Below are 57,671 nucleotides of genomic sequence, written 5' to 3'. Positions count from 1 at the left end.
GCCGGCCGCCGCGGCCCGCAGGCTGTCCGGGTCGCCGAGGTCCCCTTCGGCCACCTCGATCCCGTCGGCCGCGAGCAGGTGAGCGGACTCGGGCCGCGCGAGGGCCCGTACGGGGATGCCGCGCGCTGCCAGCTCCCGCAGGACGAACGAGCCCACGCCGCCGGTGGCACCGGTGACCAGGACCGTTCCGGTGCGGGCCGCCGGGGGGCGGGCGCCGCGGTGGGCCGGAGCCGCGGGCCGGGCCGCGGCCTGGACGGCGGCCAGTGCCGCCGCGCGCTCCCGGCCCCGCCCGTCCAGCAGGCCGGCGATGGCCCGCGGACTGCGGTGCTCCATCACGTCGAGGCCGGTCAGCGGCAGGCCCAGGCGTTCGCGCAGCCGGTCGGCCAGCTGCACCGCCAGCAGCGAATGCCCGCCGAGCAGGAAGAAGTCCGCGTCCGGAGCGGGCCGCCGGCCCAGCAGCTCGGCGAACGCGTCCAGTACGGCCTGCTCGCGGGCTCCGCCGGTCTGCGCAGGCGTGGCCGTCGCCGGTGCGCCCGGCAGCCTGCTGCGGTCCACCGTCCCGTCGGCGGTACGCGGCAGCGCGTCCAGGACCGTCACCGCGGCCGGGACCAGCTCGGGCGCCAGTTTCGAGCGCAGCGCGGCCCGCAGGCCCATCGGTTCGAGGGTGCCCACGCCGCCCGGCACGACGTACGCGAGCGGCTGCCGGCCGGCGGCCTCCAGCAGGACGGCTTCCGCCACCTCCGGCCGTTCCCGGAGGAGGAGTTCGGCCGGGTGGGCCGCGTCCGTTCCGTCCCCGGCGCCGGGCAGCGGCCGGGCCAGCGGGTGGCCGGGGTCGGCGGCCACCGCCGCCAGCAGGTCCGCGAAGCCGCGCAGCAGCTGCCGGGCCGTCCGCTCGTCGAGCCGCGCCCGGTCGTACTGCACCAGGCAGCGCGGCGGCCCGCCGTCGCTCCGCTCCTCCTCCACGTAGAAGCCGAGACCGAACTTGGCCGTTCCCAGATCGACCTCGACCGGTTCGCTGACCAGACCGGGGAGTTCCAGGACGACCGGCGCCCGCAGCACATCGGCCGTGACGTCCACCAGCGGATGCCCGTCCGCCCCACGGGCCGCCGCCCCGAGCCGCTCGACGATCAGGTCGAACGGTACGTCGCGGTGTCGCTGGGCCTCCAGCAGTGCGTCCCGGACCCGGTCCAGCAGCTCGCCGAAGGCGCCCGTGCCGTGCGCGTCCACCCGCACGGGCAGGGTGTTGACGCACAGGCCGACCAGGTCGCGCACGTCCGCACGGTCGCGGTGGCTGCTGGCACAGCCGAGCACCAGGTCCGTACAGCCCGTCGCCTCCAGCACGGTGGCGTAGGCGGCGGCCAGGACCACGGTGAACAGGGTGCTGCGATGCTCCCGGCCCGCCGCCCGCAGCCCTTCGAGGACGGCGGGCGGCAGCGGCTCGGTGAGCAGTGCCGCCTCTCCGCGCCGGGCCGTAGCGCCGGTGGCCGGGGCGGGCAGTGGCACCGGCCGCGCGCCCGCGAGGCGTCCGAGCCAGAACTCCAGCCCGCTTTCCAGGGCGTCCGCGGCGGCGTGCTCGCGGCGCGCGAAGTCCGCGTACTGCGGTGCCGGGGTGGCGAGCGCACCGGGCAGCTCGCCGGTCAACCCGTCACCGCCGTCGAGAGCCGCCCCGTACAGCGCGCTCAGCTCGCGCGCGACGACCGCCAGCGAGCCGCCGTCGATCGCGATGTGATGCAGCGTCAGCAGCACCGTGTGGTCCTCGGGGGCGTGCCGTACGACGAGGGCGCGCAGCACCGGGCCGTCCGCCAGGTCGAAGGGGCGCGCCGCGGCCTCCCGCAGCAGCTCGGTGACGTCGCCGTCCGCCGGCACCACGTCGACGGGAACCGGCGCCGCGTCCGACACCTCCTGGTACGGCTCGCCGTCCCGCTGCCCGTACCGCGTGCGCAGCACCTCGTGACGCCGGACCAGACCGGTCAGCGCCCGGCCGAGGGCCTGCGGGTCGAACGGTCCGCGCACCCGGGTGGCGAACGGCACGTGGTACGCGGTGCCGCTGCCGCCGAGCCGGTCCAGCAGCCACATCCGGCGCTGCGCGGCGGACAGCGGCGCGGGGCCGGCCGGACCGGCGGCGGCCGGGGCCGCGCCGCCGCGCTTCGCGGCCTGCCGCTGCCGGGCGATCCGCAGCAGCGCCGCCTCGCGGGCGGTGTCCGAAGCGGTGGTCATCGTGGGTCCTCCAGAACGGACGGGGCCGAAGCGCCCGGTGCGTCACCGGCGCCGGGCTCCTCGTGAATACGCAGCAGGGCCTGCTCGACGTGGGCCGCCTGCTCGGCGACCGTGGGCGCGGCGAAGAAGTCGGCCAGCGACATCTCCACCCCGAGGTCCTCGCGCAGGTCCTCGACCACGCACAGCGCCAGCAGCGAGTGCCCGCCGAGCGCGATGAAGTCCGCGGCGGGGTCGTCGACGGGGAGACCGAGGGCCTGGCTCCAGAGGTCGGCCACGACCTGCTGGAGGGGGGAGAGCGAGCCGGCGGCCCCCGGGTCCTCGCCCGCGACGGTCGCGGAACCCTCCACCGGCCGGTCGGCCAGCGCCCGCCGGTCCACCTTGCCGACCCCGGTCATCGGGAGCGCGTCCACGAACGCCCACGCGTTGGGCACGAGGTGGGCGGGCAGCCGCTCCTCCAGGTGCGCGCGGAGCGCGGCGGCCCCGGGCGCCGCACCGTGTTCCGGTGCGACGAAGGCCACCAGCCGCGCGTCGTCGGGCGCCGGCCGCTGCACGACCACGGCCGCGTCGGCGACCCCGGCGTGCTCGCGCAGCGTGTGCTCGATCTCGCCCGGCTCGATGCGGAAGCCGCGGACCTTGATCTGGTCGTCGGTCCGGCCGTGGAAGTCCAGCGTGCCGTCGGGGCGCGCCGAGACCACATCGCCGGTGCGGTAGAGCCGCCCGGCGGCCGGATGGTCGACGAAACGTTCCGCTGTCCGCTCCGGCTGCCCGACGTAGCCGAGTGCCAGCCGCGGCCCGCCGAGCCACAGCTCGCCGCGGACGCCCGGCGCCACCGGCTCGCCGTGCTCGTCCATGACGTACGCGGTCGTGCCGGCGACCGGGCGGCCGATGGGCGGCGGACCGTCGCAGTCGGCGTCCGTGACGCGGTGCGCGGTGGCGAAGGTGGTCGCCTCGGTGGGCCCGTAACCGTTGACCAGCTCCAGCCAGGGGTGCGCCCGCAGCACGGAGCGCGCGTGCTGCGCGGACAGCGCCTCGCCGCCCGCCAGTACGCCGCGCAGCACCCCGAAGAGCGGGGAACGCCGGGCCGCCAGGTGGTGGAAGAGCGCGGTGGTCAGCACGGTGACGGTCGCGCCGAGGCGCTCCGCGTCCCGGGCCAGGCCGGTCGGCGAGAGCCGGTCCGCGGTGGACACCGCGACCGCCGCGCCGTTCGCCAGCGCGGCCCACACCTCGAAGGCGGAGGCGTCGAACGTGACGGGGGAGTGGAACAGCACCCGGTCGCGCGGCGTGATCGTCACATACTCGGGCCGGTGGACCAGGCGCGCGATGCCCCGGTGGGTGACGGCCACGCCCTTCGGCTGCCCGGTCGAGCCGGAGGTGAACATCACGTACGCCACGGCGTCCGGGTCGTAGGCGGGCTCGGCGGGGGCGGGCGTGCCGTCCCCGGCGTACTCCGGGCCGGCGGGCGGCGGCACCGCCCGGTCCCCGGGGATGCCCGCCGCCTCCACCAGGTCCTTGGCGCCGACCGTCAGCACCGCGCCGGCCGTGTCCAGCATGGTCGCGACGCGCGGCGGGGGATAGCCCGGGTCGAGCGGTACGTAGTGCCCGCCGGCCCACCAGACGGCGAGCTGGGTGACCACGGTGGGCACCGAGTGCGGCAGCAGGACGCCGACGGCGTCGCCGGGGCGCACACCGCGCTCGCGCAGCACCTGCGCGAAGCCGCGGGCCGCCGCCGTCAGCCCGGCGTAGGTCAGGGACGTCTCGCCGTCGGTCACGGCGAGGGCGTCGGGCGTGGTGCGGGCGAAGTGCGAGACGAGTCCGGGCAGTCCGGTGTCGATGCCGGTCATCTCACACCCCCGCCAGGTCGGCGGCGCCACGCTTGGCGTCCACCAGGGCCGCCAGCGCCCGCAGGTCGGGCTGCCGCAGCACCTGGGGCGCGCGCAGGCGTACGCCGCACTGTTCCTCGATGGCGGTGAGCAGCCGTGCGGTGGACAGCGAATTGCCGCCCGCCGCGGCGAAGTTGTCGCCCGTGCCGAGCGCCGGGTTGCCGAGCAGGTCGCGGCACAGGCGCAGCACCAGCTCCTCGGCGGGCGTCAGCGGCGCGGCACCGTCCGGGGCCGCGGCGGTCTCCGCCGCCTCGGCCGCCAGGAGGGCGGCCCGGTCGACCTTCCCGTTGGCGTCCAGCGGGAAGCCGTCGAGGAACCGTACGACGGCCGGGACGGCCTGTTCGGGCAGCCAGCCGCGCGCCTCGCGTATCAGCTCGTCGGCGGTCGGCACCGGCTGTCCGGGCACCGGCAGGACGAAGGCCACCAGCCGGCTGACCCCGCCTGCGGCGGTCCGGACCGCGACCGCGGCCCGCCGTACGTTCGGGTGGTGCTCGAACGCGGCCTCCACCTCGGCGAGTTCGATGCGGACCCCGCTCACCTTGACCTGGTCGTCCAGCCGCCCGAGGAAGTCCAGTACCCCGTCGGGCCGCATCCGGACGCGGTCGCCGGTGCGGTAGACGCGCTCGGTTCCGGCCACGCCGTCCGGCGGGGCCACGAAGCGGGCCGCGGTCAGCCCGGCGTCCAGGTACCCGAGCGACAGCACGCTGCCGCCGATGCGCAGCTCGCCGGTCTCACCGCGCGGCACCACGCGGCCCGACTCGTCGGTGACGCAGACGACGGCGCCGTCGATGGGCGTGCCGATCGGCGGGGGAGCGGTGTCGGAGTCGTCCGCCTCGACGTGGTGCACCGTGGTCACGACGGTGGCCTCGGCGGGCCCGTACGCGTTGTGCACCCGGGCCGTGACCTGCGGTGCGGGCCTGCGGCGCAGCCGGTCGCCGCCCACCACCAGGTGCCGCAGCGCCGGGAGTCCGGGCCAGGGCCGTTCCAGGACCGCTTCGGCGAGCGGTGTGGGCAGCACGGCGACGGACACCTGCGCGCGCCGCCACCAGCCGGTGAGCGCGTCCGGGTCCCAGCGCACCTCCTCGGGCGGCACGCTCAGCGCACCGCCGGAGGTGAGCGCCGTCCACAGCTCCTTGACGTGCGGGTCGAAGGAGACGCCGATCAGCAGGCTGTGCCGGTCCCCGGGGCCGGCCCCGGTGTACGCCTGGTACCAGTCCAGCAGCGCGCCGAGCGACGCGCCGCCCACCGCGACGGCCTTGGGGGTACCGGTCGAGCCGGAGGTCAGGACGGCGTAGAAGGTGCCCGGCGGCACGGCCTGCCCGGCGTCTTCCGCGGGCGCGGCGCGGAACGCCGCCACCACGCTGCCCGCCGCGTTGGCGCCCTCGGCGGGCAGCGGCAGGGAGAGCGTGTCGCCCGTACGGTACGCCTCGGGCAGCAGCGCCGGATCGCCGACCAGGCAGGGCACGCCCAGCCGTTCGGTCACCGCGGCCAGCCGGCGCTCACCGGGGCGCGGCCCCAGCGGCAGGTAGACGGCGCCCAGCCGGGCCAGCCCGACCGCCACCGCGACCAGGGCGGCGGACCGGTCCAGGCACACGCCGACCAGGTCACCGGGGGACACCCGGCCGCGCAGCGACTCGGCCACCACACTCGCCAGGGCGTCCACCTCGGCGTAGCTCCACACCAGTGCGCCGTCCTCGACGGCGGGCGCGTCGGGGGTGCGGTGGACCCAGTGCTCGTACCTGGCCAGGATGTCCGACCGGTCCGGTCCCTGTGCGGTGGTCGCCGGCGCGGTGCCGTACGCGATGCTGAGCTGCGCGTCCTGCGGGCTGCTGCCGGGACGCTGGTGCATGGAAGTACTCATGATTCCTCTGCGGTTCGCGAGTTCACGCATTGGTAAGGGGCGGGGCCGGGGACGGCGGTGCGTCCCCGGGCCCCGGAGGGAGGCTCAGCCGAGCCCCATGGACCGGGCGACGATCACCTTCTGGATCTCCGAGGTCCCCTCGATGATCGTCATCATCCGGACATAGCGGTACAGGAACTCCAGCGGATGCCCGCGCACCCACCCCGTGGCGCCGTGCACCTGAAGGGCCCGGTCCACCACGCGCACCGCCGTCTCCGACGACGTCAGCTTGGCCAGCGCGGCGTTCTCCGGCGCCTCCGTGCCGCTGTCCACCAGGCGCGCGCAGGCCAGCGTCAGCAGCTTGGCCGCCTCGACCTCGGCGCGGCTGGTCACCAGGTGCTCCTGCACGTGCTGGTACGCGCCGATGCGCGCGCCGAAGGCCCGCCGCTCCCGGGCGTACGCGATGCCCTGCTCCAGCGCGTACTCGGCGATGCCGTCGCACATCGCGGCCACCACCAGCCGGCCCCGGGACAGGCTGTCCATGCCGTTGCCGAGCGCCGAACCGACCCCGTCGGTGCCGCCGATCACGGCGTCGTCCGGCACCCGCGCGTCCTCCAGCAGGAGTTCGTACAGCGGCTCGCCCGACATGCCCTCGTAGCGCTGCCCGATCCGCAGCCCCGGGTTGCCGGCCTCCACCACGAAGGCGGTCGGCCCGCCCTCGGCCGACGCGACGACCAGGGTGAAGTCCGCCCGGTCGGCGTTGCTCACAAAGGTCTTGCGGCCCTTGAGGACCCACTCGCCGGCCGCCGCGTCGTGGACGGCGGTGGTGGTCAGCTGGAACGCGTCCGAGCCGGCGTTCGGCTCGGTCAGCGCCAGGCAGCGCACCGCCTCGCCGCGCACCAGCGGCTTCAGATACCGCTCGATCTGCTCCTCGGTGCCGTGCCGCAGCAGCGGGCTCGGGCCGTCGGAGCCGGCGAGGGCGTACTGCGCGAGGGGGCAGCCGCTGCGGCCGGCCGCGTGGTGCAGCAGCACCACGGCCGTGAACGGCATGCCGGAACCGCCCAGCTCCTCCGGATAGTCGCCCGCGTAGAAGCCGAGGGCCGCCGAGCGACGGCGTACATAGTCGCGCAGCTCGGCCGGGGGCAGGTCGGCGTCCTCCGGCAGATCCGCCGCCAGCGGTACCAGCTCCTTGCGGACGAACGACTCGAAGGAGGCGATCAGTTCCCGGTGGTCGGCCTCCAGGACCGACGAGGGGCGGGTGCTCACGCCGCGACCTCCCGCACCGCACGGGCCTGGTCGGCCAGCACCGGATTCTGGAAGAACAGCCGCAGCGGCGGCCGGCTGCCGAGCCGGGGCTCCAGCCACGCGGCGAGCTGCGCGGCCAGCAGGGAGTGCCCGCCGATCTGGAAGAAGTGTGACGCCGGGGTGAAGTCGTCGTGCCCCAGCACCTCGCGCCAGCCCTCGGCGAGCAGCGCCACCTGCGGGTCGACCGGCTCGGCCGGGTCTTCGGACGTGCCGCTCCCGGCCGCCTCCTCGGGCGGCAGTCCGGCCACCCGACGGGCCAGGGAGGCCCGGTCGGGCTTGCCGCCCGGCAGCGTCGGCATGGCGTCCAGCCGGATCCAGCGGGCCGGTACGAGTGCGGTGGGCAGCCGCCGGGACAGCGCGGCGTGCAGCTCCTGTTCGTCGGGGCCGTCCTCGGTACCGGCCTCCAGGAAGCCGAGCAACCGCGGGCCCGCGGGGCCATCGGCGTCGAGCACGACGGCGCACGACCGCCCGCCCAGCTCGGCCGAGGCCGCGGCCTCCACCTCCTCCAGCTCGATGCGGTACCCGCGCAGCTTGACCTGGTTGTCGCGGCGGCCCAGGAAGCACAGCCGCCCGGCCCGGTCGCGGTAGCCGAGGTCGCCCGTGCGGTACACCCGCTCGCCGCCCAGCGCGTCCGGCGTCACGAAGCGCTCCGCGGTGACCTGCGGATTGCCGAGGTAGCCGGCGGCCAGCCCGGCGCCCGCGACGGCCAGTTCGCCGACCGCGCCCGCGGGCAGCGGCCGCAGCCCGGCGTCGAGGACGTACACGCGGGCGCCCGGCAGCTCCGTGCCGAGCGGCACCTCGGCGCCGTCCAGGTCCGCGCGGGTCACCTCGTGGACGGTGCTGGTGATCGCCGCCTCGGTCACGCCGTACGCGTTGAGCACGGTCACGGACGGCGAACCGGCGGCGGCGTCCACGGCGTCGAACAGCTCGCGCAGCGCACCGGCCGGCAGCCGCTCACCGCCCAGGACCACCAGCCGCGGCGCCCAGCGGCCGTCCCGCAGCGCCTCGCCCAACTCCGCGCGCACCGCCAGGAAGTAGCTGGTCGGCAGGTTGGCGACGGTGACGCGCCGGGCCGCCAGCACCGCGGTCAGTTCGTCCGCGGTGGGCACCTCGCGCTGCGGCAGCACCAGACAGGCACCGGCCAGCAGCGACGGCAGCACCTCCTCCAGCGCCACGTCGAAGGACGGCTGGGCGAAGAGCAGCACCCGGTCCGCCGCCGTCAGGCCGTACCGCTCCGCCGTCGCGCGGGCGTGCTGCGCCAGCGCCGCACGGCCGACCACGACCGGTTTGGGCAGGCCGGTGGAGCCGGAGGTGTGGATCACGTACGCCGCGTCCTTGAAGGCGTCCGGACCGGTCTCCTCCCCGGCCGGGGCCGCCGCGGGGAACGCGGGGCCGTCCAGCAGCCCCACCGGCAGCCCCTCGGCCGGGAGGGACAGCGCGCTCTCGCGGGTGGCCAGCACCAGCGCGGGGTCCAGCCGCTCCAGCAGCGTCCGCAGGCGCTCGGCCGGGTCGTTGGGGGAGAGCGGGCAGTACACGGCGCCGGTGCGCAGGCAGGCGAGCAGCGCGACGACGGAGTCGGTGCCGCGCGGCAGCACGGCCGCCACCGGCCGGCCCGGCGCCACCCCGGCGGCGTGCAGCCGGCGCGCCAGGTCGTCGACGAGGGCGCCGAGCTGCCCGTAGGTCAGGCTCTTGGCGCCGCCCACGAGGGCCGGGCGGGCCGGGTCCTGGCGAGCCGTCGGGTCGAGCACCTCATCGGTGGGCAGGGCCGCGCCGGCTTCCGCGTCACCGGCCTCCCGCTGGGGGGCGCCCAGCGAGGCGATCGGCGCCTCCGGCGTCTCCAGGTACGCGCGCAGCACATCGAGGAACCGCTCCGCCAGCAGCCGGACCACGTCCTCGTCGAACAGGTCCCGGTCGTAGTCCCACACCAGCGTCATCCCGGCGGCGCCCTGCCGCGGGCCGACCGTCCGCCGGTCGTCCGGCATCAGCACCAGGTCGAGGTCGAAGCGCGTGGTGCCGGTGTTGAATCCCTCGTACAGCGCCACCTCCAGCTCCGGCACCTCGATCTCCGGCAGCGCCGCGTCATGGGCGCTGAACATCACGCTGAACAGCGGGTTGTCGGCGCCGGAGGTGTGCCGGCCGAGCGCCCGGGTCAGCTCCTGCACCGGCACCTCCTGGTGCGGCAGCGCCCGGATCAGCGTGTCGGTGACCTCGTCCACCATCTCCACCGCGCCGGCCGCCGGATCGAGCCGCAGGCGCAGCGGGATGGTGTTGACGAACATGCCCACGGTCTCCTCGTACCCCACGGGCCGGTTGCCCACCGCGGTGCCGACAACGATGTCGGTACGGCCGCTGTGCCGCCGCAGCAACTCCGCGAACAGGCTCAGCAGCGTGGAGAACGGTGTGTGCCCCTGCGTACGGCTGCACTCCCGCAGCCGCTCGGCCAGGTCCGCGCCGATGGCCTGGCGCAGCTGGCCGCCCGCGTGCCGGCGCTGCGCACCGGGCCGGGCGAGGCCGGGCAGCGGCAGGTCGAAGGTGGCGTCGGCCAGTTCGGCCGTCCAGTGCGCCATGCTGGCCTGCCGGTCCGCGCCCGCCGCGGCCCGCGCGTGCTCCTCGTACGAGCGGGCCGGGGCCAGCTCCACCGGCTCGCCGAGCACCTGCGCGCGGTACGCGGAGAACACGTCGCGCAGCAGGATCGCGAACGAGTGCCCGTCGTGGATGAGGTGGTGCTCGACGTGCACGACACGGTGGTGCCGCTCGCCCAGCCGGGCCAGGCACCAGCGCAGCAGCGGCGCCTCGGTGGTGTCGAGCGGGGTCTCGGCCTCGGCCCGCAGCAGTTCCCGGAACGCCGCCTCCGGATCGGGCTCCTGGGAGAGGTCCACCGTGCGCACACGTGGTTGACATCGTTCGCGCACCCGCTGCTGGGGCACCTCGCCCGGCTGCTCGACGAGTTCGAGGCGCAGGCCGGGGTGCCGGTCGAGCGCGGCGCCGAGCGCGTCGCGCAGCGCCGCCTCGTCGAGCCGGCCCCAGAGGTCGATCGAGGCCGTGAAGTTGTAGGCGCGGCTGCCGGGCAGCATCTGCTCGTGCAGCCAGACGACGTCCTGTGACGGTGACAGTCCGAACATGGTCCATCCTTCGGGTGGTGGATGAGGGGGTGAGCTCGGCCCGGTACCCGCCGTCGGTCGGATGCGGGGACCAGGAAGGGGTGCGGTACAGGGGCCGGTGCCTGGCCCGGGGGCGGGCCGGGCGACCGGGGCGGCGCCGCCGGTGGGGGTCAGCCCACGGGAGCGGCGCCGCCGGCCGGGGTACGGGTGCGCCCGTCACCGGCCGGTTCTCCGGACAGTTCGGCGGTCAGCCCGGCGAAGGCGTCGTGCGCGCGGCCGTCCGGGACGGCGTCCCGGTCCCAGGCCATCCGTACGAGCAGGTCCGTGCCGTAGGAGACGGAGACCGCGAACGGCGCCTGGAGCGGACGCCCGTCGATGTGGACCTCCCGCCCCGCCACGCCGCCCAGCCGCAACGGCGGGCGGCGGTGCAGGTCCTCGAAGGTCAGCAGGCCGTCCAGCCGGCCCGTCCAGGGGACGGCGGCCGACCGGGCCGCGCGGACCACCTCATCGAACGGGGTGTCCGCGTGGTCGAGGTCGTCCCACCAGGTGGTGGTCAGGTCGTCGGGGCCGCAGGCGGTGGCGGGGTGGACGACGGTGTTGAGGAAGCAGCCGAGGACCGGTGGCGCCGCCGGGGGACGGCCGCCCCAGGGGTAGCCGAGCAAGGGCGTACGCTCCGGCACGTCCGTCTCGTACAGAGCGCGTGCGACGTTGCCGCACGCCCCGAGCAGGACGGGGAAGGCTGTGGCCCGCCCGTCTTCGGCCCGGATCGGCAGGCGCGTCTGGAGGGCGCCGGTGGGGCGCGGCTGCTGGGCGGCGGGCGCTTGCCGCGCCGGGTGGGAGCCGGGGGCCGGGCCCGCCGCGCCGCCCGCCGGCGCGATCCGCCGCGCCCAGTACGTGAGCGACTCCGGCCGCGACGCGCGTTTCTCGGCCTCCAGTTGCAGCTGGACGGCCTCGCGGTAACCGGCCGCTTCCTCGGCGGCGCGGTGCGGCGGCACGTCGCCGGGGCCCAGCCGCTGTTCGTACGCGTCGGCGAGGTCCGCGGAGATCCGGCCGAGCGACTGCTCGTCGCAGACGGCGTGGTCCAGGGCGAGGGCGAGGATCTCCACGGCGCCGGCCTCGGGCACGGCGGGGCCGGGGGCGGTGCCGTCCTGCGAGCCGGGGGCACCGGGGGTGTCGGCCGTCCCGCTCCCGTGGACCGCTCCGTGGCGTTCTGCCGCTTCGTGGGCGTCGGCGAGGAACAACCGGAAGGGCGGGCCTTCCGCGGTCCACTCCAGCAGCGTCCGGCGGAGGGCCGCCGCGGCGCTCTCGCCGGGGTGCGGCGTCACCCGGTCCACCTGGGCCGTGGGGGCGCCGAGCCGTTGTACGGGCGCCCCGCGCAGTACGTCGGACCGCGTACGGAGCGCCGGGTGCGCGGCGGCCAGATGGCCCGCGGCGGCGCGCAGCCGCTCCAGGTCGACGGTGCCGCGCGGGAACGCGAAGAACAGCGGCACGACATCGGGCCGGCCGCCGGGCGCCAGCCGCCGGGCGAGCAGGAACCGCCGCTGCGCGCCGGTGACCGGCAGCAGCCCGGCCGGGTCGCTCACCCCGGCGGCGGCCTTCTCGTAACGGGCGAGGTACTGCTCCGTGATGCTGACACCGGAGTCCGGCCGGACGCCGGCGCCGGTGGCCGTTCCGAAACGGGTACGGATGCCGGTGCCGGACGCGGCACCGGTGCTGATGCCGGCTGTCGTGCTGGGGTCCACGATGACCTCCCTTGCGCCGCCGCGGACGGGGCGTTGCCTATGAGACGTTCGAGCGGGGCAGCAGAGCTGCGTACGGTGGAGCGATCACGAGCGTGGTCGCGTGCCGCGGCCCCCCGGGGGGCCGCGGGCGGCGCGGACCGCGATCACAGGCCGGGACCGGTGACCGGAGGAGCCGGTGCGTTGAGCGGGCGGTGCGGCGAGCGGGCGGGCTGACCGGAGGTCCGGCCCCCTGGCGGTCGGGAAGCCGTGGTCAGCCGGCGGCTCCGGGCGCATCAACTGCCTCGGGAGCCGCCCCGGACACCGTCTCGGGCGCTGTTTCGGCGGTGGGAAGATCCCGCAGTTTCCGCAGCGGTGACAGCAGCAGGGGAAGCGGTACGAGCAGGAACCCGGCCGCGCACACCCACACGGCGGCCCGCGAACCGGCCGCCCCGGCGATGGAGCCGCCGGCCAGCGCGCCGAGCGGCATGGTCCCCCAGACCATGAACCGCAGGGTGGCGTTCATCCGGCCCAGCAGGGCGTCCGGGCAGAGCAGTTGGCGGAAGCTGACCTGGGCCACGTTGTAGACGACGGCACCGAAGAAGACGGCGCCGGAACCCAGCGCGAACCAGCCGGCCGCGGCGCCATGGCCGGACAGCGGCCACAACAGGGCGAACGGCCCGGTGGCCACGGGCGCGAGCCAGATGATGCGGGCCTGTCCCAGCCGCCGCGCGATCGGACCGGCGCACAGCGCCCCGGCCAGCCCGCCCACCGCGGAGGCGGACAGCATCAGGCCGAGCACCCCGGGCGGCAGCCCCAGTTCCCGCGTCAGGAACACGGTCTGTACGGCGACGAGCATCGCCGAGAAGAAGTTCGCCACCCCGGTCGTCAGCGCGATCACGCGCAGGACCGGGTGCCGCAGCACGAACGCCAGGCCCTCCTTCACCTGGGCGCTCAGCGACACACCCGGCGCGGCCTCCGGCTCCGGTTCCCGTACGCGGATTCCGCGCAGGAACAGGGCGGAGGCGAGGTATCCGGCCGCATTGGCCAGCACGGCGACCGGCGGACCGAGCAGCTGGACGATGCCGCCGCCGAGCCCGGGCCCGGCCACCTGGGCCGCCGAACGCGCCGTCTCCAGCGCCCCGTTGCCCGCCACCAGCTGCGCGCCGGGCAGCACCCGCGGCAGATAGCTCTGGTGGGCGACGTCGAAGAAGACGGTGGCGATACCGGTGACGAAGGCCACCAGGTACAGCTGCGTCATCGTCAGGACGTGACACGCCGCCGCCAGCGGCACACTGCCCATCGCCACCGCGCGCACCACGTCCGCGCGGATCAGCAGCGGCAGCCGCCGGACCCGGTCCACCCAGGCTCCCGCCGGCAGGCCGATGAGCAGGAACGCGGCGGTTTCGGCCGCGGTGAGCAGGCCCACCTCGAAGGCCGAGGCGTGCAGCCCGACGACGGCCACCAGGGGCAGCGCCACCAGGGCGACCTGGGTACCTGCCTGGCTGGCCGCGGCCCCGGCGAGCAGCAGCCGGAAGTCGCGATGGCGGAGGAGTCCGTCGCCGCCGCGGCGGCCGGGGGCTCGTGTGGTGGTCACATGGCTGACATTTGGTGATGAAGTGCGGGCGGGTCAAAACGACCGAAGGGTTTCCGGACAGCTTCCTCCGCATTCCGGACGCCGCTCGCAAGTTTTGTCGTAAACCGTCCGTTCTCTCCGGTCCACCCGCTCATGGGGTGACCTGCTACGCCCTCACCAAACGTTCACCATGCGATGACATTTTCGGTCGTCGAGTGAATGTCTGATTAGTGGGGCTGTGTGTGTTTGGAACCCGTAAGGACAGCTGACGTGTGCCGTGGAATGTGTTACGGGCCGTGAACCCGGCGGCGCGCGGGGTCCCGTGGGGCGGCGCTCCGGTCCGGCTCCAGGGCCCGGGTGCCCGGGGCCGCACCCCGGAGGCGGCGGCGTTGTCGGCCCGTACCGGGAAGCACCGGCATCCCCAGCCGGCACCGGTCCAGGTAGTCCGTGATCTCCTCGTCGTCCCAGCCGCCCGCCTCCCGCAGCCCCGACGCCAGATGCGCCAGATAGGCGTCGGTCGGCTGGGTGCGCGGAACCTCGTCCACCCGCCACGGCGCGGTGAAGGTGAGCAACGGCAGCCCCTCCAGGGTGCCCGGGTGCACCAGCGTCTCGTAGCGGCCGGGCCCGAGCCGGGCCCGGCCCTGGTCCAGCACCTCGGACAGGTCCAGGTCCGCCGCCGGGGCCCGGTGCATCTCCTGGGCCGCGATGTCGGAGAACTGGCCACGCGTCACCAGGTGGGCGCGGGCCCACACCTCGCCGGGCCCGTCCGGGTCGTAGAACGCGACACCGCCCGTCCAGTTCAGCGACTCCAGCGCGAAGTACATGACCCCCGGCAGCACGACCGGTACGGAACGCGCCGGCGGCCGGGGATCGCGGCAGCCCGGACACGTCCGCATGCCGCCCGGCGGGCGACCGCCCGTCAGGTAGTGCCGCAGCCGTGCGGCATGCATGTTGGAGCCGTAGGACACGTACCAGACGTGCACCGCCTCATCCCCTCACCCGCGGGACCGGGACAAGCCGCGCATCCTTCCCGACCCGCATCAACCGACCAAGACGCGTGACCCGGACCATCCGTACGTCATGCCGCACGTCAGGACAGAAAGCCGAGTCGTACGCCATGGTGCGCCCGCCGCTGCCGCAGATCGCCGAACGAATCCTGCGGTTTGGTAAAGAAATGACCGGGAGCCCTGTTCAGAGGGGGGTGGCAGCAGACAGGATCCCCCGTGCAGCTCTGTGATCATCGCCGCACGCGCGGCGCGTTATGCAGGGGGACCCCCACGTGAGAAGAACAGCAGCGCTCGGCGCTGCCGGCACCCTGGTGACCGGCACGCTCATAGCCGGAGCGATAGCCGCCACGCCCGCCAGCGCGGGCCAGCAGCACCACCGCGGGACGGCCGAGGACCGCGGTGTGCGCATCGCCGCCGCCCGCGCCGCCGAGACGGGCATCGACTGGCAGACCTGCCCCGCCGACTGGGGCTTGAAGGCTCCCATCCAGTGCGGCTATGTGACCGTCCCGGTCGACTACGCCAAGCCCGACGGCCGCACCATCAAGATCGCCGTGGACCGTATCGGCAACACCGGCGGCAAGAAGGAGCGGCAGGGCTCCCTCGTCTACAACCCCGGCGGCCCCGGCGGCTCGGGCATGAAGTTCCCGACCCGCGTCACCGGCAAGAACGCCGTGTGGGCCAAGACCGCCAAGGCCTACGACTTCGTCGGGTTCGACCCGCGCGGCGTCGGCCACTCGGCCCCGATCTCCTGCGCCGACCCGCAGGAGTTCGTCAAGGCCCCCAAGGCCGACCCGGTGCCGGACAGCGAGGCCGACAAGCGCGCCCAGCGCAAGCTGGCCAAGGAGTACGCGCTCGGCTGCAAGGAGCGCAGCGGCGCCCTGCTGCCCCACATGACGACCCCGAACACCGCCCGTGACCTGGACGTCATCCGCGCCGCCCTCGGCGAGAAGAAGCTCAACTACCTCGGCGTCTCCTACGGCACCTACCTCGGCGCCGTGTACGCGACGCTCTTCCCGGACCACGTCCGCCGGATGCTCGTCGACTCCGTCACCAACCCGTCGCGCGACAAGGTCTGGTACGAGAACAACCTGGACCAGGACCTCGCCTTCGAGAGGCGCTGGAGCGACTGGAAGAAGTGGGTCGCCCAGCACGACGCCGCGTACCACCTCGGCACCACCGAGGCCGAGGTCGAGGCGGAGTGGGAGCAGCTGCGCGCCACCGCCAAGAAGAACCCGATCGGTGGCGTCGTCGGCCCGGCCGAGCTGACCAACTTCTTCCAGAAGGCGCCCTACTACGACTCCGCGTGGGCCTCGACCGCCCAGGTGTGGAGCGCGTACGTGCAGGGTGACGCGAAGCCGCTGATCCAGAACGCGGGCCCAGACCTGAACGACACCGCGGGCAACATCGCCTCCGAGAACAGCAACGCGGTCTACACGGCCGTCGAGTGCAACGACGCCAAGTGGCCCACCAGCTGGCGCAAGTGGGACCGGGACAACACCCGCATCCACCAGAAGGCGCCGTTCATGACCTGGGCCAACGCCTGGATGAACCTGCCCTGCGCCACCTGGCCGGCGAAGCAGCACACGCCCGTCGAGGTCAGGACCGGCAAGGGCCTGCCCAACGTGCTGATCGTGCAGAGCACCCGCGACGCGGCCACCCCGTACGAGGGCGCCGTCGAGCTGCACAAGCGCTTCAAGGGCTCGCGCCTGATCACCGAGCGGGACGCCGGTTCGCACGGTGTCACCAGCCTGGTCAACCCCTGCATCAACGACCGGGTCGACACCTACTTCCTGACCGGCAGGACCGACTCCAAGGACGTGACGTGCGCCCCGCACGCCACGCCGCAGCCGAGCAAGGCATAACGGGTAGCCGCGCCGCGGCATGACCGGCGCAACGGCCCGGGCCCCGCAAGCCGCCAGCTGTGACTGGACCGGTTTGCGGGGCCCGTTGGCGACTGAGCCGTAGCCCCGGACATGCTCGAACGTAAGTTCTTTTATTGCTATATGCTCCCGCTGTCACCACGCGACCCCTTCTGCCCCGGCCGTGACGCAGCACGGTGCCGGGGCACGAGGTGAGTCGGTCACGTCATCGAGCTGGGGGGCCAGTGAAGAGACCCACGAAAACCGTTCTGACGCTGGGCACGGCAGGGATCGCACTGCTCACCGCCATGACGCCCGGTGCCCATGCCGCCCCGGTGCCGCAGCACGCGCGGTACACCGAGGCCCAGATAGCGGCAATGGCCCCGGAGAAGCAGGACAAGCTGCTCGCACCCCTGCGCGCGATAGCGGACGCGGCCGCCCGGGCCGGCGCGGGCAGCCAGGCGGACATCTACGCGGGCGTGCGCATCGACGCTCCGCGGGAAACCGTGTACGTGTATCTGACCGACACCTCCCGGGCCGCGGAATTCATCAAAGCCGCGTCGGCTCTCGACCGCCGCATCGACACCGGCCGAATCACCGTGGTGAAGGCCGGCCACACACGGCGGGCACTGCACGAGGCCCGTGACCATCTGCTCGCCCAGGAAAAGGCCGGCGAACTGCCGTACAAGATCCACGCGGCGGCGGTCGCGGCCGACGCCTCTTCCCTGGAAGTAGCGGTGGACAAGCCCGGCCTGGCGTCCAAGACGGCGGCCGCGGCGCGCCGGAACAGCAGCGCGCGGAGCCTGGCGCCGGCCCCGGACGTCCCCGTGGTGTTCAAGCAGGGGCAGCGCATCTCCCCGGCCGCCAGGACCTGGGCCGATGTGCGATGGAAGGACGGCACGCCGTTCATCGCCGGCGACGTGCTGACCGATGGCTCGCAGTACTGCTCGGCCGGGCTCCCGGCCGTACGCAAGAGCGACAACAAGCCCGTCATGGTGACCGCCGCCCACTGTTTCGCCAACGGCACGAAGATATACACCGGATCGGGAACCACCCCGGCCTTCGGCAAGTTCTACGACGGACTGAACGGGGAACTCGGCAATTACGTCGGTACGGTCAACGGCGTGGCCACCGGCTGGGACGCCGAACAGCTCGTCGGCACCGATAACAACGCCGATGTGAGCGAGACGGCCGGCTACAAGCCCGTCACCGGCGTCGCCTACTCGCACAACGGCGACTTCGTCTGCCAGAACGGCGCCGCGTCCTTCTTCATGAAGCAGGAAACCGTCTGCGGCATAAAGGTCATCAGCGACGACATCACCTACACCCTGGACACCGGCTGGAAGGTCCGGGGCGTCGAGGGAACCCGGCTGCCCGGCAATCCCTGGACGGTCGCGCACGGGGACAGCGGCTCGATGGTCTACACGGCGAACGGCTCCGCACGCCAGGCGCGCGGTATCGTCTCGGCACTGGCGGGCCCGTACCAGACCAATGCCGGCAGTTACCTGTACTGGACCGAAGCGACGGACATCTTCAACCACTTCGGTCTGAAGCTCAATCCGAAGACGTGATTCCCTGAGCCCGGGGGCGGCAGCGCCGCCGTACGGCCGTCAGGCGCACCCAGCGCCACACGGCCGTACGGCAAGGCCCGCACCCGCGATTCCCTCGCCGCAAATGGGCGCCTGGCCCACCGATCACCGAATCCGCACCTGGCCCACCGCTCACCGAAAGCGCCGTACCAGGCCACGCTCCGACTGCTGCCGCGCCTTGGCCTCGTTCGCGTAGACGTCCACGTATTCCTGCCCGGAGAGCCGCAGGATCGCGTACATGATTTCGTCGGTGACGGCGCGCAGCGCGGCGTGCTCCGCGTCCAGACCCGCGAACCGCTCGAACTCCAGCGGCTTGCCGAACCGGATCGTGATGCGCATGGCACGCGGCAGCCGCCGCCCGGTGGGCTGGGCCTCGAACGTACCGATCATCGCGCACGGCACCACCGGCACCTGCGACCTGATCGCCAACGCCGCCACCCCCGTACGGCCCTTGTAGAGCCGCCCGTCGTGCGACCGCGTCCCCTCCGGATAGATCCCCAGCACCCGCCCCTTGCGCAGCACGGCCAGCCCGGACCGCAACGCGGCCTGCGCCGCCCTGCCGCCGGACCGGTCCACCGGAATCTGCCCGATGCCCCGGAAGAAGGCCGCGGTCAGCCGCCCGCGCAGGCCGGGCCCGGTGAAGTACTCGGACTTCGCCAGAAACGTGACCCGGCGCGGCACGATCACCGGCATCACGAAGTGGTCGGAGAACGACAGATGATTGCCCGCGATGATCGCCGCCCCGTCCGACGGCACATGCTCCAGCCCTTCCACCCGGGGCCGGAAGATCAGCCGCAGCAACGGCCCCAGCAGCACGTACTTGAGCACCTGGTAGAACACAGGGGTTCCCCTCACTCTCCGGAGCCGGCTCAACGGCGCTGTTTCCGCAGGTCGGATGAGGTGCAGAGGAGATCTAGTCTAGACGCGGGCGAGAGCTCGGGCGCCCCGTCGTGCGGGAAAAACCCCCACGGCGGCCCTGTACGCACCCTCGGACCGCGCCGCGTGGCGGGACCATCGCGGCGACGGTCGCGCATGCCGCGGCGGCAGCGACGGCTGGGAGGGCGTTCGGGCGCCCTCCCAGCCGCACCGGTTCAGGACAGGGGAATCTCCGCACGGACGGTCCGCGCGGCGGCGACGAGGTTCTCCAGCGAAGCACGGGTCTCGGGCCAGGCGCGGGTCTTCAGACCGCAGTCCGGATTGACCCACAGGCGCTCGGCCGGGATGGCGTCAAGTCCCTTGCGCAGCAGGCTCGCCACCTCCTCGGCGCTCGGTACGCGCGGCGAGTGGATGTCGTACACCCCCGGCCCCGCCTCGCGCGGATAGCCGTGCTGCGCCAGTTCGCGCGCCACCTGCATGTGGGAACGGGCCGCCTCCAGGCTGATGACGTCGGCGTCGAGATCGTCGATGGCCCGGACGATGTCGCCGAACTCGGCGTAGCACATGTGCGTGTGGACCTGGGTCCGGTCCCGCACCCCGCCGGTGGTGAGACGGAACGCCTCGGTGGCCCAGGCGAGGTAGGCGGCACGGCCGGCGGCGCGCAGCGGCAGCGTCTCGCGCAGCGCGGGCTCGTCCACCTGGATCACCGAGGTGCCCGCCGCCTCCAGGTCGGCGACCTCGTCGCGCAGGGCCAGCGCCACCTGGCGGGCGGTGTCGCCGAGCGGCTGGTCGTCGCGGACGAAGGACCAGGCGAGCATGGTGACCGGGCCGGTCAGCATGCCCTTCACCGGCCGGTCGGTGAGCGACTGCGCGTACCGCGTCCACCGCACCGTCATCGGCTCGGGCCGCGCCACGTCACCGGCGAGGACCGGCGGCCGGACGTAGCGCGTGCCATACGACTGGACCCAGCCGTGCTGGGTGGCGAGGTAGCCGGTCAGCTGCTCGGCGAAGTACTGCACCATGTCGTTGCGTTCGGGCTCGCCGTGCACCAGGACGTCGATCCCCGCCTTCTCCTGGAAGGCGAGGACCGCACGGATCTCGTCCTTGATCCGCTCCTCGTACGCGGCCGTGCCGATGCGTCCCGCCCGCAGACCGGCCCGGGCGGCGCGCAGTTCGGTGGTCTGCGGGAAGGACCCGATGGTGGTGGTCGGCAGCAGCGGCAGGCCCAGGTGGGCCCGCTGGGCGACGGCCCGCTCCGGGTACGGCGCCGAGCGGCGGGCGTCGGCGCCGGTGACGGCGGCGGCGCGGGCGCGTACGGCGGGATCGTGGGTGAGCGCGGAGCCGGCACGGGACGCCAGGGCCGCGCGGTTGGCGGCGAGTTCGGCGGCGATCGTGTCGGTGCCCTGCGCGAGGCCGCGGGCGAGCGTGACGATCTCGCCGGCCTTCTGCTTGGCGAACGCGAGCCAGCGCAGCACCTGCGGGTCGATGTCGCGCTCGGCGGCGGCGTCGAGCGGCACGTGCAGCAGGGAGCAGGAGGCCGCCACGTCGACCCGGTCGGCCAGGCCCAGCAGCGTACCGAGGGTGGCCAGGGACTTCTCGTAGTCGTTGAGCCAGACGTTGCGGCCGTTGACGACACCGGCGACCAGGCGCTTGCCGGGCAGGCCGCCCACGGCGGCGAGCGCGTCCAGATTGCCGGCGGCGGCTTCGGCGAAGTCCAGCGCCAAGCCGTCGACCGGAGCCTTGGCCAGCACCGGCAGGGCCTCGCCGAGCTGGTCGAAGTACGAGGCGACCAGCAGCTTCGGGCGGTCGGCGAGCGCGCCGAGGTCGCGGTACGCCCGCTCGGCGGCGTTGAGTTCGGCCGGGGTGCGGTCCTGCACCAGGGCGGGCTCGTCCAGCTGGACCCACGTCGCACCGGCCGCGCGCAGGTCGGCCAGGACCTCCGCGTAGACGGGCAGGAGCCGGTCGAGCAGGGTCAGCGGGTCGAAGTCGGCGGCCACACCGGGGGCGGGCTTGGCCAGCAGGAGGTAGGTGACCGGGCCGACGAGCACCGGGCGCGGCGTGTGGCCGAGCGCGAGCGCTTCCGCCAGCTCGCCGACCTGCTTGGCGGAATCCGCGGTGAAGACCGTGTGGGGCCCCAGCTCCGGGACCAGGTAGTGGTAATTGGTGTCGAACCACTTCGTCATCTCCAGCGGCGCCACGTCCTGCGTGCCGCGCGCCATGGCGAAGTAGCCGTCCAGTGCGTCGGCCTCGACGGCGGCGCGGTGCCGGTCCGGGACGGCTCCGACCATGACGCTGGTGTCCAGGACGTGGTCGTAGTACGAGAAGTCACCGGTCGGCACCTCGTGGACGCCGGCGTCGGCCAGCTGCCGCCAGTTCGCACGGCGCAGGTCCCGCGCGGTCTCCCGCAGGGCGTCCGCGGTGACGCGGCCCTTCCAGTAGCCCTCGACGGCCTTCTTCAGTTCCCGGTGCCGGCCCTGGCGGGGGTAGCCGTACACGGTGGCCCGTGCTGCCGCGGCTGCGGGCTTCGCTGTCACGGATCTCTCCTTCGCGGATACGTGGTCTGCACGCCCCGGGGACGGACGAGAACGCGAAGGGACGACGCGCCGGGCGAGCCGTGCGGCGTCCGATGACACCCCTGCCCGCCTGACATGTACTCTCCCGGACGCACGTCCGGGATGCTCCCAACCCGCCCTCGAAGGTCTCCGGAACTCACCGCGCACGCATGGACGCGCGCGGGCAACGGGCAGGTCTTCGGACTCGCGGGCACGCCTGCCGGGCTCTCCCGGCGGGCCCCTACTGGCCGTCGCTTCCCGGATCCGGCCCGGATCCAGTGCGTATGACGGCGGTCGTTCCCGCTCACCGCTGCGGGGCAGTCCCGGATTCCCACCGGGTTCCCTCTTACGACGCGCCTGCCTGGCGGGCAGGGCGAACCAGCTGCACCCGACACAGTAGAGCGATCACCACGTGCCCCGACACCCCTGTTCACATAGCGGTACGTGAAATACGACGCAGGGGCACCACAGCGTCAGGGGCGGCCCGGCCGGAACAGCCGAACCGCCCCTGGGGTGGGCCGTGATCCGTGACGTCCTGCGCTGGGGCAGGGAGCGCCCGAGAGGTCAGCCGGTGCGCGGCTTCGGCGCGGTGGAGAAGTGACCGGACGCGAGCTGCCATTCCCGGTGCAGGGTGCCCAGCGGGATGCGCTTCTGGAAGAGCGGGGTGCCGAAGACCGTCAGCTGGGTCTGGAGCGCGCCCGTCAGATCCAGCCCGCCGAAGGCTTTCCAGTCGGCCGTGGCGGTCGCCTTCGTACCGTTTCCGCTCTTCGCGCTGTCCGCGCCGTTCCTGCCTTTCCCGCCGGTCCCGCCGTTCCCGCCGAACGAACCGGTGGCCACGGCACTGGCCTCGCCGCGCAGGTACGGGGCGACATCGGCGCTCACCCCGACCGCGCCGTACAGACCGACGCTCGCCTCCGCGCCGAGCGTGGCCTTCGCCCGGCCCTCCGCCGTCACGGCGGCCTGGACCGGCGTCGCGTGCAGGCCGGACTCGCTGACGGGCCGCCACCCCTCGGCCCAGGTGTAGCCGCCGCCCACCCGGAAGTCGCCCTTGACGTCCTGCTTGATGTCGACGCTGACCCGGCCGTCCGCCTCGACCGCCAGGTAGCATGTGAGGTCCAGGTTCACGACGACCGGGACCGGGCCCACCTGGATGACCGGATCGGCGTGCAGCTTGGCGAACGGCGTCCGCAGCGGCTTGCCGTTCCCGGCCGAGGCGGCGGCCCGGCCCTTGAAGCGCCACTGGGAGGACCAGTCACCGGACAGCCCGATGAACGCGCCGCCGGGCGCCGTGCGGGCCGCGGCGGTGGGAGCGGGCGTGTTCCCCGGGCGGCTGCCGTCGTAAGCGAACTCCACCTTGGGGGAGAGCTCCACGAACCCGGCGACCGAGGCCGCGGCGCTCGCCGGGGCGTCCTCGGCGGTGGCCACCGACGCGCCGACATCGAGGCGCAGGCTGCCCAGCGGCAGCGTGGCGCCATGGGGCCCGAAGCGACGCTCGCCCTTCTGCGCCCAGGACACCTGCACGCCCTTGACCAGCGGCTCGACCGAGACGGCTGACGGGGCGACGGCCACCTTCCCGTTGGCCTTGCCCTTGCCCAGCAGCGCGTCGAGCGTGGTCGGGGCGGTGTTGACCTCGGTCCCCGCCCGCGTCGTGCCCCGCACCGCGGTGACCTTGGCGAGTACGCCGCTGGGGGCGCCGGGGGCGGGTGCGCTCGCGATGACGTCACCGACCTCCACGGCCGAGTTCTTCGGGGCGGGGGATGCGGAGGCGGAGGGGGATGCTGAGGTGGACGCCGAGGCGGAAGGGGCCGGGCGGTGCTTGACCGGACCGGCGACGACCGCGCGTCCGCTGCGGCGGTCGTACGAGGCGACCCGCAGCGCGGACTTGTACTGCGGGCGTCCATCGCCGGACGGGCGCGCCACGGCGGCCGCACCGGCGGAGCCGGACGACGCGGGGGCCGCACCGACGGTCAGCCGCTGCCCGCCGCCACCCTTGCCGACGGAGGTACCGGCGGCGTCGTTGCCCTCGGCGGCCGGGGCTGCGGTCGCTCCGGTACCGGGATCGGTGGACGCGGCGGCGCCGGTGCCGGAGCCACCGGCTGCCGAACATCCGGCGGTCAGCAGGGAGATGACGGTCAGGGCAGGTATGAGTGCCTGCTTGGTGATCGTGCGCAAGATTGACCCTGGAGAAGGTGGGGGTGGGGCACACCGCGCCGAAGTCGCCTCCGGAAACGGCGCCTCACAACAATCGGACGGTTGCGAAGGAGTGCACAGGGGTGCAGAGCAGTGCGGGAGGGGTGTGCAGAGGTGCGGGAGGTTTGACGTGCGGGAGGTTCGACGTACGGGGAGGGAGCTGGGTGATCATGCCATGACGGCTGTGCCGGGGCGAATTCGGCCCGAGCGCCCCCTCTTTGGCACGGCGGGCAGCGCGGTGGGGTACGGGCGCGACCGGCCCACCCATCGCCCCGAACCTCTTTGTGCTCCTATCACACACGTGCACGCCCACCGCGCGCGACCGGGTTGATTCTCCGGTTTCCCGGCGGAGCCGCAGCGGGGTCCGGCACATTCGGTGCATGAACGGTTACGAGGACAGGGTGCCCGGCTACCTCACCTTCCGGGTGGCCCCGCAACCGGGCCCCATCGCCGCCTTCGCGGACCAGGAGGCGTGGCAGGCGCGGGAGCGATACCCGGAACTGCTGGGGGTGGGGCTGGCGGAGTTCTTCTACGCGAAGGAGCGCGACGCCGGCGGGTGGGAGCTGTTCGAGTACGGCGCCTCGGAACCGCAGGGGGCCAGGGACTCCCTCGGGTCGCACTTCCGCCTGTGCGCCAAAGAGGCCGGGGAGGCCGGTGACGCGGAGGCGCAGAAGGAGTGGATGGCGGCGGCGCTGCGCATGGACCGGGAGGTCGTCGACGAGGTCCGGGTCCGTGGAGAGCGGTTCCGCATCGTACGCGCCGCGAAGTTCATCCGCATGGGCCGTAGCGGGCCTGAACCGCCCCGCCCCTCCGACCCCGACCCGGCGGAGGTCGGCGAGGCCCTGCGCGTGCCGTCCCGGACCAAGGGGTTCGTCGTCGACCCGTATGTCAGCACCGGTCTGTCGGACGGCCTGCTGAAACTGGATCTCGTGCAGTTCATCGGGGTGTCGCCCAATACACCGGCAGAGGTGCACGCCGACGCGGTGCGTGCTGCTGAGAAATACCCGGGCGGTGTGCTGCTGCCCGCGGTGTTCATGACGTCGGAGCGGGTGGACGGGCAGTGGCGAGCGCAGAATCCGGGGGCGTCGGACAGTACGCCGCAGGGGGCCCGGGACGGACTGGCGGCGTGGCTCCGGGTGATGGCGCCGTTCAACCTGAGGCTGTCGGACGAGAAGCGCGCGGAGTACGCGCGAGCGGCCGACGTGCTGGACGAGAAGCGCAGCAACGGCCTGAGCGTCGACGGGCGCCGGTTCCGCATCACACGGGTCGAACGGCTGGTCCGGGTCGGCCCCGGTGGCCCGGAAGGACCGCGCCCCAGTGACTTCGATCCGCAGCCTCCCGTGGAGGTCCACACACAGCAGCTGAAGGATCAGGGGCTGTGGAAGGAGGACGACGAGGACGAGCCGATCGAGCTGGACGAGCGGGCGCGCGAGTTCAAGGAATTGTGGGAGCAGGAGGAAGTACGCCGCGCGGCGGCCAAGGAGCGCAGGATGAACAAGAAGCGCAGCTGACCCGGTCGTCCGCGCGCTGTGGTGCTCCGCCTCGGGCGGCCGGGGCACCACCGCAGCGGTTGTGTGCAGCCGTGCATACAGGCACCTGGGTACGGCGATCACAGTCCGGGCCACGGCAACTGTGGCTGCCAGCATTCGCCAGCCAGCCAGCCAGGAAGCCTGCCTGCCCGCCCGCCAGCCCGGCCCCCATGCTCGCGGGCGGATGGGGGCGAGCAGGCGGGGCGCGGGCGGGAGAAATCCGGTCGCGACGGGAGTCGGCCGCTGCTAGCTTGCGGCCGTGGATCTCTTCTCACGCTCATGGACGGCGCTGCGCACCGCGGTCGCCGAGCTCTCGGACGAGGACTTCGCCCGACCGTCCGGCTGCGACGGCTGGCTGGTGCGGGACCTGGTGTGCCATCTGATCATCGACGCCCAGGACGTCCTGATCACCCTCGTCACCCCCACCGCATCGGAACCGACCCGGGACGCGGTGACGTACTGGGAGGTCACCGGGACACCGCCGACCGGCGATGACCCGCTCGACGCACTGATCGTCCGCCTGGCCGCCGCGTACGAGGATCCGTCGCTGCTCACGTTCCACCTCGACGACCTCGGCTCGGCCGCCGGCCGCGCCGCCGGACTCGCGGACCCCGCGATCCGGGTCAGCACCCGCGACGTGGTGCTCACCGCGGGCGACTACCTCTCCGCGTACGTCCTGGAATGGACGCTGCACCACCTCGACCTGATCGCCCACCTCCCGGACGCGGCGGAACCGCCCGCCGACGGGCTCGCCCGGACGCGGGAGATGCTGGAGAAGATCGCCGGCGCGGCTTTCCCGTCGTCGTTCTCCGACAAGGACGCGCTCCTGATCGGCACCGGACGCCGCCATCCGACCGAAGCGGAGCGGGCCGAACTGGGCGAACTGGCCGCCAGGCTCCCGTTCATCGTCGGCTGACCGTTTCACCGGGTGGTCCACCGGCGGGGACCCGGGCGCGGGCCGCCCGGGACCGAGCCATGGAGGTGTCAGCAGGTGCGTCCCACGTAACGCGCACCGTCGATCTTGCCGGCGGAGCCCAGCCATGACACGCCAGGCCCCACACACCGCTCGTAGTTGGGCCCGAACACCTCCACTTCGATGACCACCCGGGAGCCGTCGTTCGTGCAGTGGTTGTAGAACGCGTCCCGCGAAGTCTCGTAGAACCCGCAGGGAGTGGCAGCCGCGCTGGGGGTGGCCGCGACGGACATGCCGAGGGTGAGGGCCGCGGCGCCGAAGGCCGCCGACAGAGTACGGCGAAGGCTCATGAGCATGACTCCTTGTCGAGTGGTGGACGTGTCGACCTTCCGGTTGCCGAGCGACGGGCACCTCGGCACGTGCAGAGCCTCACCGCGTCCCCCCGCCTCCGTCAGCCCGTCTCACCCGTACGAGAACCGGAAACCACCGGATCGAGTGCTGGGACCGGCGGAGCGGATCCGTGCGCGCGACTCCGTCGGAAGACCAACCTTCTAATCAAACTTGACTAGAAGGTCCGTGAAACGTACTTTCTCGTTGCGCAGTCCCATCTGTGGGGGCGCAGCCGGAGCTCCTGAGGGGAAGTTCGCGTGACCTTTCTGCCTGACACCGGGTACGTGCCGACCGACGAGGACCGTACGAGCCTGGAAGCCTGGTTCGCGGAGTACGACGCGCAGAGCGCGAAGCGGAACGTCGAGCGGATGGCGGACATGACGGTGTTCCCGCTGAACCTCGTGAGCGACGATTCGGCCGGCAACGGCCGCTCGGCGCAGTGGACCCGCGAACAGTTCGTCGCGACGATGACGCAGGTGATGGGCGAGGGAAGCGAGGACATCACCTTCGCATCCACCCGGACACCCGTGTTCCTCTCGCCCTCGATGGCCGTGGTGTTCACCGACTCGGCCATGACGCAGGAGGGCAGGACCCAGCAGCTCCGGTACGCCGACATCTTGGTCCGCCGGGACGGGAAATGGGCTTTCCAGACCATGATCCAGAGCGGGTGGGGCGACAACTTGTGACGTGCGGGCCGCCGTTGGGCGCCCGGCGATCTCATCCGCGGTGGTGCGGTGGCCCGCGGGCAGGGGAGGGCGGGGCGTGCAGGCATCGGCCCAGGCCATGGCCGAGGTGGTCCGTGTGGCCGCGGGATTGTCAGACCCCTCGGCTACGGTGCGGACATGGTGAACTTCGTACTTGTCGCGGGCGCGTGGCCCGGGGCGTGGGCATGGGACGAGGTGGTCCCACTCCTGCGCGCGGCGGGCCACGGCGCGTGTCCGCCGTCTCCGGCTGGCCGGACGGACGAGCCATGGTGGAGGCGTCGATAGCCGGGCACGGGGGCTGCTGGGCGCCGCCGGCCGCAGCCGAGTGCGCCGGTCAAGGGCTTGCGGACGAGCAGGTGGAGTGGTTCGTGAGCCGCTCGACGCCGCACCCGGGTGCCACCCTCACCGAGCCCGCCGAGCTGGCCCGCCCGCTCGCTGAGCTCCCGGCGACGTACATCAAGTGCCTGCTGGACGGACCCGAGCCGAGCCCGGACGTGGCCGAGCTCTTGGAAACCGGGGAGGAGTGGCAGCTCGTGGAGCTGGAAACGGGGCACTGGCCGATGTTTTCGGAGCCGGGCGGGCCGCCACGCATACTCCTCGATGCCGCCGGGGGAGCGCTGGTCGAGGGGGAGACGTGACGGGGCTTGCGGAGACGGCCGACTCGGGGCGCGGGGCAGTGTAAGGGGGCGGGGTGCCGGTGGGGCGGAATTCATCGCGTTGCGAGGAGTGCTGAGTCGGCTCGCTGCGTCCTTCGTAGAACTGGGTGCCCACCGTGCACGGGAGTGACCGCGGCACCATGCGCTGACTCCTGAGCACTCGCCCTGTGGCCCAGCTGGAGGTCAGTGAAGTGAGCCACCGATACGTGAGCACGAGTCATCGACATGTCAACAAGCGGACCGGCGTTCTCGTCGGTGGCGCGGCGGTCGCCCTCCTGGCGGCGGCGATCGTGCTGCCGCAGGCCAACGCGAGCGCCGAACGGCCCCCGTCGCTGCGCACCTTCTCCTCCGAGACGGCCGCGCGGGTCGCGTCGTCCCTGAAGGCGGACCTCGGCGCCGACCGGACGGCGGGCTGGTACGTGGACGCCGGGAAGGGGCGGCTCGTCATGAACGTCCTGTCGGCGGAGGACGCGGGGCGGGTCGAGGCGCAGGGGGCCGTGGCGCGGGTCGTACGGAACAGCATGAACGAACTCCAGGCGGCGACTCGGACGTTGAGCGACACCGCGGCCATACCCGGTACCGCGTGGTCCATCGACCCGCGTACGAACCGCGTCTCGGTCATCGCCGACCGCACGGTCACCGGCGAGAAGCTGGCCACCCTCACCAGAGCCGTGGAGAAGCTGGGCGGCGGTGTGGCGACTGTGAAGCGGTCGTCGGGTGAGTTCCGGCGCTACGACGGCGGTGGCGGCGGGGACATGGGAAGCGACGGTGGTGCCGCAGCGACCGGTGGCGGTTCCGGAGGCGTAGCCGGCGGTGGTAACGGGAGCGGCGGCGGGTCCGGAGGAGATGACGGTGGCAACGGAGGGAGCGATGGCGGGGCCGAGGAAAATGGCGGTGCTGGTGAGGGAGGCGACGGTGGGGGTGCGGGCGCTGCGTTGCCCGTAGGAGGCAGCGCCATATTCGGGGGCAACGCCCGGTGTTCGCTGGGTTTCAACGTCACCGTTCAGGGAGCGCCGGCGTTCCTGACGGCGGGGCACTGCGGCAAGAGCTCCGCGACCTGGTCGGCCGATCAGGCGGGGGCGCAGCGGCTGGGGACGGTGGCCGACGCGCAGTTCCCGGAAAGCGACTTCGCCCTGGTGAAGTACGACGACCCGAGCGCCCGGCCGGAGAGCGAGGTCGATCTCCAGAACGGCAGCACCCAACCGATATCGCGTGCCGCGGAGGCGGCCGTGGGGATGCGGGTGCAGCGGTCCGGCAGTACGACCGGGCTGTCGGACGGGACCGTCACCGGCTTGAACGCCACGGTGAATTACGGCAACGGCGACATCGTCAACGGGCTGATACAGACGGACGTGTGCGCGGAGCCCGGCGACAGCGGCGGGGCGATGTTCTCCGGGGACGCCGCCGTGGGACTGACCTCCGGCGGCAGCGGCGACTGCACACAGGGCGGCGAGACCTTCTTCCAGCCGGTGACCAAGGCCTTGGAGGCGACGGGCGCCGAAATCGGAGCGTCAGCCGACACCGAAGGAGGAGGAGCGTAGTCGGGCGGGCGCTCGGGGACCGGTGCCGGCCAACGGCCGTGGGGGCATGTGTGGCGCGCGCAACCACGGTGGGTTCCGCGCGCCACTCGGTTACGGCCGTGTCGTGTGAGGGGATGCGCTCAAGGTGATGTTCGAACTTCCGCTGCTGCGGTAGCCCTCCGTCGCCATGATCATGTAGCGGAAGGTACCGAGGCGCATCCCGTGGCGCGCCCAGGCGTCGAAGTGATTGCCGGTGGTGATGGTGCCGCCCGTACGCTTCGACCGCCGGACGCTCCAGAACTGGTCGAACGTCTTCCTTCCCTCGATGGAGGGGGCGTCGACGCGGGTCGTCCGGTAGATGTCGTAGGTGCCGCCGTCGCTGGACACCGTGCCCTGATAGGCGCCGGTGGGCCGATAGGTGCCCCAGTTGTCGACGATGTAGTACTCGATGAGGGGATTGGTGCTCCACCCGTAGAGCGCCAGGTAGGCGTTGCCGGAAGGACGGAAACTGCCGGAATAGGTGACGCTCTTCCTTCCACCGGTCTCCCACCCCTTGCCGGCGACGAAGTTACCGGTGTTGCGCCACGAGGTGCTGAAACTGCCGCCGGACGCCAGGTCCATGGACACCGTCGAGGGGCTGTCGGTCCAGAACGAGTAGTAGTAGCCGTCGTGGATTCCGGTCTTGTTCGCCGTGATGACTGGACCGGCACCGGCAGTGCCGGGCGACAACAGGGCTACCAGGGCCGCAAGCGCCAGCACACAGGCGCCTCTGGTCAATCGGCCGATACGGTGGCTTTCACGTTTTCGGGAGCGAGTTTCTGTGTTCACGTCCGGGTTTCCTCCTCTTCGGTAAGGCCGCGGGACGGGTCCGGGTCAGCAGGTGGAATTGGTCTGGGTGAGCAGCCCCATGCGATAGGGCAGCTGCGAGTACTCGCTGTCGGAACGCGGGTCACGTCCCTGGTAGACGTACTGCAGGTGGCAGGGGTCGATGGTCAGGTTCTGGTCGTTGCCCGAGCGGACCAGCTCGCCGTGGCTGATGTCGTTGGTCCAGGCGGGGCCGTTGAAGGAGACGTTGGCCCGGCCTGCGAACGGGGCGTTTTCGGCGGACGCCGACGGGGCCCAGGCCCCGGTCAGGCTGGTGGACGTCCAGGAGCGGAAATATCGGCCGCCCGCTCCCATCGCCTCGACCAGCAACAGGTACTGGTCGGTGCCGGACACCTTGTAGATGTTCGACGCCTCGAAGAGCTTGGGCCGGGAGTCGGACAGCACGATGGTGGTGTCGCCGAATCCGTTGGGGAAGTTCGCGAGCGTGGTCCGGGCTCGGTAGAGGTGCCCGTTGTCGTCACTGAAGAACAGGTAGCAGTTCGCGGTGTCGCAGAGGGTCCAGAAGTCGATCCATTGCCCCTTGCCCTTGTTCTGCGTCACCACGTCGGGTTCCGAGGCGATGAATGCCCTGGGTGCCGACCAGGAGGAGGGGTTGGCGGGGTCGGTCGTTGTGGAGTAGGTGGGCGGGCCGGTCTGGTAGACCATGTACCAGAGCCTCTGCGGGGCGAAGTAGAAGACTTGGGGCGCGGCCGCGTAACGGTTGCCGATGGCCGAGGAATCCAGGTAATGCTGGGTTGCGGAGGCGGCGTTCGCCCACTTGTCGAAGCTGAAGTACGCCAGGCTCCACTTCCCGGACGTGTTCGCCGTGGTGGCGTACACGTGGTATTTCCCCTTGTACCGGATGACCGAGAAATCCTTGATCGACACGAGCCGGTGCGACGCGTCCGACCGTGGTCCCGCCAGCGCACCGGTCGACACCCAGGAGAAAGACGACGGCAGGGTGTTCGAGATGGTGCCGGCCTTCACCAGCTGCCACTGCTGGCCGGCTCCGCCCCGGTCGGCCGACTGGTCGATGGCCGCCGCATCGGACGTGGAGGCGCCCGCGACCTGGACGGCCTTTCCGCTGTTGCGGTTGATCAGACGCAGGTACCCGCCCGCGGAGCTCGCCAGGCTGAACTGCTGGCTGGTCGCCTTTGTGTCGTCCCACTGCTGTATCCGGGCACCGTCGGCTGTCGACCGGGCGGATACGTCGAGGACCTTGCCGCTGAAGCGGGAACGCAACCGGTAGGAGCCGTCGCCGGAGTCGACGAAACGCCACTGCTGCCAGGCCCCGTCGTTGCGCTTGTACTGCTGGAGCCCGACTCCGTTGTCGGTGTCGCGGTCGGTGACGTCCAGTGCCTTGCCGCTGTTGCGGTTGACCAGGACGTACCAGGCGCTGGTGTCCACCGAGGCGGCCGATGCCGGTGCCGCGGCCAGAGCGACACACAATCCGGCGAGCAGCGCCGTCACCGCGATCCCGGCCATGCCTCGTCTCCAGCGCCACAAGGGACGCCGGCGTGTTCTGTGGCCTGTAGCCATATGTTCTCCTGGAGTTGTGATGCTGCCGCCCCGTACGGGACCGGGAGAAGGACGCTCGCCATCGCGGCAAGAGATTCCGGACGTGGCTGCACAGCGGACCTTTCCCGAGTTGAGGGATATCGGCGGCAGGCATTCGACAGCACCGCCAGACGGTCTGCCGCCGAATTCCGCCAAGCTCGAAGAGCACGGCAACCTTTCGACCGTCGGCGGCCGAGCGGCAGGCCATCTGCTGCCGGTCACCCCGAGGGGGGACACGAAAGCGCCGTACAGCCGGGCCGACGGATCGGGAATCGGGTATCGGGCACCTTCTGACCGCTCGGCAGAACCGTGAAGGGGCGAGAAATCGAGGGTGCGAAAGCGCATCAGCATCAAGATGCGCGGACCTTTGCCGGAGAAACCGTCGGCGTCCCGCTACCCGCGGACGCCTTACGAGTTGGTGCGTGGTAGCGGGCGGGCGGTTCCAGGCACGGGGTGGGTTGAGGAAGCGTGCACCGGGCGCGGGCGCCCGGTACCGGCTGGTGTTCCACGGCCACGTGAGCGACCGCATCACCGTCGAGCATGCCCTGGCCGACCACAAACGCTGGAAACAGCTGATGCCGCCGCGACCGCCTGCCCGACACCTACCGAGCCATCGCCGGCCTCGTCTCCGACCGAACCCCACCCACTGAACACGGCCCGAAAAGGCCAAACACGGCCCCGAGACATCCCCTGCCGATCTGCTCTGCCGGGCCCGCCTACCGCATCTCCTCCTCCGCGAACCGCAGGAAGCTGCGCGGGGCCCGGCCCGTCATGCGCTCGACCGTGTCGGTGGTGCGGTCCTCCGCTCCCTGGGCGATGGAACGGTCCAGGCCGGCCAGCAGGGTGGCGAAGCCCGCGGGCACGTCATTGGCCAGGTGGTCGCACAACTGCTGATGGGTGAGCCGACGATGGATGACGGGCCTGCCGGTCACCCGGGTGATGACGGCGGCGACCGCGTCGTAGCCCAGCGTCTCCGGGCCGGTGAGCACCAGGTCGGTGTTGGGCGCGGTCCGGTCGGTCAGGGCGCGTGCGGCGACCGCCGCGATGTCGGCCGCGTCGATGAATCCGACGCGGCCGTCGCCGGTCGCGGTGGCGATGACGCCTTCCGTGCGGATGCTCCGCGCATGGAGGTGCTCGCCGGTGAAGTTCTGCATGAACCACGACGGCCGCAGCACGGCCCACTCGTCGAACAGTCCGGGGAGCGCGTCGTGCACACGGCCCACGGCCGGGCCTCCCCGGGGGATGGCCGACGAGCTGAGCAGCACCACGCGCCGAACGCCGGCCGCGCGGGCCCGGTCGAGGAAGGGCAGCATGACGGCCGCCGGGTCCCGGTCCCCGACGGGCGGTACGAGGTAGACGCCGTCCGCGCCGTCCAGGGCTTCGGCGTGCGTGGCCGGGTCGTACCAGTCGAATCGGACCGGCCGGGCGCCGTCCCGCGGAGCCGCCCGGCGGCTCGCGGCCCGGACCTCGCAGCCCAGCGCGGCCAGTTGGTCCGCGACCCGGCTGCCGGTGGTACCGGACGCGCCGACGACCAGGACGGTGGGGCGCGAGGCCCCTGCGCGGGAAGCCGACATGGCGTTCCCCACGGGGGCCTTCACGGGGCTGGTCACGGAGTTCTCCAGGGGGGTGGTCACGGGGTCCTCCACGGTGTTCCTCACGGTGCGGTGGGCGACGACTTCGCCGCGCGCAGGGTGGCCGGGACGGCGAGCGGGTTCCAGTAGTCGCGGTAGCGGGTGATACGGCCGTTCCGGGCGGTCATGACGACGACGTACGAGAGTTCGTACGGGTCGCCGGTGGCCACGATGCGCCCGGTGGCCCGCATCTCGGCGATGACGGTGTCCGGGTCGTCGGTGAGGTGGACCTTCAGGTGGGGGATGGCGCGGAGGTCGATGTGCTGTGTGTAGTCCCCCAGGTAGTCGGCCACCGCCGCCCGGCCGACGAGCTTCGGCGGGTAGCCGGGCGGCGCGAACGGGAACTCGACCTGTACGTCGTCGGCGCACAGCGCCACCCAGCCGTCCATGTCCTTGTCCAGCAGCAGGCGGGTGAGGTGGTGGAACAGGTCGGCCGGGGGCAACGGGCCGGGGGAGCGGTCGGACGCGGGGCGGTGCACGGGAGGCATGGATTCGGGCATGGGGCGGCCCCTTCCACTAGAATGCGGACCAACGGTCCGTTTGAATATATCGGACCGCTGGTCCGCTTTGTAGAGGGTGATGTGGTGACCGAGAATCAGGCCGTGCCCGCACGGAAGGAGCGCGTGGACGCCGCACGCAACCGGGAGGCCGTACTGGCCGCCGCCGACGACCTTTTCGCGCGCAGCGACAGTCCCCGCGGCGTGTCCATGGACGATGTCGCGGCGGCGGCCGGGGTCGGCAAGGGCACGCTCTTCCGCCGCTTCGGCGACCGCACCGGTCTGATCCGCGCCGTCGTCGAGGCGCGGATCGAACCGCTGCGCCGGGCCGTCGAGGAGGGCCCGGCCCCGCTCGGTCCCGCCACGCCGCCGCACGAACGCGTACCGGCCCTGCTCGACGCCGTCCTCGGCTTCAAGCTGGCCAACCGGCACCTCGCCCTGGCACTGGAGGAGGCCGGCAGCGGCAGCCCGTACCAGGCCGAGCACTACGAATGGTGGCACTCCACCCTGCGGCAGACCCTGGAGCGCGTCCCCGGCCACGCCGACAGCGGCTTCACCGCGCACGCCCTGCTGGCCGCCACCCGCGCCGACCTGGTCGAGCACCTGGCCGGCACGGAAGGCGCGACGGCCGAACGGATGCGGGCGGACCTCGCGGCCCACGTGGCCAAGGTGCTGGGCCGCTAGCGGTCCGGCCGGGCCATCGCACAGCGAAGGTACGCGTGCCGGGCGCTCGTCCGGCGGGCCTGCCGGGTTACGTGCAACGGGCCCTCGACCTGAGAGCTACCCCTGAAGGCAGGCCATCGCCACCGCCGTGTGCACCGCGGCACCGACGGCCAGCGCCGCTTCGTCGTACACGACCCGGCTGGAGTGGTTGTCGGGCACCTGACCGGCGGTCTGCCCCGGCGGGCAGGCGCCGAGGAACGCCATGGCCCCGGGGACGCGTTGCAGCACGAACGCGAAGTCCTCCGCGCCCATGATCGGGTGGGGCAGCGGACGGACCCGCTCGGGGCCGAGCAGGACGGTCGCCGCGCGGGTGACCAGGCCGGTGAAGTCCGGGTCGTTGCACACCACCGGTGTGACGTCCGGCAGCTCCACGTCGACGGTCAGGCCGTGCGCCGCCGCCACCCCGTCGGCCACCCGGACGATGCCGTCGCGGACCGTCTTGCGGCTGGCGTCGGACAGGGTGCGGAAGGTGCCGGCGATCTCCGCCGTGTCGGGGATGATGTTGGAGGCCGTACCGGCGGTGATCCGGGTGGCGGTGAGCACCGCCGGTTCGAAGACGTTGACCGTACGGGTCACCATCGTCTGCAGCGCCTGGACGATCTCGCAGGCCACCGGGACCGGATCCAGGCCGCGGTACGGTGCGGCGGCGTGCGCGCCCCGGCCCCGGACGGTGATCAGGAACAGGTCCGCGGCGGCGGACTGCGGGCCGGGCCGCAGGTGAACGGTGCCCGACGGGTGCCGGGTGGTGATGTGCAGGGCGAACGCCGCGTCCACCAGCCGGCCGTCCGGGGTCTCCAGCACCCCGTCCTCGATCATGGGCTGCGCGCCCTCGCAGATCTCCTCGGCCGGCTGGAACATGAACACCACCCGCCCCGCCAGCCGCTCCCGGCGGGCGGCGAGCAGCCGGGCCGCACCGAGCAGCATGGCGGTGTGCGTGTCGTGCCCGCAGGCGTGCATGACGCCCGGCGTGACGGAGGCGAAGTCGAGCCCGGTCTCCTCGGTCTGCGGCAGGGCGTCCATGTCGGCACGGAGCAGGATCGTCCGGCCGGGCCGTGCACCGGTCAGCGTGGCGATGACGGAGGTGAGCCGGTCGCCCGTGACGACGGACAGCGGGAGGCCGGACAGTTCGCGCAGCACGGTCTGCTGGGTGCGGGGCAGGGTGGTGCCCAGCTCCGGCGCGCGGTGGATCTCGCGGCGTACGGCGGTGATCCGCGGCAGGAGCCGCCGGGCGTCTTCGAGGAGCGTACTGGCGCTGTCGTCTCCCATGGGACCCATGATGAGATCGCGACGCCTTTACGGCCAGAGGGCCTCAGGGGCCAGGCCCGGAGCCGGGTGTGCGGATGCATGGAGGTGGTGCGCAGGACGTCCGCACGCCCTGCGCACCACCGTATGGCCGTACGTCCTGCGCACCCCCGTGCGCCCCACGCCCCGCCCCACGCCCCCACACGTCAAGCCGCCGCAGCCCCCCGCCCCCGCAACCGCGTCAGGACGAAGTGCGCCGCGACACCGAAGACCAGTCCCCAGAAGGCCGAGCCGATGCCCGCGATGGTGACGCCGGAAGCGGTGGCGAGGAACGTGATCAGCGCGGCCTCGCGGTCCTTCTCCTCCTTGACCGCGCCGGTCAGTCCCCCGGCCAGCGCGCCGAACAGCGCGACACCGGCCACGGCGGCCACCAGCTCCTTGGGCAGCCCCGCGAACAGCACCACGAGGGTCGAGCCGAAGGCGCCGATCAGAAGGTAGAAGAAGCCGCAGGACACACCGGCCACGTACCGGCGGTTCGGGTCGCGGTGCGATTCGGGGCCGGTGCAGATCGCCGCGGTGATCGCGGCGAGGTTGATCGCGTGCGAGCCGAACGGCGCCAGCGCCGTGGACGCCAGGCCGGTCGAGCCGATCAGCAGCCGGTCCTTGGGCCGGTAGCCGGACGCGCTGAGCACCGCCATGCCGGGCGCGTTCTGCGACGCCAGGGTGGCCAGGATCATCGGTACGGCGATGCCGATGAGCGAGCCCGCCGAGAACGCCGGGGTGGTGAACACCGGCTTGGCCAGCTCGACGTGGTCGATGTGGATGTCCAGCCGTGCGGTCACCGCGCTGGACAGCACGCCGGCGGCCAGCGCCAGCAGCACCGCGTACCGCGCGATCCAGCGCTTGCCCAGCAGATACGCCACCAGGACCGCGCCGGCGATCCACGGCGCGGTCTTCAGCGACGTGAACACCCCGGTGCCGAAGGAGAACAGGATGCCCGCGAGCATCGCCGACACCACCGCCGTCGGCACCTGCCGCATCAGCCGCCCGAACACGCCCGTCAGCCCGACGAGCGTGATCACCGCCCCCGTGACGAGGAAGGCGCCGATGGCCTCCGCGTACGAATACGCGCCCAGGCTGGTGACGAGGAGCGCCGCGCCCGGTGTCGAGAAGGCGGTGATGACCGGCATGCGGGTGCGCAGGCTGAGCGCGATGCAGGTGATACCGCTGCCGATGGAGATGGCCCACACCCAGGAACTGGTCTGGGCGCGGTCCAGATGGCCTGCGTTGGCGGCCGCGAGCACGATGACCAGCGGCCCTGAGTAGGACACCACCACGGCCACGAATCCGGCCAGCACGGCCGACAGCGAGGCGTCGCGGAACAGCCGCGGCCGGGCCGCCGGTGGGCCGGCCGGCGGTGGGCCCGCGGCGGCGGTGCCGTCCGGCGTCCCAGGGTGGGGGGCGCCGGACGGCGGGGTGGTGCTTGTGGTGTCCGAGCTTGTGGTGTCCGAACTCAACGCTCTTCCTTTGCGGCGCGTTCCAGTGCCTGTTCCAGGTCGGCCACGAGGTCGGCCGCGTCTTCGAGGCCGATGGACAGGCGGATCATGTCCTTCGGGGAGGTGCTGCCCGGTCCCTCGAAGGTGTAGCGGTGTTCCACCAGGCTCTCCACCCCGCCCAAGGACGTGGCGCGGATGAAGAGTTCGCAGTTCTCTGCCGTACGCAGGGAACGCTGCCAGTCTCCGTTGACGTGCAGGGACAGCATGCCACTGAAGCCGCCGCGCATCTGCCGGGACGCGATCGCGTGGCCGGGATCGGTGGGCAGCCCCGGGTACGCGACCCGGCTGACGTGCGGGTGGTCGGCGAAGTGCTCGGCCAGCGCCTGCGCCGTGGCCGATATCTGCCGCATACGCGGGAAGAGCGTACGGATGCCGCGCATCAGCAGGTACGTCTCCAGCGGGCCGAGGATCGGGCCGGTGAGCCTGCGGTGCAGCCGCAGCCGCTCCCACAGGGCTTCCCGGGCCTCGTCCGCCGCGCCGTCCGGCCGGGGCGCGGCGACGAGGAAGCCGGCCACCACATCCGTGTGGCCGTTGAGGTACTTGGTGCCCGAGTGCATGATCAGGTCGGCGCCGAGCTCGAAGGGCCGGGTGTGCACCGGCGTCGGCACGGTGTTGTCCACGGCAAACAGCGCCCCGGCGCGGTGCGCGATGTCGGCGCAGGCCGCGAGGTCGGTCACCAGCCAGGTCGGGTTCGCCGGGGACTCCGCCCACAGCAGCGCGGTCGGTGCCGCCGCCACCGCCGCGGCCACCGCGTCGAGGTCGTCCATCGGTACGCGGACGACGTCGAGGCCGCGCGGCCCGCCGAACTCGGCGAGCCACTTGGTGAGCCCGAAGTACATGGTCTGCGGCACCACGACCCGCGCGCCGGCGGGCAGCACCTGGAACACCGCGGTCGCGGCGGCCATGCCGGAGGAGAAGACCAGCGCGTCCCGGCCGCCTTCGAGCCCGGCCACGACCTGCTCGACCTGTACGTAGCCGGACGCGCCCTGGTCGCGCAGGTAGGCCAGTCCGGCGGGCGAACGGTACTGCTCGTCGCGCGCGAACGTCGCCCCCAGCTCGATGGGCGCCGGGATGGACCCGGTGGCCGGCGAGCGCCAGCCGTCGCCCTGGGCGGCGCGGGTCGCCGGGCGGTACTGCTGCCGCCAGGGCGTGAAGGTGTCACGGACGTTCATCAGAGCCTCTCATTCAGCTGGTCGAGTGCGGTACGCAGGGCGAGTTCGGCGTCCAGCAGCGCGCGCGAAGGGGCGCCGGGAGACGGCACGTAGTGGTTGTAGTAGCTGGAGCCCTCGGTGTGCGGGCCGAGGAAGTACAGCCGCGGCTGCACCGCTCCGGCAGAGTCGATGCCACGGCCGTCCCGGGTGACGTGCAGACCGGTGGCGCTGCCCCCGCGGCGGGCGAGGGTGGCGACCCGCCCGGACGAGACGAGCGTGCCCAGCAGCGAACCGGGCAGCTGGTCGGCGGGCGGTTCGGCGACGTGCGCCGCCACCACATGATCGACTTCGACGGTCTCCGGCCGTTCCAGGCAGGTGGACTCCAGCCGCCAGGACGCGGCGTTGCCGCTCGGCGCGAGGACCTTGGGCCGCGGTCCGGGGCCCAGCCGCAGGACGCCCGCGTCGAGCAGCGAGAGCAGCTCGGCGGAGCGGTCCAGCTGGGGCCCGATCACCAGCCGGTTGACGGTGGAGGTGAACGCGCCGAAGAACCGGTCCAGCGAGACGTCGTCGAGCCCCGGCGGATCGACGGCCGCGCGCAGCACGTCCCGGTGGTCGCGCAGCACCTCCAGGGCTTCCTTGAGGGGGCTGCGGCCCAGTCCCGAACGGGCTTCGACGAGGTCCTCCGCGACCTGGTCCGCGAACCACCGCGCGTACTCCTGCGCACCGGCCCACGGGCCCTCCGCCGCCCGCACGCCGAGCACGTCCCGCAGCGGGTACGGCCCGTACCGCGCGCGGGACTCGTCGAGCAGCGCGCGCCAGCCCGAACGCCCGGCGCGGCGCGCGAACTCGGCGCCCGCCGCGGCGAAGTCCGCCAGCTGCCCGCCGAGTACCGCCCGGTAGTAGGCGAGTTCCATCTCGGCCTCGACCAGCGGCAGGACGTCCGCGGCGAAGTCCAGCCGGCCGCCGTCCCGGGTCGCGCGCCGCGCGTCGAGTTCTTCCACGGTGAGCGCGAGCGGTACGAAGCGCAGCCGGCCGGGGTTCAGGTGCGGGCGGCTGCGGGACGGCAGGCCCGAACGGTTGGTCAGGACGATCAGCGGCTCCCGGCCGCTGGGCACGTACCGGAGCCCGCCGCCGGACCCGTCCGCGGTCTTCTCGTGCCGGCCCCCGCGCCCCAGCGTCAGCGACGCGATGACGTCCATGGCGGTGAGGCCCATACCCAGGACGGCCACCCGCTCGCCGGGCGCGATGCCGTCGAGCACATCGGGCAGCGGATAGGGCCGGGACACCAGGCGCGGCTCCGCCATGGCGCGTTCCGGGTGGTACAGCGAGTGGTGCCCGACGGTGACGAAGACCGCGTCCGCGTCGATGGCCGTGCCGTCCGCGAGCAGGACGGTCTCCCGCTCCGCCGCGCCCGGCCGGATGTCGAGCGCGGGGGACCGGTGCCACACCAGCCGCATGCACGCGGGCGCCGCGTCCCGGATCCGTTCGGTGGCCCAGGTGAGGTAGGTGTGCAGCAGCCGCCGCGGCAGGTAGTCGTTCGGCTCGATCTCCCGGCCCCGGCCTTCCCGTACGGTGTAGCCGTCGGCCGCCAGGCGCAGGTCCCGCGACCGGCACCACTCGTACAGGCCGGGGCCGGTCGTCGCGGTCGGGCCGTCCACCATGCGCGGATCGGCGAACGCGGTGACCTGCGCGCAGACCGTGTTCAGCAGCAGGTGGTCGGGCTGGTCGGCGAGGTGGAAGCCGGGGCCGGGCGGCCGTGGGTCGACGAGGTGGACGGTGACCGGGAAGGGCCGCTCCGTGCAGTGGCTGACGAGGCGTTCCAGGACGCCCAGCCCGCGCGGACCCACGCCCACGACGGCGAGGACGGGCGGACGGTTCGTGTGCTCGTGCTTCACCACCGGCGCGTCTCCCCGAAGAAGTTGGGCACGCCGACCGCCGTACCGTCGGCGCGCGCCTGCTGGAGGGCGAAGGCGCCCACGGCCAGGTCGAGGACGCCGAGCCCGAACGGCGAGAAGATCACCGGTCGGTCCGCGGACAACTCGACCTCCCGGTTGAGCACCCCGGCCAGCGTCCCGGCCACGAAGTCGCGGTTGCCGGTGAGCTGTTCGGCCAGGTGGGGCGAGGTGTTGGCCTTCATGCAGTGCTCGACGTCGTCGAGGACGTTCTGCGCGCCCAGGATCACGTCGGGGGCCAGGTCGCGCAGCGAGATGTTCAGCACCACCTGCCCGGCTTCGAACTGCCGGTGCACGTACGGCTCCAGCGCGGTCGTCGCGAACACCACGGTCTCCGCTTCCAGTGCCGTGCCCAGGTCACCGGTGACGGTCGCGGGCCGCCGCTGGGTGTCGCGGATGTGCCCGGCCAGCGCCTCGGCCGACGGCGCGTGCAGGTCGTGGACGACATAGGCGTCCGGTGCGCAGCCGGCGGCGTGCAGGTAGTCGCAGATGTTCCGGGCGATGACGCCGCCGCCGACGACGGCGACCCGGCTGCCCTCGTAGCCGTCCGGACGCAGCGCGGTCGCCGCCACGGCGGCGGAGGCCGCGGTCCGGGCGGCGCTGATGTTCGCGGCCTCCAGGCACGCGATCGGATAGCCGGTCTCGTAGTCGTTCAGGACGAGCACGGCCGAGGCGCGCGGCACCCCTTTCCCGGTGTTGCGCGGAAAGCTGGATATCCATTTGATGCCGGCCAGCTGGACGTCCCCGCCCAGGAAGGCGGGCAGCGCGATGATGCGCGAGTCCGGCTTCTCGGGGAACCGCAGGAAATAGCTGTCCGGGTTCACCGTCTCACCGGCCTCGTGACTGCGATAGGTCCGGGCGACGATGTCCAGGACCTCGCCGCGCCGGCTCTGCAGGATCTTCAGTACGGAGTCGCCCGGCACCACGTCGAAGGTGAACATGCCGAATTCCCCTTTCTCAGGCGCGTGCCTGGTCCATTTCCGTTTCCGGATCGAGGAGGTGCGGCCAGCGTTCGGCCACCCATACGTCGTCGTAGATGGTTTCCAGATACCGTTCCCCGAAGTCGGGGGAGAGTGCCGCCACGACACTGCCCGCCGGGATGTCCGGGGCCGCGTTCCGTACCGCGGCCAGTACCGTGCCGGTGGAACCGCCGAGCAGCAGCCCCCGTTCCTCGGCGAACCGGCGGCACATGTCCACCGCGTCGGCCTCCGGGACGAGCACCACGTCGTCCACGTGTTTCTCGTCCAGGATCTCCGGCCGGCGGCTGGTGCCCAGCCCCGGGATGTGCCGCCGGGACGCCGGGCCGCCGAAGGTGACGGACCCGAGGGCGTCGACCGCGATGACGCGGGTCGCCGGGCTGTGCTCGCGCAGGTACTCGGCACAGCCCATGAGGGTGCCGGTCGTCCCGGCGCCGATGAACGCGTAGTCGATGGGGCCGAGCGCCTCGACGAGCGCGCGCCCGGTCCGCTCCCGGTGCGCCCGCGGTCCGGCCGGATTCGCGTACTGGTTCAGCCAGTACGTGTTCCGCTCGCGGCGCAGGCGGGTGCGGATGTAGTTGATGCGGGACTGCAGATAGCCGCCGTTGCCGTCGCGTACGTCGATCACCACGACCTCGGCGCCGAGTGCCTCCATGAGGCGCACGGACTGGGCGTTGGCATTGGGATCGGTCACGCACGTCAGGGCGTATCCCTTGGCCGCGCACACCATGGCGAGCGCCACCCCGAGATTTCCGGAGGTGGACTCGATGAGCCGGGTGGCGGGAAAGGGACGGCCGGTATTCTCCGCCTCGGCGACCAGCGCCACGGCCGTCTTGAGTTTGACCGAGCCGGCCGGATTGAGGCCCTCGATTTTCAGGAAGACGGAGCTTCCCGGTACCAGTTGATCGGCCCGGATGAAGAGATCATCCAGGATCAGGTCATACACTTCTTCTGCTATCACTGGAATCCAAGGTGATGGAATGTGGGCATGCGCAGCGGCCGGCTCCGACCGGTGAAGGCGCATGCGATGTCGAGGTCACACGTGGTGATCAAGGCATGCAGAAGAGATGGAAGTTCCCCCGTTCCGTTCCCCCGTGGGCCGCCTCGTTGTCCCCCGTAGAACCGCGATGGCGACGTCTTGCCGGAAAGATACCGGCTGCCGCAAGATCCTTCCAGCGATAACGGTGTTTGAAAACTCAACTCAAGTGAAGTCCGGCGGCGGAAGTGGCTGTTCGGCCGTGGGGGAGCGGCTCCGCTTCCGCACGGCGCGGTCCGCGGAAGGTGCTGCACAGCCCAGCAAATTGCACGGTTTTCCGGCCACTGTGCCCGGCGCGGCGGGGCGGTTCGTGGAGCCTGTGGGGCGCCGTCCGCTCACGCCCCGCTTTTTGCGCATTGTTGACGATTCGGTGCCGGACTCAGTTGTTCCGCGGGAGATCTGTGTCCGTCGGAGCGTCCCCGGGCTCCCCCTCGGAGGGCCCGGCGAGCTGGAGTTGCAGACGTTCCGCCTCGTCCGTACGGCGCTGGGCCCGGTACAGCTCCAGTGCCTGCTGCCAGGCTTCCCGGGCCTCGGCGGGCCGGCCCAGCGCGGCGTGGGCCTGGCCGATGCCTTCGAGGAGCACGGCCTCGTAGTAGGTGTTGCCGGTATCGCGGAAAAGCGCCAGGGCGGGCCGTCCGTGCTCCAGCACCTCGGCATACCGGCCGGTGCACAGTCCCAGGTAGGCGTGGACGCTCAGCGAAAGCGCCTCGCCGTTGCGGTTCCGGTGGCGGCGGTGCAGCAGCAGCGCCTTGTCGCCGTACGCCGCGGCCTGCTCGAAATGGCCCAACTGCGCCGAATACCAGGCCGACTGGTTGAGCCCACGGGCTTCCCACTCCTCGTCGCCGACGGCCTGGAACAGCGCCAGGGACCGGGTGGCGTGGTCCAGCGCGGGCCGGACCTCACCCCGCTGGCCCCAGGCCCAGGCGAGGACACGGTGGGTGTGGGCCTGGCTCGGCAGGTCGTCGGCGCTCTCGGCCAGGGCGAGGGCCTGGTGGAGATGCTCCAGCGCTTCCGCGTGCCGGCCCACCAAGGCGCAGGCTTCGGCGAGGAGCCGGTGTGCAGGGGCCTGGGCGGTCGGGTCGCCCACATGCCGGGTGGCGTCCAGCCCCGCCCGGGCGACCGCCACTTGGTCGGGCAGGAGACCCCGCCGCCAGTGGTACGTGTGCAGCGCCGGCGCCAGTTGCCACACCAGCGTGTGCCACTGCCGCTCCACGGCCAGCCGCTGGGCGGCCAGCACACCGGCATGCTCGGCGTCCAGCCACGCCAGCGCCCCGGCCTCGTCGCGCAGCGGGTGGGGCAGGCAGCCCGCCGCGGGCGGGTCGAGCCGGACCGACTCGCGGTGCGGGTCGAGCACCTGGTCCCCGGCGTAGGCCGTGTGCAGGTAGAAGTCGACCAGCCGTCGCAACGCGCGGTCGAGACTGTCCCCTGCCTGGTGGTGGCGGGCCTGGTCGCAGGCGTAGAGGCGGATCAGGTCGTGGAGCCGGTAGCGGCCGGGGGCCGGCTGGGACACCAGGTGGGCGGTCTCCAGTTCCCGCAGCAGCACGCGGGCCCGGGCCTTCGGCAGTCCGGCCAGGGACGCGGCGGCGGCCAGACTGATGTCCGGCCCCGGAGCCAGGCCCAGCAGCCCGAGCAGCACGGCCGCCTCGGGGGACAGGGCGTGGTACGAGGACGAGAACGCGGCCCGCAGGTTCAGCGGGATCTCACCGGCGTCCAGCTCGTCGAGCCGGGTGGTGTGGTCGCGCAGTTCCTCGGCGAGCACGCTCAACGGGAAGCCGGGGTGGGCGGTGGCGCGGGCGGCCACGATGCTCAGCGCCAGTGGCAGCCCCGCGCAGCACGCCAGGAATTCCCGCACCGCCGCGGGCTCGGCGTCGACCCGCTCGGCCCCCAGGTGGTCGACCAGCAAGCGGCGGGCCTCGTCCTCGGACAGGACGTCCAGGTCCAGGGAGCGGGCACCGTGGGCGGTGACCAGCCCGGCCAGGTGGCGGCGGCTGGTGACCAGCACCGTACAGGCCGGACCGCCCGGCAGCAGCGGGGCCACCTGCGCGGTGTCGCGGGCGTTGTCCAGCACGATCAGCATCCGCCGGCCGGCGACCAGACTGCGGTAGAGCCCCACCTGGGCGTCCAGGTCGGCCGGCACCTCGGCCGGGTCCACCCCGAGGGCGTTCAGGAAGCCGCGTACCGCTTCCGCCGTCGGCATCGGCTCGCCGAGCGGGGTGAAGCCCCTCAGATCCACGAACAACTGTCCGTCGGGGAACCGGTCGGCATGCCGATGGGACCAGTACAGGGCGAGCCAGGTCTTGCCGATTCCCCCGGCGCCCCCGAGCGCGGAGATCATCACGGTCGTGCCGGACTCCACCGCATCGTCCAGCGCGGCGGTCAGGGCGGCCAGTTCGCCGGCCCGGCCGGTGAAGCGGCTCGGCGCGGCCGGGAGCTGCTGGGGTACGACGGTCCGCTCGCGCGCGGTGTGCAGATGCACGCCGCCGTGGACGACGCCGGCCTGTACGACGGTGCCCTCGACCGGCGCGGACACCTCGTTGCGCACTCCCGCCTCCCGCGGGCCCCGGCCCTGGTCCTCCGATGTACGCTCCACCGTCACCACCTCCACCTCCCGTCACGGCGGTCGGCGCTCCCAGTGTCCCGACGGCGCGGTTCCGCATATGCGGAGGAGGCACATCTGTACCCGTGCGAGTGAAGATCACTTCGGCGGCACGGGCAACGGCACCAGGCCCGGCTTGCCCTCTTCGGGCGACGGAGCAGCACTTTCGCGGCGGAAAAGCCGTTGACGCCAGGCGGTGCTCGGCGGTCGGATGGCGCCCCATGAGCACAGGGCAGATGCATCCCGGCCTGCACCCCATCGACGACGACCTCGTACGGCGGCTGGTCGCCGGGCAGTTCCCCCGGTGGGCGGGGCTGCCGGTGCGGCGCTTCCCGTCCGGGGGCACGGTCAACGCCATGTACCGGCTGGGTGACGAGATGGTCGTACGGCTGCCGCTGGTGCGGGGCGGCGCCGCGGACGTCCTGCTGGAACGGGAATGGCTGCCCCGCCTGGCGCCCTGGCTGCCGGTGCCCGTCCCCGAGGTGCTCGGGGCCGGGGAGCCCGCCGAGGGATATCCGTGGCCGTGGTCCGTGTACCGGTGGCTCGCGGGGGAGAACCCGGAGGCGGGGGCGCTGAGCGATCCCGTACTCCTCGCCGGGGACCTGGCCGGACTGGTGACGGCGCTGCGGAACATCGATCTGCCGGGGGCGCCGGCGGCCCACCGCGGCGGGCCGGTCGCCTCGCTCGACGCGCCGACCCGGGCGGCCATCGAGGAACTGCGCCAAATCCCGCAGGAAGGCATCGACTGCGCTGCCGTGACCGCCGTGTGGGAGGACGCGCTGCGGGCCCCGGCCTGGGACGGGCCGCCGGTGTGGCTGCACGCCGATCTCATGCCGGGCAACCTGCTGGTGGACGGCGGGAGGCTGACCTCGGTGATCGACTTCGGGTGTACGGGGGTGGGCGATCCGGCCTGCGATCTGTTCCCCGCGTGGAACCTGCTGCCGGCCGACGCACGGAAGACCTTCCGGGAGTCGCTCGGTGTGGACGACGCGACGTGGGCCCGCGGCCGGGGCCGTACGCTCTCGCAGGCCCTCATCGCGCTGCCGTACTACCGGAACACGAACCCGGCGATGGCGCGGAACGCGCGGCACGTGATCCGGGCGGTGGTCGAGGAGGACTGAGATCCCGGCCCCGAAGCGCGCTCGCCGCGCCGCACCTCGTCCGTCCGGCCAGGGCGGGACGGACGAGGCGGAAGCTCGGCAGAAGTGGCACCCGGCAGAGGCGGGACCAGGTCAGCAGCTCAGGTTGCCGCCGGTGCTCGTGCCCAGGATCTGGGTGAACTTTTTGTACGAGTCGATACGGCTCTGCACCTGGCCGGGGTTGCCGCCGTTGCACTCCATGGAGCCGTTGATGCTGCGGATCGTCTCGCCGAAACCGCGGTCGTTGACGATCGCGTCGTGCGGCGTCATCGTGCCGGGCCCGCGCTGGGACATCCAGTACCACAGCCCTGTCTTCCAGGCCACGGCCGCGTCGTTCTGCACCAGGCTGGGGTTGTGCAGCAGGTCGATGCCGAGCGCGTCACCCGCCGCCTTGTAGTTGTAGTTCCAGCTCAGCTGGATCGGCCCGCGCCCGTAGTAGGCCGCCTGTCCGGCGGGACAACCGTACGGCCGGTTCCAGTCACAGTAATGCGGATAGTTCGCCGTGTTCTGCTCCACGATGTGGACCAAGCCGCCCGTCTCGTGACCGACGTTGGCGAGGAAGGCGGCGGCCTCACGCTTCTTGATGGTGTCGTTTCCGGTCTTGGCGAAGCCGGGGTATGCGCTCAGGGCCGCCTTCAGGCCGTTGTACGTGTAGAAGCGATTTCTGTTCGGGAACATTTGGTTGAACTGCGCCTCGCTCACCACGAAGTCGCCGGACGGGTTGGTTCCGCCGCCGCAGTTGTACGGCTCCCAGAACCAGGTGCTGATGACCGGGTCGTAGCCGGGGTTGTCGTGCTTGGCCCGGTAGTACATGCCGTCCGTGTACTTGACGATGTCGCCGGTGACGTACGGCTTCCCGGCCGTCCAGACGGTGAAGTTGCAGGCGGCGGCGGGCGCCGCGGTACCGGGGGAGGGCGCCGCGGAGGCCTGCGGAGCGGTGGCCATGAGGCCGGCGGCGCAGGCGGCGGCCGACAGGACGGCGGCTAGACGCTTCTTGAGCAACACCTGATCACTCCTCAGTGCGGCAGGGCCGCGTGAGATCGGCGACGGACGGTCCGGCGCGCGACGAGCAACGAGGATCACGCTCCGCTTCGCGGGCGCAATCAACAGGTGCAGGTACTCAACCGTTTTGGTATGAACCAGTCAAGATGATGTTCGGACACGTGGTTGATGGTGGGACGACCTGTCTCCGGGCCCGGCCGCGCGTCATGCGAGGCCCCTCCACGCGTCGGCTCCGAACGCGCCTTTCACATCGGATGCGATGGTGGCGGCGTTCACCGTGGCGTGCAGGGCGTACACGGTTGTCTTGTGTGTGCCGCGGACGCTGAGGCGGACCGGGCTGTCGCCCGGGTGGTCCGCGAGAATGCGTTTGAGTTCCCTGACGGCCTGTTCGGTGATGCGGTGGGCGGGGAGGGCGAGCAGTACGGGAGGTTTTCCGCCGTGCTCGGCGGAGGACACGTCCAGTACCGTGAGTTCCCGGCCGAAGATGTTCACGGTTCCGTCCCGGTCCTCGATCCTGCCTGTGACGGAGATGACGTTGTCCTCGGCCAGAGCGGGCTGCACGAGCCGGTAAGCGGCGGGAAAGAAAAGGACTTCGACGGCGGCATCGCGGTCCGCGAGGTTCACGATGGCCCAGGGATTGCCCTGTTTGGTCGTCTTGAGCTGGATGCCGGTGATCAGACCGGAGAGCTGTACGTCCCCGGTGGTGCGGCCGGAGGCGAGCAATTCGGCGATGGAGCAGTCCCGCGCCCTGGAGAGGACGTGTTCGGCGCCGTCCAGCGGGTGGGCGGAGACATAGAGCCCGAGCATGTCGCGTTCGGTCGCGAGGAGTTGTCCGCGGGGCCACTCGGCCTCGCCGATGGGGAAGTCGAGGCCGAAGGCCGGCGCGCTGCTTTCTGATCCGCCCAGGTCGGCGAAGAGGTCCTCTTGTCCAAAGCTTGCCGCCTTCTTCACCGGGGTGATCGCGTCGATGGCGTCCTCGTGGACGGCGGTGAGGCCCTTCCGGGTGTGCCCCAGGGAGTCGAACGTGCCGGCCTTGATCAGGGACTCCACGGCCCGCTTGTTCAGTGCGGGCAGGTCGGCCTTGCCGAGGAAATCGGAGAAGGAAGTGAATTTCCCTTTCCGGCGGCGCGCGTCGACGATGGCGTCGATGACGTTGTCGCCGACGTTGCGTACGGATCGCAGCCCGAACCGTACGTCGTCACCGACGGCGGTGAATTCGGCGACGGATTCGTTCACATCGGGCTGGAGGACCCGGACGCCGTTCTTGCGGGCGTCGGCGAGGTAGACCGCGGCCTTGTCCTTGTCATCGCCGACCGAGGTGAGCAGGGCGGCCATGTACTCGGCCGGGTAGTTGGCCTTGAGATAGGCGGTCCAGTACGAGACGAGGCCGTAGCCGGCGGTGTGGGACTTGTTGAACGCGTAGCCGGAGAACGGGAGCATGACGTCCCACAAAGCCTTGACGGCTTCCTCGCTGAAGCCATTTCCCCGCATGCCGTCGTGGAACTTGTTCCACTCCGCGGCCAGTACCTCCGGTTTCTTCTTGCCCATCGCACGGCGCAGCAGATCGGCGCCGCCGAGGGTGTATCCGGCCAGTTCCCGGGCGATGGCCATGATCTGCTCCTGGTAGACGAGCAGGTGGAAGGTGGTGCCGAGGATCGGCTCCAAGGCGTCGCGCAGTTCCGGGTGGATCGGGGTGATCTCCTGGCGGCCGGTCTTGCGGTGCGCGTAGTTGGTGTGCGCGTTGGCCGCCATGGGACCGGGCCGGTAGAGGGCGTTGACCGCGGCGATGTCCTCGAACCGGGTGGGTTCCATCTGCCGCAGCAGGACGCGCATGCCGCCGCCGTCGAGCTGGAAGACGCCGAACGTGTTGCCCTCGGCCAGCAGCCGGTACGTTCTGGCGTCGTCCAGCGGGATCACGACGGTGGCCGGGTCGCCGTCCAGAGGGGCCACGGTGGCCAGGCCGATACCCCGGTTCTCGCGGACGTTCTCGATCGCCTGGTCGATGACCCCCAGGTTCCGCAGCCCCAGGAAGTCCATCTTGACCAGGCCCATGGCTTCGCAGGACGGGTAGTCGAAGCCGGTGATCTTGACACCGTCCGCGGCACGCATGTGCAGCGGGATGCGGTCGGTCAGCTTCGTCTTGGAGAGGATCACCGCCGCCGCGTGCACGCCGGTGCCGCGGGTGAGCCCCTCCACACCGCGGGCGGTGTCCACGACCCGCCGCACGTCCGGCTCCCCGTCGTACATCCGCCGGATCTCGCCGGCTTCCGCGTACCGCTCGTGGGCAGGGTCGAAGACGGCGGCCAGCGGGGCGGACCTGCCGTTCTGGTCCGGCGGGAGCGCCTTGGTGATCCGCTCGCCGTGGGCGTAGGGGTAGCCGAGGATGCGCGAGGAGTCCTTGATCGCGTTCTTGGCCTTGATCCTCCCGAACGTGTTCACCATGGCGGTGTACTCCTCGCCGTACTTCTCGGTGACGTAGCGGACCATCCGGTCGCGCTGCCGGTCGTCGAAGTCGAGGTCCACGTCCGGCGGGTTGATGCGCTCGGGGTTGAGGAACCGTTCGAACAGCAGGCCGTGCTCCAGGGGGCACAGCTCGGTGATACGGGTGGCGTAGGCGACGATGGAGCCGGTGGCCGAGCCCCGCCCCGGGCCGAGCGGGATGCGGTTCTCCCGGGCGTGGCGGCAGATGTCCGCCACGACGAGGAAGTAGGAGCTGAAGCCCATGGGACCGATGACGGACATCTCGGTCTCGAAGCGGTCCACGATGTGCCGGGGGACCGGGTCCCCGTAGCGCATCGCCAGCCCCTTGAGGACCTCTCTGCGCAGCCACGACTCCTGCGTCTCGCCTTCGGGCACGTCCGGGAACCGCGGCATCTCGTCGACGTGGTCGAAGACCTCGTCGTAGGACCCGATGCGCTCGGCGATCAGCAGGGTGTTGTCGCAGGCTTCCGGAAGCTCCGAGAACAGGCCGCGCATCTCGGCGGCGCTCTTGAGGTAGTAGCCGGAGCCGTTGAAACGGAAGCGGTTCGGGTCGTCCTTGTCCTTGCCGACGCCGATGCACAGCAGGCTGTCGTGGGCATCGGCCTGGTCCTCGGTGCTGTAGTGCGCGTCATTGGTGGCCAGGAGGGGGATGTCCAGTTCCGCGGCCAGGCGCAGCAGGTCCTCCCGGACCGCACGCTCGATGTCCAGGCCGTGGTCCATCAGCTCCAGGAAGTAGTTCTCGCGGCCGAAGATCTCCTGGTAGGCCGCGGCGGCGGCCCTCGCCTCGGCGTACTGGTCCAGCCGCAGCCGGGTCTGGATCTCGCCGGAGGGGCAGCCGGTGGTGGCGATGATGCCGTCGGGCCGTTCCGCGATCAGCTCCCGGTCCATACGCGGTTTGCCCGCCGGGAACTGCCCCTCGTAACTGGCCTGCGTACTGAGCCGGAACAGATTCCGCAGGCCCTGGGCGTTGTACGCCCACATGGTCAGGTGGGTGAAGCGGCCGCCACCGGAGACGTCCTTCGACCCCTCGCCGTCCGGCCCCGTGGCGCGACGGCCTCCCGGCCCCCAGAACTCCTGTTTCCGGGCGATCCGGGAGGAAGGGGCCAGGTACGCCTCGATGCCGATGATCGGCCTGATGCCCTCGAAGCCCTTCGCGACTTGCGCGAACTCGTAGGCGCCGAACATGTTGCCGTGATCACTCATGGCGATCGCCGGCATCCCCAGCCGGGCCACCTCGCGGAACATCGGCTCCAGCTTCTGCGCGCCGTCCAGCATCGAGTATTCGGTGTGATTGTGCAGGTGTACGAAGGAATCCGGCACGTGGGTCGCCTTCAGGTCGAGTAGGGAGCCCCCTTCCGGCCGGGGGCACGACGGTGATCGTGTCGGTGGCCGGCCGCACCGGCCGCGGCAGCCGGCGGGCTGCCGGACAGCACGCCGTTGCCGTGGCGCTTGCCAAACCACACGTTGACCGGTGCCATCCAAGCGAGCGCGATATCGCGGAATCAAACAACCATTTCCCTGGTCGGACTCAACCAGTGGTTGTCCGCCTAAGATGGTCGGCGTGGACCTCAACGCCGTGCGCACCTTCGTCACCGCCGTGGACGCGGGACAGTTCCAGGAAGCCGCCATCAGCTTGTCGATCACTCCGCAGGCCGTGTCCAAGCGCATCGCCGTGCTGGAGAAGGACCTCGGGGTGCAGCTGTTCAGCCGTACGGCCCGTGGGGCCCGGCTGACCATCGACGGGCAGGCCTTCCTGCCGTACGCCCGGGCGCTCCTCCAGGCCGAGGAACGGGCGGCCGCCTCCGTGCGGCCCGGGCGCCGGGCGCTGCGCGTCGACGTGATCGGCCGCCGGGTCTCACTCGCGGGTCTGCTGCGCGGCTTCCACCGTGCGTACCCCGAGACCGATCTTGATGTGGTGACCCTGTTCGACTTCGACACGGCCATCGCCGCCGTCCGGTCCGGGACGATCGACGCGACCTTCCGCGCGGTGACCATGCCGGGCCGGCGGCTCCCCGACGGCATCGAGGCCACTCCGGTCTTCGACGAACCGCTGTACCTGTTCACCGGACCGGCTCACGAGTTCGCCACCGCCCGCGCGGTCGCACCCGCCCAGCTCGCCGGGCGCCGGATCTGGATGCCCGGCAACCTGCCCGGCACCGAGTGGGCCGCCTACTACGACGAACTCGCCGCCACCTTCGACATCACCATCGAATCGACCGGCCCCAACTTCGGTATCGAGCACCTCCTCGACACGATCGCGGGCTCCTCGACGCTGGCGACCTTCGTCAGCGAACAGACCCCGCTGGTCTGGCCCGCCGGCCACGATTTGCGGCGCATCCCCCTGCACGACCCGACCCCCGTCTACCCGCACTCCCTGATCTGGCGCACCGACAACCCCCACCCCGCCCTCACCGCACTGCGCAACCACCTCACGTCCAGCTACCCCGGCCGCCCCGACAGCGGGATCTGGATGCCGGAGTGGGTCGGGTGCGTTCAGTAGCGAGGACCGGCCTCGGGAAAGTCGGCGATCTTGCCGGGCATGTCGAGGGCGATGGGAAGTTCCGGGGCCGGGGCGCTTTCGTCAGGGGCGACGTGCGAGGGTCTGCCCCATCACCTTCACCGTGGCGTGCCGGACGAGGGATCGAGGACCGTAACTGTCCGCAGTGCGTTCTACGGTCGGCGCCGGGTCGCCGTTCGGGCTCCCCGTCGCAAGGATGACGGCAGGTAGTGGCCGCTCCACCTGGACACCGGGCCGCTACAACCTGAATACCTGGGGAGCCGATGTCGAGCGGTTCATCGATCTGGTCATCCAGCGCCCCACGATCGTGGCCGGTAACTCCTCCGGCGGCATCATCACCGCCTACGTGGCCGCGTACGCCAAGCCCGGCCTGGTGCGCGGCGCGATCCTGGAGGACCCGCCGCTGTTTTCCTCCCAGGCCGCCCCGCCGTACGGCCCCGGCATGATGCAGAACCTCGGTCCGATCTTCGCGTTGTGGGCCAAGTGGCTCGGCCCCCAGTGGTCCATCGGCGACTGGACCGGCATGGTCGATGCCGCTCCCCGCGAACTTCCGGCGTTCCTGCACCCGGGGATCGGCTTCATGATGGGCGAGGGGAACCCCGGCGCCGGCGCCTCCCCCACCCCGGTGCAGCACCTCAAGGAGTACGACCCCGAATGGGCCCAGGCATGGGTCACCGGCACCGCGAACGCCGGCTGCGACCACGCCACCCTGCTCGCCCAGGTCAAGGTGCCGACCCTGCTCACCCATCACTTCCACATGACCGACCCCGACACCGGTCAGCTCATGGGCGCGATGACCGACATCCAGGCAGCGCAGGCCCGTCGGCTGCTGGAATCCACCGGCCGGCCGGTGACCTTCACGCCACTCGATGCCCCGCACACCATGCACGAACCGATGGCGCAGCAGTACGCGGACGTCATCACGGAGTGGATCAAGACTCTGCCGTGAGCTTGGGCATCGAGAACCCATGGAAGCTCGACAGGAACTCGCTTGCGGTGCTCACCGTAGGAATGCGGGCCCGGGAAGTTCCCCTTCCCGGTGGAAGGACGATGCCGACGGCTCGCCAGTCGCGGCCGAAAATCTGCTGGAACCTCCGGATGTGACGTACTCCTACCGGCACGCAGTCGGCACGCGGTGGGCAAGGAAGAACCATGATCTTCCCTACTGGGGCGGAGGGAGGCCCTTGGACCAAGACCGAGGAGTAGCCCGACACAGCCCGGAGGGGGGCCTGCGCCCGGGCCGGTGGTACAGCGCGCAAGCGCCGCGGTCCCGGGGCGGAAAGCTGACGGTGAGTGAGATACGTTGCCGGCCACGCCGTTTCGTTTCTACGGCTCTGGGCACTGCGACGGTGACAGAGTCACGCAGGTGCAAGGAGGGGATCGGATGGGGTCGGGAGACGACCGTGGTCTTGCCGACGGCCGAATACGGGAGGCGGTGCGCGACTTGCCGCTGCCGCCACCTGGTTCCGTCGGGCCGCCGGCGGAGTACCGGCGTCTGCGCGCCGAGTGCCCGGCGGCGCGGGTACGGCTTCCGGTGGATGCCCCCGGCTGGTTCGTCACCCGCTATGCCGACGTACGGGACCTGTTGGCCGACGACCGGCTGATCCGTCCCCCGGTGGACGGCTGGCCCGCCGACGCCGATGGCACGGACCGGACGCGGGACGCTCAGTTGATCACCATGATGGAACTCGACGGGCCTCCCCACCAGGCGCTGCGCGCGGCGGTCGCCGACGCCTTCAGTCTCCGCGCGGTCCGCGCCCGCCGACCGGTCATCAGGCACCAGGCCGACCGGCTCCTCGACGAGTTCGAACGCGGCGGCCGGCCCGGCGACCTGGTGGCCGGCTTCGCGGAGCCGTTCCCGCTGCTGGTGGTGTGCGAGCTGGCCGGCCTCCCGTACGAGGACCGGCACACCTTCCTGGGCCCCGCGGACGCCGCGTTGGGAGCCCTGACCACGCAGGACGAACGCCACGAGGTGGCACGGTGGCTGCGCGAGTACATCACCGAGCTGATCGAGCACAAACACCGCACGCCGGGCGAGGACCTGCTCACCGACCTCGTACGCCGCCGTGACGCCGGTGAGCTGAGCACGGACGAAGTGATCGCGTTTGGGCTGTCCGTCCTGGTGGCCGGTTACCGGACCAGCACGATGTTCCTGGCCAACGCGATCCACCAGCTGCTGATGCGCCCGGACCGGCTCGCCGCGCTGCGCGCCGACCGGAGCCTGCTGCCCGGCGCGGTCGAGGAACTGCTGCGCTTCCTGCCCGTGATGAACGGCCCGGTGGTCCTGGTGGCCACCGAGGACATCCCGCTGCACGGCGAGACCATCCGGGCCGGGGAAGCGGTCATCCCCGTCATCGCCTCAGCCAATCTCGACGAGACGGTGTTCCCCGACGCCGCCGAACTGGATCTGGGCCGCGAGAAGAACCCGCACCTGGCCTTCGGGCGGGGCACCCACAACTGCTTCGGCGCGCACCTGGCGCGCGCGGAGCTGGAAATCGGCCTGGAGGCGCTGCTGGACCGGTTCCCCCGGTTGCGGCTCACCGACCGCGCCCAGGTGCGCTGGGACGATGATTCCCCCGCCAAGTCGCCCCTCACCCTGCCCGTGGAGTGGTGACCTGGCCGGACGCGGACCAAGGCACCGCCCGCTCGCCGGAGTCCCCGCCGCCGCACATTCCGGCGTGCGGGCTCCGACTCCGTGGTGGTGCGGTCAGGTGATCAGCAGGCAGCGGACGTAGACAATGCCGGACGCCGTCGCTTTGACGTGCCAGCTGCGGTTGCCGTCCGGCCGTGACTCGAAGGCATGGCCGTCCTCCCTGAGGGCGTACCCGCCTCCGGTGGCATGGGCGCGCCGGTTCGGACAGGTGACGGTTCCCTCGAAGATGCCGTCGTTGGTGAATTCGAGCGCGGCCTGGTGTGTGGTCACCGTCGTGGCACGCGGTGCAGGCCCCGGGCCCGCCAGTGCGGTCCCGGGGCCCGCGGCGGACATCAGGGCGGTGGCCAGGGCAAGGGACGCAAGGTGACGGATTCGGGGGCGGTTCATGCGCTCTCCTCGGTTCGGCTCTGTCTCTCGTACGGGAAGCATCGGCCACAGGAACCGCACTCAACCCGAACGTGCCTCCGCTCCGCCCGTCCCGGTCAGGTGTCGAACACTGGTGCCGGGCTCCACGGCCGCGCGCGTTGCCGGCGGTGAGGGAACAGGGGCGGCCGCCGTAAGGAGGTAGGCAGCATGCTCAGGTGAGCAGCCGCAGCAGGTGGGCGCAGGCTGCCGCTTCGGTGGGGTGGCGGGCGATGACGTGGTGGGTGCCGCGTTCGTACGCGCCGGTCTCCCACGTTCCGTCCGGGGCCGGCCGCAGGAACAGGAAGTCCGGGGGTGTGGGAGCCGGTTCGTGGACCCCGTCGATGCGGTAGTGACCGTCGGCCACCCCCGCGGCGCGCAGCGCGGTCCGCAAGGCGCGGCGGTCCGTGGGGGTGTCCATGGCCATGGAGATGACGTTACTGCCTGGTGGCCACGGCGGTGAGATAGCCGTGCTCCAGGAGCCATTTCACGTTGAGCCGCTGTCCCTGGCCGGGGTCCAGGAACACCGCGTCCAGCTTGATCTGCTGTCCGCCGCCGGGCTGCTCGAACCACGGCGCGATGCTGCCCTGCCACACCCAGAACGGCTTGGCGACCTTGTACACGCGGTAGTCACAGGGCGCGGTCGCCTCGCGGGTGTTGAGGTTCTGCGGGGGCAGGGACCGCTCGGCGTACGCGTCCCCGGCGGGTGCCAGGAACCCGCCGAACTCGGAACCGAAGCGGTCCAGCCGCTGGCCGGGGCGCAGCTTCGTGGGCTCCTTGTCCACCGTGCCGTTGACCTCACCGAAGCCGTCGTTGGGCGGGTACTTCCAGCCGCCGGAGTCCGCCGGGCCCTGCCAGTACTTCTTCAGGAACGCGGACGGCGACAGCTTCCCCGTCCTCTTGTAGCCCTTCAGCAGCGGGCCCACCGGGGCCTGCTGCTTCTCCGGCAACCACTTCGGGCCGAGCCGCGCGTCGCCGTGGAACGTTCCGGTGCAGGGCTCGTGCCGCGCCGTCGCGGCCGTCGCGGCGGCGGGCCGCTGGTCCGGCCGGGGCGCGGCGGAGGCGGCCGGGGCGGTCGCCAGGCCGGCGGCGAGGCCGAGGGCGGTGAGTACGGTACGTATGCGGTGCACGCGGGAGTCCCTTCGCACGTGGGTGGTCCAGCAGGACGGCGGAGCGCAGGCTAAACGTTTCTCCGCCGGGAGCGCCACGGCCGCACCGCATTCCGGCCAGGCCCGCACCGGCCCACCCGGCACCTACCACCGGCTCCCGCCAGCCGTCCCCCGAAAGGGAATTGCCCCTGCCCCGCAGGCGCCCGCCCGCCACAATCACCAGGATGGACAACCAGCGGGTACGCGTCGGATTCCGGGTCGAGGGCATCGTCCAGGGGGTCGGTTTCCGGCCCTTCGTGTACGCGGCGGCGTCACGGCTGGCGTTGAGCGGCCTGGTCGCCAACGACCCCGCCGGGGTGCACATCGAGGTGGAGGGGCCGGACGAGGCCGTGACCCGCTTCCGGGGGCTGCTGGAGAGCCAGGCGCCGCCGCTGGCGGTGATCGAGCGCATCACGGCCCGGCCGCTCCCGCCCGCCGGAGACACCACCGCGGGATTCACCATCGAGGCCAGCCGTGCGGCCGACGCCGCGCCGCCCCGATCCCCCGGCCTCCCGCCCGGACCGCCTCCACACCGCACCCTCGTCCCACCCGACATCGCCACCTGCGACGACTGCCTCCGCGAACTCCTCGACCCGGCCGACCGGCGGCACCGCTATCCGTTCATCAACTGCACCAACTGCGGCCCGCGGTACACCATCATCCGGGACCTGCCGTACGACCGGGCCCGTACGACGATGGCCGGCTTCCCGATGTGTGCCGACTGCGCGGCCGAGTACGCGGACCCGGCCGACCGGCGCTTCCACGCGCAGCCGGTGTGCTGCCCGGCCTGCGGGCCCCGGCTTCGGCTGGTGGACCCGGGCGGCACGCCCCTTCCCGGGGAGCCGCTGACGGCGGCTGCCGGGCTGCTGCGCGACGGGCGGATCCTCGCCGTCAAAGGGCTCGGCGGCTACCACCTCGCGGTGGCGGCCGGCCACGAGCACGCGGTCCGCGCCCTGCGCGCCCGTAAGCACCGCGCGGACAAGCCGTTCGCGGTGCTGGCACCCGACCTGGCGACGGCGGCAGACCTGTGCGAACTCGGCGCCGCGACCAGGTCCCTGCTCACCGGCCCGCACCGTCCCGTCGTACTGGCGCCGCGCCGCCGCGGCACCCAACTCGCCGACGCG

Annotated in this window: 39 protein-coding genes, 3 pseudogenes and 1 riboswitch (2 of these 43 running past the window's edge); of the genes and pseudogenes, 14 read left to right on the top strand and 28 right to left on the bottom strand. The window is 72.2% G+C overall.

The annotated features are described in order from the left end of the window. The 8 genes from ACH4FX_RS35975 to ACH4FX_RS35940 all read right to left on the bottom strand — a co-directional run. On the bottom strand, nt 1–2,217 hold the 5' portion of the coding sequence (locus ACH4FX_RS35975) for a condensation domain-containing protein (RefSeq protein ID WP_398485671.1). The gene continues 738 nt to the left of window position 1, outside the view; the window shows 2,217 of its 2,955 coding nt (coding positions 1–2,217); its start codon is at nt 2,215–2,217; the stop codon falls past the left edge of the window. Further along, nucleotides 2,214–4,058, bottom strand: coding sequence for an amino acid adenylation domain-containing protein (locus ACH4FX_RS35970; RefSeq protein WP_398485670.1), 1,845 nt, complete (start codon nt 4,056–4,058; stop codon nt 2,214–2,216). Before ACH4FX_RS35970 ends, ACH4FX_RS35975 begins: the two co-directional genes overlap by 4 nt. A gap of 1 nt (nt 4,059) precedes the next feature. Next, nucleotides 4,060–5,958 carry an amino acid adenylation domain-containing protein gene (locus ACH4FX_RS35965; protein WP_398485669.1) on the bottom strand — a complete coding sequence of 633 codons (1,899 nt, stop codon included), beginning with the start codon at nt 5,956–5,958 and terminating at the stop codon, nt 4,060–4,062. An 84-nt stretch (nt 5,959–6,042) separates the two neighbouring features. After that, on the bottom strand, nt 6,043–7,203 hold the full coding sequence (locus ACH4FX_RS35960; RefSeq protein ID WP_398485668.1) for an acyl-CoA dehydrogenase family protein: 1,161 nt from the start codon (nt 7,201–7,203) through the stop codon (nt 6,043–6,045). Then, nucleotides 7,200–10,364 carry an amino acid adenylation domain-containing protein gene (locus ACH4FX_RS35955; RefSeq protein ID WP_398485667.1) on the bottom strand — a complete coding sequence of 1,055 codons (3,165 nt, stop codon included), beginning with the start codon at nt 10,362–10,364 and terminating at the stop codon, nt 7,200–7,202. The genes ACH4FX_RS35960 and ACH4FX_RS35955 overlap by 4 nt, the downstream gene beginning before the upstream one ends. A 149-nt stretch (nt 10,365–10,513) precedes the next feature. Further along, entirely contained in the window at nt 10,514–12,085 is a 1,572-nt protein-coding gene (locus ACH4FX_RS35950) for a non-ribosomal peptide synthetase (protein ID WP_398485666.1), read from the bottom strand. 250 nt (nt 12,086–12,335) lie between these two features. After that, entirely contained in the window at nt 12,336–13,658 is a 1,323-nt protein-coding gene (locus tag ACH4FX_RS35945; protein ID WP_398485665.1) for an MFS transporter, read from the bottom strand. A 266-nt stretch (nt 13,659–13,924) separates the two neighbouring features. Continuing rightward, nucleotides 13,925–14,620 (bottom strand): histone deacetylase, encoded by a 696-nt coding sequence (locus tag ACH4FX_RS35940; RefSeq protein WP_398485664.1) that lies wholly within the window; start codon nt 14,618–14,620, stop codon nt 13,925–13,927. 278 nt (nt 14,621–14,898) lie between these two features. Between ACH4FX_RS35940 and ACH4FX_RS35935 the strand changes: the two genes are divergently transcribed. Further along, nucleotides 14,899–16,506: an alpha/beta hydrolase gene (locus ACH4FX_RS35935; protein WP_398485663.1), complete on the top strand. Its 1,608-nt coding sequence runs from the start codon at nt 14,899–14,901 to the stop codon at nt 16,504–16,506. A 242-nt stretch (nt 16,507–16,748) separates the two neighbouring features. Further along, nucleotides 16,749–18,074, top strand: a complete 1,326-nt coding sequence (locus ACH4FX_RS35930; RefSeq protein ID WP_398485662.1) for a peptidase — start codon at nt 16,749–16,751, stop codon at nt 18,072–18,074. 150 nt (nt 18,075–18,224) lie between these two features. Here the strand turns inward: ACH4FX_RS35930 and ACH4FX_RS35925 are convergent, their stop codons facing one another. The 3 genes from ACH4FX_RS35925 to ACH4FX_RS35915 all read right to left on the bottom strand — a co-directional run bounded on the left by ACH4FX_RS35925 (nt 18,225) and on the right by ACH4FX_RS35915 (nt 23,692). Continuing rightward, on the bottom strand, nt 18,225–18,932 hold the full coding sequence (locus ACH4FX_RS35925) for a lysophospholipid acyltransferase family protein (RefSeq protein ID WP_398485661.1): 708 nt from the start codon (nt 18,930–18,932) through the stop codon (nt 18,225–18,227). Between the two features lie 251 nt (nt 18,933–19,183). After that, nucleotides 19,184–21,502, bottom strand: a complete 2,319-nt coding sequence (gene metE / locus ACH4FX_RS35920) for a 5-methyltetrahydropteroyltriglutamate--homocysteine S-methyltransferase (protein ID WP_398485660.1) — start codon at nt 21,500–21,502, stop codon at nt 19,184–19,186. 190 nt (nt 21,503–21,692) lie between these two features. After that, a riboswitch (cobalamin riboswitch) is annotated at nt 21,693–21,918 on the bottom strand. A gap of 166 nt (nt 21,919–22,084) precedes the next feature. Continuing rightward, a complete protein-coding gene (locus ACH4FX_RS35915) occupies nt 22,085–23,692 on the bottom strand; it encodes a hypothetical protein (RefSeq protein ID WP_398485659.1) in 1,608 nt (535 codons plus the stop codon). A 398-nt stretch (nt 23,693–24,090) separates the two neighbouring features. On the opposite strand from ACH4FX_RS35915, the gene ACH4FX_RS35910 reads away from it, so the two are divergent. Continuing rightward, entirely contained in the window at nt 24,091–25,221 is a 1,131-nt protein-coding gene (locus ACH4FX_RS35910; protein WP_398485658.1) for a DUF5954 family protein, read from the top strand. 277 nt (nt 25,222–25,498) lie between these two features. After that, nucleotides 25,499–26,155, top strand: coding sequence for a maleylpyruvate isomerase N-terminal domain-containing protein (locus ACH4FX_RS35905; protein WP_398485657.1), 657 nt, complete (start codon nt 25,499–25,501; stop codon nt 26,153–26,155). A 68-nt stretch (nt 26,156–26,223) separates the two neighbouring features. Here ACH4FX_RS35905 and ACH4FX_RS35900 read toward each other — a convergent pair whose 3' ends face one another. Further along, nucleotides 26,224–26,502 (bottom strand): DUF6355 family natural product biosynthesis protein, encoded by a 279-nt coding sequence (locus ACH4FX_RS35900; RefSeq protein ID WP_398485656.1) that lies wholly within the window; start codon nt 26,500–26,502, stop codon nt 26,224–26,226. A 297-nt stretch (nt 26,503–26,799) separates the two neighbouring features. Here ACH4FX_RS35900 and ACH4FX_RS35895 point away from each other — a divergent pair, with 297 nt between their 5' ends. From ACH4FX_RS35895 to ACH4FX_RS35885, 3 genes and pseudogenes are all read left to right on the top strand, one after another. Then, the gene (locus ACH4FX_RS35895) at nt 26,800–27,228 is read left to right on the top strand and encodes a nuclear transport factor 2 family protein (RefSeq protein ID WP_398485655.1); all 429 of its coding nucleotides are present in this window, start codon (nt 26,800–26,802) and stop codon (nt 27,226–27,228) included. A 156-nt stretch (nt 27,229–27,384) separates the two neighbouring features. After that, nucleotides 27,385–27,884, top strand: a pseudogene (locus ACH4FX_RS35890) (alpha/beta hydrolase). A 224-nt stretch (nt 27,885–28,108) separates the two neighbouring features. Then, nucleotides 28,109–29,443, top strand: coding sequence for a S1 family peptidase (locus ACH4FX_RS35885; RefSeq protein WP_398485654.1), 1,335 nt, complete (start codon nt 28,109–28,111; stop codon nt 29,441–29,443). Between the two features lie 111 nt (nt 29,444–29,554). Here the strand turns inward: ACH4FX_RS35885 and ACH4FX_RS35880 are convergent. Both ACH4FX_RS35880 and ACH4FX_RS35875 read right to left on the bottom strand, forming a co-directional pair. After that, a pseudogene (locus tag ACH4FX_RS35880) lies at nt 29,555–30,208 on the bottom strand (glycoside hydrolase family 11 protein); the annotation flags it as partial. Nucleotides 30,209–30,295: 87 nt separating this feature from the next. Then, nucleotides 30,296–31,771: a non-reducing end alpha-L-arabinofuranosidase family hydrolase gene (locus ACH4FX_RS35875; RefSeq protein ID WP_398485653.1), complete on the bottom strand. Its 1,476-nt coding sequence runs from the start codon at nt 31,769–31,771 to the stop codon at nt 30,296–30,298. Nucleotides 31,772–32,349: 578 nt separating this feature from the next. On the opposite strand from ACH4FX_RS35875, the pseudogene ACH4FX_RS35870 reads away from it, so the two are divergent. Next, nucleotides 32,350–32,479 (top strand): annotated as a pseudogene (locus ACH4FX_RS35870) (IS5/IS1182 family transposase); the annotation flags it as partial. A gap of 80 nt (nt 32,480–32,559) precedes the next feature. Here ACH4FX_RS35870 and ACH4FX_RS35865 read toward each other — a convergent pair. Both ACH4FX_RS35865 and ACH4FX_RS35860 read right to left on the bottom strand, forming a co-directional pair. Beyond that, nucleotides 32,560–33,417: an NAD(P)H-binding protein gene (locus ACH4FX_RS35865; RefSeq protein ID WP_398485676.1), complete on the bottom strand. Its 858-nt coding sequence runs from the start codon at nt 33,415–33,417 to the stop codon at nt 32,560–32,562. 80 nt (nt 33,418–33,497) lie between these two features. Further along, nucleotides 33,498–33,974, bottom strand: a complete 477-nt coding sequence (locus ACH4FX_RS35860) for a nuclear transport factor 2 family protein (RefSeq protein ID WP_398485652.1) — start codon at nt 33,972–33,974, stop codon at nt 33,498–33,500. Between the two features lie 102 nt (nt 33,975–34,076). On the opposite strand from ACH4FX_RS35860, the gene ACH4FX_RS35855 reads away from it, so the two are divergent. After that, nucleotides 34,077–34,655, top strand: a complete 579-nt coding sequence (locus ACH4FX_RS35855; protein ID WP_398485675.1) for a TetR/AcrR family transcriptional regulator — start codon at nt 34,077–34,079, stop codon at nt 34,653–34,655. Nucleotides 34,656–34,751: 96 nt separating this feature from the next. Here ACH4FX_RS35855 and ACH4FX_RS35850 read toward each other — a convergent pair whose 3' ends face one another. The 7 genes from ACH4FX_RS35850 to ACH4FX_RS35820 form a co-directional block, all read right to left on the bottom strand. Continuing rightward, nucleotides 34,752–35,960 (bottom strand): M20 family metallopeptidase, encoded by a 1,209-nt coding sequence (locus tag ACH4FX_RS35850; protein WP_398485651.1) that lies wholly within the window; start codon nt 35,958–35,960, stop codon nt 34,752–34,754. Between the two features lie 182 nt (nt 35,961–36,142). Further along, nucleotides 36,143–37,453, bottom strand: a complete 1,311-nt coding sequence (locus ACH4FX_RS35845) for a benzoate/H(+) symporter BenE family transporter (RefSeq protein WP_398485650.1) — start codon at nt 37,451–37,453, stop codon at nt 36,143–36,145. Beyond that, nucleotides 37,450–38,664 (bottom strand): trans-sulfuration enzyme family protein, encoded by a 1,215-nt coding sequence (locus ACH4FX_RS35840; protein ID WP_398485649.1) that lies wholly within the window; start codon nt 38,662–38,664, stop codon nt 37,450–37,452. Before ACH4FX_RS35840 ends, ACH4FX_RS35845 begins: the two co-directional genes overlap by 4 nt. After that, complete coding sequence (locus ACH4FX_RS35835) at nt 38,664–40,541, bottom strand: FAD/NAD(P)-binding protein (protein ID WP_398485648.1); 1,878 nt, start codon at nt 40,539–40,541, stop codon at nt 38,664–38,666. The genes ACH4FX_RS35840 and ACH4FX_RS35835 overlap by 1 nt, the downstream gene beginning before the upstream one ends. Further along, a complete protein-coding gene (gene sbnB / locus ACH4FX_RS35830; protein WP_398485647.1) occupies nt 40,535–41,536 on the bottom strand; it encodes a 2,3-diaminopropionate biosynthesis protein SbnB in 1,002 nt (333 codons plus the stop codon). Before sbnB ends, ACH4FX_RS35835 begins: the two co-directional genes overlap by 7 nt. Nucleotides 41,537–41,552: 16 nt before the next feature. Next, nucleotides 41,553–42,518, bottom strand: a complete 966-nt coding sequence (gene sbnA, locus ACH4FX_RS35825) for a 2,3-diaminopropionate biosynthesis protein SbnA (protein ID WP_398485646.1) — start codon at nt 42,516–42,518, stop codon at nt 41,553–41,555. Nucleotides 42,519–42,987: 469 nt separating this feature from the next. After that, nucleotides 42,988–45,198, bottom strand: coding sequence for an ATP-binding protein (locus tag ACH4FX_RS35820; protein WP_398485645.1), 2,211 nt, complete (start codon nt 45,196–45,198; stop codon nt 42,988–42,990). Between the two features lie 227 nt (nt 45,199–45,425). Between ACH4FX_RS35820 and ACH4FX_RS35815 the strand changes: the two genes are divergently transcribed. Further along, nucleotides 45,426–46,325 (top strand): aminoglycoside phosphotransferase family protein, encoded by a 900-nt coding sequence (locus tag ACH4FX_RS35815; protein ID WP_398485644.1) that lies wholly within the window; start codon nt 45,426–45,428, stop codon nt 46,323–46,325. 111 nt (nt 46,326–46,436) lie between these two features. Here ACH4FX_RS35815 and ACH4FX_RS35810 read toward each other — a convergent pair whose 3' ends face one another. Together ACH4FX_RS35810 and dnaE are read right to left on the bottom strand one after the other, a co-directional pair. Beyond that, entirely contained in the window at nt 46,437–47,345 is a 909-nt protein-coding gene (locus ACH4FX_RS35810) for a glycoside hydrolase family 19 protein (protein ID WP_398485674.1), read from the bottom strand. Between the two features lie 204 nt (nt 47,346–47,549). Then, nucleotides 47,550–51,146, bottom strand: a complete 3,597-nt coding sequence (dnaE, locus tag ACH4FX_RS35805; RefSeq protein WP_398485643.1) for a DNA polymerase III subunit alpha — start codon at nt 51,144–51,146, stop codon at nt 47,550–47,552. A 241-nt stretch (nt 51,147–51,387) separates the two neighbouring features. Between dnaE and ACH4FX_RS35800 the strand changes: the two genes are divergently transcribed. The 3 genes from ACH4FX_RS35800 (at nt 51,388) to ACH4FX_RS35790 (ending at nt 54,958) form a co-directional block, all read left to right on the top strand. After that, entirely contained in the window at nt 51,388–52,326 is a 939-nt protein-coding gene (locus ACH4FX_RS35800; RefSeq protein WP_398485642.1) for a LysR family transcriptional regulator, read from the top strand. A 214-nt stretch (nt 52,327–52,540) separates the two neighbouring features. Further along, entirely contained in the window at nt 52,541–53,293 is a 753-nt protein-coding gene (locus tag ACH4FX_RS35795; protein WP_398485641.1) for an alpha/beta fold hydrolase, read from the top strand. Between the two features lie 435 nt (nt 53,294–53,728). Then, nucleotides 53,729–54,958 (top strand): cytochrome P450, encoded by a 1,230-nt coding sequence (locus ACH4FX_RS35790; RefSeq protein ID WP_398485640.1) that lies wholly within the window; start codon nt 53,729–53,731, stop codon nt 54,956–54,958. Between the two features lie 93 nt (nt 54,959–55,051). Here the strand turns inward: ACH4FX_RS35790 and ACH4FX_RS35785 are convergent, their stop codons facing one another. The 3 genes from ACH4FX_RS35785 to ACH4FX_RS35775 all read right to left on the bottom strand — a co-directional run bounded on the left by ACH4FX_RS35785 (nt 55,052) and on the right by ACH4FX_RS35775 (nt 56,529). Beyond that, nucleotides 55,052–55,384, bottom strand: a complete 333-nt coding sequence (locus ACH4FX_RS35785) for a hypothetical protein (protein WP_398485639.1) — start codon at nt 55,382–55,384, stop codon at nt 55,052–55,054. A 190-nt stretch (nt 55,385–55,574) separates the two neighbouring features. Beyond that, nucleotides 55,575–55,826 (bottom strand): hypothetical protein, encoded by a 252-nt coding sequence (locus tag ACH4FX_RS35780; RefSeq protein ID WP_398485638.1) that lies wholly within the window; start codon nt 55,824–55,826, stop codon nt 55,575–55,577. A gap of 10 nt (nt 55,827–55,836) precedes the next feature. After that, complete coding sequence (locus ACH4FX_RS35775) at nt 55,837–56,529, bottom strand: TNT domain-containing protein (RefSeq protein ID WP_398485637.1); 693 nt, start codon at nt 56,527–56,529, stop codon at nt 55,837–55,839. Nucleotides 56,530–56,732: 203 nt separating this feature from the next. Here ACH4FX_RS35775 and hypF point away from each other — a divergent pair, with 203 nt between their 5' ends. After that, nucleotides 56,733–57,671: the 5' end (the start) of a carbamoyltransferase HypF gene (gene hypF / locus ACH4FX_RS35770; protein ID WP_398485636.1), read on the top strand. It continues 1,425 nt past the right edge of the window; the window shows 939 of its 2,364 coding nt (coding positions 1–939); its start codon is at nt 56,733–56,735; the stop codon falls past the right edge of the window.

The organism is Streptomyces sp. NPDC018019, assembly GCF_044327805.1.
In the GTDB taxonomy this organism is placed as follows: domain Bacteria; phylum Actinomycetota; class Actinomycetes; order Streptomycetales; family Streptomycetaceae; genus Streptomyces.
This window is presented reverse-complemented; position numbering and strand designations above follow the sequence as displayed.

Bases quoted from the DNA above. Each gene is read 5' to 3' on its own strand.
- ACH4FX_RS35860 (WP_398485652.1), bottom strand. From the start codon at position 33,974: ATGCCCGAATCCATGCCTCCCGTGCACCGCCCCGCGTCCGACCGCTCC.
- ACH4FX_RS35850 (WP_398485651.1), bottom strand. From the start codon at position 35,960: ATGGGAGACGACAGCGCCAGTACGCTCCTCGAAGACGCCCGGCGGCTC.
- ACH4FX_RS35865 (WP_398485676.1), bottom strand. From the start codon at position 33,417: ATGTCGGCTTCCCGCGCAGGGGCCTCGCGCCCCACCGTCCTGGTCGTC.
- ACH4FX_RS35785 (WP_398485639.1), bottom strand. From the start codon at position 55,384: ATGAACCGCCCCCGAATCCGTCACCTTGCGTCCCTTGCCCTGGCCACC.
- ACH4FX_RS35900 (WP_398485656.1), bottom strand. From the start codon at position 26,502: ATGAGCCTTCGCCGTACTCTGTCGGCGGCCTTCGGCGCCGCGGCCCTC.
- ACH4FX_RS35795 (WP_398485641.1), top strand. From the start codon at position 52,541: ATGACGGCAGGTAGTGGCCGCTCCACCTGGACACCGGGCCGCTACAAC.
- ACH4FX_RS35840 (WP_398485649.1), bottom strand. From the start codon at position 38,664: ATGAACGTCCGTGACACCTTCACGCCCTGGCGGCAGCAGTACCGCCCG.
- sbnB (WP_398485647.1), bottom strand. From the start codon at position 41,536: ATGTTCACCTTCGACGTGGTGCCGGGCGACTCCGTACTGAAGATCCTG.
- ACH4FX_RS35955 (WP_398485667.1), bottom strand. From the start codon at position 10,364: ATGTTCGGACTGTCACCGTCACAGGACGTCGTCTGGCTGCACGAGCAG.
- ACH4FX_RS35790 (WP_398485640.1), top strand. From the start codon at position 53,729: ATGGGGTCGGGAGACGACCGTGGTCTTGCCGACGGCCGAATACGGGAG.
- ACH4FX_RS35965 (WP_398485669.1), bottom strand. From the start codon at position 5,958: ATGAGTACTTCCATGCACCAGCGTCCCGGCAGCAGCCCGCAGGACGCG.
- ACH4FX_RS35910 (WP_398485658.1), top strand. From the start codon at position 24,091: ATGAACGGTTACGAGGACAGGGTGCCCGGCTACCTCACCTTCCGGGTG.
- ACH4FX_RS35935 (WP_398485663.1), top strand. From the start codon at position 14,899: ATGCAGGGGGACCCCCACGTGAGAAGAACAGCAGCGCTCGGCGCTGCC.
- ACH4FX_RS35970 (WP_398485670.1), bottom strand. From the start codon at position 4,058: ATGACCGGCATCGACACCGGACTGCCCGGACTCGTCTCGCACTTCGCC.
- ACH4FX_RS35875 (WP_398485653.1), bottom strand. From the start codon at position 31,771: ATGGCCGGGATCGCGGTGACGGCGCTGCTCGCCGGATTGTGTGTCGCT.
- ACH4FX_RS35780 (WP_398485638.1), bottom strand. From the start codon at position 55,826: ATGGCCATGGACACCCCCACGGACCGCCGCGCCTTGCGGACCGCGCTG.
- ACH4FX_RS35815 (WP_398485644.1), top strand. From the start codon at position 45,426: ATGAGCACAGGGCAGATGCATCCCGGCCTGCACCCCATCGACGACGAC.